The organism is Methylophilus sp., from assembly GCF_052437885.1.
In the GTDB taxonomy this organism is placed as follows: Bacteria; Pseudomonadota; Gammaproteobacteria; order Burkholderiales; family Methylophilaceae; genus Methylophilus.
On record NZ_JBQVPB010000003.1, the window covers coordinates 114,549 to 171,872 of the forward strand.

54 protein-coding genes (2 of these 54 running past the window's edge) are annotated in these 57,324 nt (G+C 53.7%); 34 read left to right on the forward strand and 20 right to left on the reverse strand.

Going from position 1 to position 57,324, the window contains the following annotated elements; all coding sequences use genetic code 11:
• The 3 genes in view from pdxA to ACT6RZ_RS03855 are tightly spaced (at most 22 nt apart) and all read right to left on the reverse strand, a layout consistent with a single transcriptional unit that may run on beyond the window.
• Window positions 1-6, reverse strand: the start of a protein-coding gene (pdxA, locus tag ACT6RZ_RS03845) for a 4-hydroxythreonine-4-phosphate dehydrogenase PdxA (RefSeq protein WP_444700872.1). The gene continues 990 nt to the left of window position 1, outside the view; only the first 6 of its 996 coding nucleotides appear in the window; it begins with the start codon at window positions 4-6; the stop codon falls past the left edge of the window.
• A 22-nt stretch (window positions 7-28) separates the two neighbouring features.
• On the reverse strand, window positions 29-1,348 hold the full coding sequence (locus ACT6RZ_RS03850) for a peptidylprolyl isomerase (RefSeq protein ID WP_444700873.1): 1,320 nt from the start codon (window positions 1,346-1,348) through the stop codon (window positions 29-31).
• On the reverse strand, window positions 1,345-3,726 hold the full coding sequence (locus ACT6RZ_RS03855) for an LPS-assembly protein LptD (protein WP_444700874.1): 2,382 nt from the start codon (window positions 3,724-3,726) through the stop codon (window positions 1,345-1,347). Before ACT6RZ_RS03855 ends, ACT6RZ_RS03850 begins: the two co-directional genes overlap by 4 nt.
• 202 nt (window positions 3,727-3,928) lie before the next feature.
• On the opposite strand from ACT6RZ_RS03855, the gene ACT6RZ_RS03860 reads away from it, so the two are divergent.
• Genes ACT6RZ_RS03860 through ACT6RZ_RS03870 form a run of 3 tightly spaced genes read left to right on the forward strand, consistent with a single transcriptional unit; the run spans window position 3,929 to window position 6,012 of the window.
• Window positions 3,929-4,900, forward strand: coding sequence for an aminoglycoside phosphotransferase family protein (locus ACT6RZ_RS03860; protein ID WP_444700875.1), 972 nt, complete (start codon window positions 3,929-3,931; stop codon window positions 4,898-4,900).
• 2 nt (window positions 4,901-4,902) lie between these two features.
• Window positions 4,903-5,574, forward strand: coding sequence for an N-acetylmuramate alpha-1-phosphate uridylyltransferase MurU (murU, locus tag ACT6RZ_RS03865; protein WP_444700876.1), 672 nt, complete (start codon window positions 4,903-4,905; stop codon window positions 5,572-5,574).
• Window positions 5,575-5,583: 9 nt separating this feature from the next.
• A complete protein-coding gene (locus ACT6RZ_RS03870) occupies window positions 5,584-6,012 on the forward strand; it encodes a phosphate-starvation-inducible protein PsiE (RefSeq protein ID WP_442585943.1) in 429 nt (142 codons plus the stop codon).
• 27 nt (window positions 6,013-6,039) lie between these two features.
• On the opposite strand, the gene ACT6RZ_RS03875 is transcribed toward ACT6RZ_RS03870, so the two are convergent.
• Window positions 6,040-7,071 (reverse strand): GGDEF domain-containing protein, encoded by a 1,032-nt coding sequence (locus ACT6RZ_RS03875; RefSeq protein ID WP_444700877.1) that lies wholly within the window; start codon window positions 7,069-7,071, stop codon window positions 6,040-6,042.
• A gap of 167 nt (window positions 7,072-7,238) precedes the next feature.
• On the opposite strand from ACT6RZ_RS03875, the gene ACT6RZ_RS03880 reads away from it, so the two are divergent.
• From ACT6RZ_RS03880 to ACT6RZ_RS03905, 6 genes are all read left to right on the forward strand, one after another.
• Entirely contained in the window at window positions 7,239-7,484 is a 246-nt protein-coding gene (locus ACT6RZ_RS03880) for a DUF3820 family protein (protein WP_444700878.1), read from the forward strand.
• Entirely contained in the window at window positions 7,477-8,247 is a 771-nt protein-coding gene (locus ACT6RZ_RS03885; RefSeq protein WP_444700879.1) for a DUF2927 domain-containing protein, read from the forward strand. The genes ACT6RZ_RS03880 and ACT6RZ_RS03885 overlap by 8 nt, the downstream gene beginning before the upstream one ends.
• A gap of 87 nt (window positions 8,248-8,334) precedes the next feature.
• The gene (locus tag ACT6RZ_RS03890; RefSeq protein ID WP_444700880.1) at window positions 8,335-9,642 is read left to right on the forward strand and encodes an aminopeptidase P N-terminal domain-containing protein; all 1,308 of its coding nucleotides are present in this window, start codon (window positions 8,335-8,337) and stop codon (window positions 9,640-9,642) included.
• Between the two features lie 22 nt (window positions 9,643-9,664).
• The gene (locus ACT6RZ_RS03895; RefSeq protein WP_444700881.1) at window positions 9,665-10,840 is read left to right on the forward strand and encodes an FAD-dependent monooxygenase; all 1,176 of its coding nucleotides are present in this window, start codon (window positions 9,665-9,667) and stop codon (window positions 10,838-10,840) included.
• Complete coding sequence (locus ACT6RZ_RS03900; RefSeq protein ID WP_444700882.1) at window positions 10,830-12,038, forward strand: FAD-dependent monooxygenase; 1,209 nt, start codon at window positions 10,830-10,832, stop codon at window positions 12,036-12,038. The genes ACT6RZ_RS03895 and ACT6RZ_RS03900 overlap by 11 nt, the downstream gene beginning before the upstream one ends.
• A gap of 33 nt (window positions 12,039-12,071) precedes the next feature.
• Window positions 12,072-12,821, forward strand: coding sequence for a DsbC family protein (locus tag ACT6RZ_RS03905; protein ID WP_444700883.1), 750 nt, complete (start codon window positions 12,072-12,074; stop codon window positions 12,819-12,821).
• Window positions 12,822-12,947: 126 nt separating this feature from the next.
• On the opposite strand, the gene ACT6RZ_RS03910 is transcribed toward ACT6RZ_RS03905, so the two are convergent.
• A complete protein-coding gene (locus tag ACT6RZ_RS03910) occupies window positions 12,948-14,168 on the reverse strand; it encodes a type II secretion system F family protein (RefSeq protein WP_444700884.1) in 1,221 nt (406 codons plus the stop codon).
• 35 nt (window positions 14,169-14,203) lie between these two features.
• Window positions 14,204-15,925: a type IV-A pilus assembly ATPase PilB gene (gene pilB / locus ACT6RZ_RS03915; protein ID WP_444700885.1), complete on the reverse strand. Its 1,722-nt coding sequence runs from the start codon at window positions 15,923-15,925 to the stop codon at window positions 14,204-14,206.
• Window positions 15,926-16,266: 341 nt separating this feature from the next.
• Here pilB and ACT6RZ_RS03920 point away from each other — a divergent pair, with 341 nt between their 5' ends.
• Entirely contained in the window at window positions 16,267-16,470 is a 204-nt protein-coding gene (locus tag ACT6RZ_RS03920; protein ID WP_015831543.1) for a cold-shock protein, read from the forward strand.
• A 96-nt stretch (window positions 16,471-16,566) separates the two neighbouring features.
• Here ACT6RZ_RS03920 and icd read toward each other — a convergent pair whose 3' ends face one another.
• Window positions 16,567-17,811 (reverse strand): NADP-dependent isocitrate dehydrogenase, encoded by a 1,245-nt coding sequence (icd, locus tag ACT6RZ_RS03925; RefSeq protein WP_444700886.1) that lies wholly within the window; start codon window positions 17,809-17,811, stop codon window positions 16,567-16,569.
• A gap of 10 nt (window positions 17,812-17,821) precedes the next feature.
• Between icd and ACT6RZ_RS03930 the strand changes: the two genes are divergently transcribed.
• Window positions 17,822-18,352: a pseudouridine synthase gene (locus tag ACT6RZ_RS03930; RefSeq protein ID WP_444700887.1), complete on the forward strand. Its 531-nt coding sequence runs from the start codon at window positions 17,822-17,824 to the stop codon at window positions 18,350-18,352.
• A gap of 45 nt (window positions 18,353-18,397) precedes the next feature.
• The gene (locus tag ACT6RZ_RS03935) at window positions 18,398-19,108 is read left to right on the forward strand and encodes a type 1 glutamine amidotransferase (RefSeq protein ID WP_444700888.1); all 711 of its coding nucleotides are present in this window, start codon (window positions 18,398-18,400) and stop codon (window positions 19,106-19,108) included.
• Here the strand turns inward: ACT6RZ_RS03935 and ACT6RZ_RS03940 are convergent, their stop codons facing one another.
• Window positions 19,109-20,029 carry a lysophospholipid acyltransferase family protein gene (locus tag ACT6RZ_RS03940; RefSeq protein ID WP_444700889.1) on the reverse strand — a complete coding sequence of 307 codons (921 nt, stop codon included), beginning with the start codon at window positions 20,027-20,029 and terminating at the stop codon, window positions 19,109-19,111.
• 184 nt (window positions 20,030-20,213) lie between these two features.
• On the opposite strand from ACT6RZ_RS03940, the gene ACT6RZ_RS03945 reads away from it, so the two are divergent.
• From ACT6RZ_RS03945 to ACT6RZ_RS03990, 10 genes are all read left to right on the forward strand, one after another.
• Entirely contained in the window at window positions 20,214-21,698 is a 1,485-nt protein-coding gene (locus ACT6RZ_RS03945; RefSeq protein ID WP_444700890.1) for a lipopolysaccharide kinase InaA family protein, read from the forward strand.
• Between the two features lie 19 nt (window positions 21,699-21,717).
• On the forward strand, window positions 21,718-23,451 hold the full coding sequence (locus ACT6RZ_RS03950) for a carbamoyltransferase family protein (protein ID WP_444700891.1): 1,734 nt from the start codon (window positions 21,718-21,720) through the stop codon (window positions 23,449-23,451).
• 220 nt (window positions 23,452-23,671) lie between these two features.
• Window positions 23,672-25,486: a phosphogluconate dehydratase gene (gene edd / locus ACT6RZ_RS03955; protein ID WP_444700892.1), complete on the forward strand. Its 1,815-nt coding sequence runs from the start codon at window positions 23,672-23,674 to the stop codon at window positions 25,484-25,486.
• Window positions 25,487-25,640: 154 nt separating this feature from the next.
• The gene (gene eda / locus ACT6RZ_RS03960; RefSeq protein ID WP_055829629.1) at window positions 25,641-26,270 is read left to right on the forward strand and encodes a bifunctional 4-hydroxy-2-oxoglutarate aldolase/2-dehydro-3-deoxy-phosphogluconate aldolase; all 630 of its coding nucleotides are present in this window, start codon (window positions 25,641-25,643) and stop codon (window positions 26,268-26,270) included.
• Between the two features lie 93 nt (window positions 26,271-26,363).
• Complete coding sequence (locus tag ACT6RZ_RS03965) at window positions 26,364-27,041, forward strand: HAD family hydrolase (protein WP_444700893.1); 678 nt, start codon at window positions 26,364-26,366, stop codon at window positions 27,039-27,041.
• Window positions 27,042-27,094: 53 nt separating this feature from the next.
• Window positions 27,095-27,913, forward strand: a complete 819-nt coding sequence (locus ACT6RZ_RS03970) for a glycosyltransferase family 2 protein (protein ID WP_444700894.1) — start codon at window positions 27,095-27,097, stop codon at window positions 27,911-27,913.
• 5 nt (window positions 27,914-27,918) lie between these two features.
• On the forward strand, window positions 27,919-28,995 hold the full coding sequence (locus tag ACT6RZ_RS03975) for a glycosyltransferase WbsX family protein (protein WP_444700895.1): 1,077 nt from the start codon (window positions 27,919-27,921) through the stop codon (window positions 28,993-28,995).
• A gap of 95 nt (window positions 28,996-29,090) precedes the next feature.
• Window positions 29,091-30,038: a hypothetical protein gene (locus tag ACT6RZ_RS03980; protein WP_444700896.1), complete on the forward strand. Its 948-nt coding sequence runs from the start codon at window positions 29,091-29,093 to the stop codon at window positions 30,036-30,038.
• A 4-nt stretch (window positions 30,039-30,042) separates the two neighbouring features.
• Window positions 30,043-30,639: a class I SAM-dependent methyltransferase gene (locus ACT6RZ_RS03985; protein WP_444700897.1), complete on the forward strand. Its 597-nt coding sequence runs from the start codon at window positions 30,043-30,045 to the stop codon at window positions 30,637-30,639.
• Window positions 30,632-32,158: a hypothetical protein gene (locus tag ACT6RZ_RS03990; RefSeq protein ID WP_444700898.1), complete on the forward strand. Its 1,527-nt coding sequence runs from the start codon at window positions 30,632-30,634 to the stop codon at window positions 32,156-32,158. The genes ACT6RZ_RS03985 and ACT6RZ_RS03990 overlap by 8 nt, the downstream gene beginning before the upstream one ends.
• A gap of 7 nt (window positions 32,159-32,165) precedes the next feature.
• On the opposite strand, the gene ACT6RZ_RS03995 is transcribed toward ACT6RZ_RS03990, so the two are convergent.
• From ACT6RZ_RS03995 to hrcA, 9 genes are all read right to left on the reverse strand, one after another.
• The gene (locus ACT6RZ_RS03995; RefSeq protein ID WP_444700899.1) at window positions 32,166-32,900 is read right to left on the reverse strand and encodes a toluene tolerance protein; all 735 of its coding nucleotides are present in this window, start codon (window positions 32,898-32,900) and stop codon (window positions 32,166-32,168) included.
• Window positions 32,897-33,922 (reverse strand): lipopolysaccharide heptosyltransferase II, encoded by a 1,026-nt coding sequence (gene waaF / locus ACT6RZ_RS04000; protein ID WP_444700900.1) that lies wholly within the window; start codon window positions 33,920-33,922, stop codon window positions 32,897-32,899. The genes ACT6RZ_RS03995 and waaF overlap by 4 nt, the downstream gene beginning before the upstream one ends.
• Window positions 33,919-35,391, reverse strand: coding sequence for a D-glycero-beta-D-manno-heptose-7-phosphate kinase (gene rfaE1, locus ACT6RZ_RS04005; RefSeq protein WP_444700901.1), 1,473 nt, complete (start codon window positions 35,389-35,391; stop codon window positions 33,919-33,921). Before rfaE1 ends, waaF begins: the two co-directional genes overlap by 4 nt.
• Window positions 35,391-35,951: a D-sedoheptulose 7-phosphate isomerase gene (locus tag ACT6RZ_RS04010; RefSeq protein ID WP_444700902.1), complete on the reverse strand. Its 561-nt coding sequence runs from the start codon at window positions 35,949-35,951 to the stop codon at window positions 35,391-35,393. The genes rfaE1 and ACT6RZ_RS04010 overlap by 1 nt, the downstream gene beginning before the upstream one ends.
• 82 nt (window positions 35,952-36,033) lie before the next feature.
• Complete coding sequence (gene rfaD / locus ACT6RZ_RS04015) at window positions 36,034-37,023, reverse strand: ADP-glyceromanno-heptose 6-epimerase (protein ID WP_444700903.1); 990 nt, start codon at window positions 37,021-37,023, stop codon at window positions 36,034-36,036.
• 129 nt (window positions 37,024-37,152) lie between these two features.
• Window positions 37,153-38,220 (reverse strand): ferrochelatase, encoded by a 1,068-nt coding sequence (hemH, locus tag ACT6RZ_RS04020; RefSeq protein WP_444700904.1) that lies wholly within the window; start codon window positions 38,218-38,220, stop codon window positions 37,153-37,155.
• Window positions 38,221-38,360: 140 nt separating this feature from the next.
• Entirely contained in the window at window positions 38,361-38,852 is a 492-nt protein-coding gene (locus ACT6RZ_RS04025) for an FxDxF family PEP-CTERM protein (RefSeq protein ID WP_444700905.1), read from the reverse strand.
• Window positions 38,853-39,034: 182 nt separating this feature from the next.
• Entirely contained in the window at window positions 39,035-39,250 is a 216-nt protein-coding gene (locus ACT6RZ_RS04030; protein WP_444700906.1) for a glycine zipper 2TM domain-containing protein, read from the reverse strand.
• 155 nt (window positions 39,251-39,405) lie between these two features.
• Window positions 39,406-40,422, reverse strand: a complete 1,017-nt coding sequence (gene hrcA / locus ACT6RZ_RS04035) for a heat-inducible transcriptional repressor HrcA (protein WP_444700907.1) — start codon at window positions 40,420-40,422, stop codon at window positions 39,406-39,408.
• Between the two features lie 102 nt (window positions 40,423-40,524).
• Here hrcA and ACT6RZ_RS04040 point away from each other — a divergent pair, with 102 nt between their 5' ends.
• From ACT6RZ_RS04040 to ACT6RZ_RS04050, 3 genes are read left to right on the forward strand one after another with little or no spacing between them, the layout of a single operon-like run.
• The gene (locus tag ACT6RZ_RS04040) at window positions 40,525-41,394 is read left to right on the forward strand and encodes an NAD(+) kinase (RefSeq protein WP_444700908.1); all 870 of its coding nucleotides are present in this window, start codon (window positions 40,525-40,527) and stop codon (window positions 41,392-41,394) included.
• A 21-nt stretch (window positions 41,395-41,415) separates the two neighbouring features.
• On the forward strand, window positions 41,416-43,074 hold the full coding sequence (gene recN / locus ACT6RZ_RS04045) for a DNA repair protein RecN (RefSeq protein WP_444700909.1): 1,659 nt from the start codon (window positions 41,416-41,418) through the stop codon (window positions 43,072-43,074).
• The gene (locus ACT6RZ_RS04050) at window positions 43,071-43,478 is read left to right on the forward strand and encodes a VOC family protein (protein WP_444700910.1); all 408 of its coding nucleotides are present in this window, start codon (window positions 43,071-43,073) and stop codon (window positions 43,476-43,478) included. The genes recN and ACT6RZ_RS04050 overlap by 4 nt, the downstream gene beginning before the upstream one ends.
• A 10-nt stretch (window positions 43,479-43,488) precedes the next feature.
• On the opposite strand, the gene ACT6RZ_RS04055 is transcribed toward ACT6RZ_RS04050, so the two are convergent.
• Window positions 43,489-44,010 carry a DNA-deoxyinosine glycosylase gene (locus tag ACT6RZ_RS04055; RefSeq protein ID WP_444700911.1) on the reverse strand — a complete coding sequence of 174 codons (522 nt, stop codon included), beginning with the start codon at window positions 44,008-44,010 and terminating at the stop codon, window positions 43,489-43,491.
• A gap of 84 nt (window positions 44,011-44,094) precedes the next feature.
• The gene (fur, locus tag ACT6RZ_RS04060) at window positions 44,095-44,514 is read right to left on the reverse strand and encodes a ferric iron uptake transcriptional regulator (protein ID WP_379054801.1); all 420 of its coding nucleotides are present in this window, start codon (window positions 44,512-44,514) and stop codon (window positions 44,095-44,097) included.
• Between the two features lie 171 nt (window positions 44,515-44,685).
• Between fur and ACT6RZ_RS04065 the strand changes: the two genes are divergently transcribed.
• The 6 genes from ACT6RZ_RS04065 (at window position 44,686) to ACT6RZ_RS04090 (ending at window position 53,634) form a co-directional block, all read left to right on the forward strand.
• On the forward strand, window positions 44,686-47,109 hold the full coding sequence (locus tag ACT6RZ_RS04065) for a L,D-transpeptidase Cds6 family protein (RefSeq protein ID WP_444700912.1): 2,424 nt from the start codon (window positions 44,686-44,688) through the stop codon (window positions 47,107-47,109).
• 38 nt (window positions 47,110-47,147) lie between these two features.
• Window positions 47,148-47,954, forward strand: a complete 807-nt coding sequence (dapB, locus tag ACT6RZ_RS04070) for a 4-hydroxy-tetrahydrodipicolinate reductase (RefSeq protein ID WP_444700913.1) — start codon at window positions 47,148-47,150, stop codon at window positions 47,952-47,954.
• 191 nt (window positions 47,955-48,145) lie between these two features.
• The gene (gene carA / locus ACT6RZ_RS04075) at window positions 48,146-49,285 is read left to right on the forward strand and encodes a glutamine-hydrolyzing carbamoyl-phosphate synthase small subunit (RefSeq protein ID WP_444700914.1); all 1,140 of its coding nucleotides are present in this window, start codon (window positions 48,146-48,148) and stop codon (window positions 49,283-49,285) included.
• Window positions 49,285-52,500, forward strand: a complete 3,216-nt coding sequence (gene carB / locus ACT6RZ_RS04080; RefSeq protein ID WP_444700915.1) for a carbamoyl-phosphate synthase large subunit — start codon at window positions 49,285-49,287, stop codon at window positions 52,498-52,500. The genes carA and carB overlap by 1 nt, the downstream gene beginning before the upstream one ends.
• Before the next feature lie 158 nt (window positions 52,501-52,658).
• Window positions 52,659-53,141, forward strand: a complete 483-nt coding sequence (greA, locus tag ACT6RZ_RS04085; RefSeq protein ID WP_379035664.1) for a transcription elongation factor GreA — start codon at window positions 52,659-52,661, stop codon at window positions 53,139-53,141.
• A 37-nt stretch (window positions 53,142-53,178) separates the two neighbouring features.
• Complete coding sequence (locus ACT6RZ_RS04090; protein ID WP_444700916.1) at window positions 53,179-53,634, forward strand: DUF4149 domain-containing protein; 456 nt, start codon at window positions 53,179-53,181, stop codon at window positions 53,632-53,634.
• A 51-nt stretch (window positions 53,635-53,685) separates the two neighbouring features.
• Here ACT6RZ_RS04090 and yhbY read toward each other — a convergent pair whose 3' ends face one another.
• Window positions 53,686-53,994 (reverse strand): ribosome assembly RNA-binding protein YhbY, encoded by a 309-nt coding sequence (gene yhbY, locus ACT6RZ_RS04095; RefSeq protein WP_444700917.1) that lies wholly within the window; start codon window positions 53,992-53,994, stop codon window positions 53,686-53,688.
• Window positions 53,995-54,048: 54 nt separating this feature from the next.
• Here yhbY and rlmE point away from each other — a divergent pair, with 54 nt between their 5' ends.
• The 3 genes from rlmE to folP all read left to right on the forward strand — a co-directional run.
• Entirely contained in the window at window positions 54,049-54,669 is a 621-nt protein-coding gene (gene rlmE / locus ACT6RZ_RS04100) for a 23S rRNA (uridine(2552)-2'-O)-methyltransferase RlmE (protein ID WP_444700918.1), read from the forward strand.
• A gap of 147 nt (window positions 54,670-54,816) precedes the next feature.
• Window positions 54,817-56,733 carry an ATP-dependent zinc metalloprotease FtsH gene (gene ftsH, locus ACT6RZ_RS04105; RefSeq protein ID WP_444700919.1) on the forward strand — a complete coding sequence of 639 codons (1,917 nt, stop codon included), beginning with the start codon at window positions 54,817-54,819 and terminating at the stop codon, window positions 56,731-56,733.
• A 70-nt stretch (window positions 56,734-56,803) separates the two neighbouring features.
• Window positions 56,804-57,324, forward strand: the 5' portion of a protein-coding gene (gene folP / locus ACT6RZ_RS04110; protein ID WP_444700920.1) for a dihydropteroate synthase. Its footprint extends 304 nt past the window's final position; only the first 521 of its 825 coding nucleotides appear in the window; it begins with the start codon at window positions 56,804-56,806; the stop codon falls past the right edge of the window.

Below are 57,324 nucleotides of genomic sequence, written 5' to 3' on the forward strand. Positions count from 1 at the left end.
GGTCATCCAGTGAGGCTAACGCTTGCCATTAAAACTTGTCTTCTAGCCGCAACTCGACAAACGCTTTGTCACGCAGCTCGTGTATCCAGTCGGTATAGGCTTCTTCTGCCTTGCGGGCGCGGATCTCCTGGCGTGCTTTCAGGCGTTTGGATTCTTTGGACATATCCTGTTTGCGGCGCTCTATGACCTGGATGATGTGCCAGCCAAACTGGCTGCGTACCGGCGCACTGACTTCGTTAGGGGCCAGTTCGGCCATGGCTTTTTCAAACACCGGCACCGTATCGCCAGGGTTGATCCAGCCCAGGTCGCCGCCACTGGAAGCACTGCCGTCGTCAGAATACTGGCGGGCCATGTCCTGGAAAGGGGTGCCGTGATCGATACGCTCTTTGATAGACTCGATTTTTTGCTGGGCTTCCTTGTCAGACAGCACCTCATTCGGTTTCAGCAGGATATGGCGCACGTGGGTCTGGTCTACGATCAAAGTGCTGGCGCCTGCGCGTCTTTCGTTCAGTTTGAAGATATGCACGCCGCTGCCACTGCGGATAGGGCGTGACACACCGCCCACATCCAGGGTCTTGATCAGGTCGACGAACTGGGCAGGCATCTGCTGGCCACTGCGCCAGCCGAGTTCGCCACCTTCCAGCGCATTCGGTGCGTCAGAAAAGTTAGCCGAGGCTTTCTCGAAACTCATGCCTTCAGACATGGCTTTGATCGCCTGCTCGGTACGCATTCTGGCTTTCTGGATATCTTCAGGCGAGCTGTCTTCCGGCAGGCGGATCAGGATCTGCGAGATATTGAATTCGTCCAGGTCGCCTTCTTTTTCCTGCGTGCTCAGGTAGTTATCGATTTCGGCTTCAGAAATATTGACCTTGTTATCTACATCACGCTCCCTTAAGCGGGTGAGTATGATGTCGTTGCGTATGTCTTCACGGAACTTGTAAAACTTGGTGCCGTCTTCTTCCAGCGCTTTTTTAAAGGCCGGCATGGTCAGCTTGTTCTGTTCGGCGATACGCTCTATGGTCTTATCCAGTTGCGGGTCGTCGACCTTGATGCCGGTTTGCGACGCCAGCTGTAATTGCAGGCTATCGACGATCAGGCGTTCCAGTATCTGTTTCTGCAGCACATCTTCCGGCGGTAGTTCTACGCCTTTTTTGGTCATTTGCGCTCTGACTGATTCCATACGGTCCAGCATCTCGCGTTCAGTGATCACGGACTGATCCACCACTGCGATGATCCTGTCCATCTTTTCGATAGAGGGTTTGTCTGCCGCACTGATGTTCGCTGATACGCCTAGCAAAAGCGCAGCGCCAACAACCGGGTGTAGGAATATGGATAAGTATTTCATCATTGGGTGTTCTGGTCTCTGTAAATTCCCGGGATATCATTGGTGCGCATATAAGTCGGGATATTGCGCTTGATAACGTTTAATGGGTTGGCGCCTATAGAGGTCAGCCCACCCAGTTCGAGTTGAAAAAACATGGCATAGTTCGCGTCGGCAGTCGCAGTCTGTACGCGCTGCATGACGGCTCTGCCTTGCCAGCATCCGGCATCATACTCCAGGCCCGCCAGCATTTGTACGGCATTGCCATCACGGATAGAGTAGTTCATGCGGCCCACACCGTACCATCTGTTACCCAGTGGCCATTGGCCGGCAGTATCGATCTGCTCCAGGGTATTGGCGGTGTAACGGTAGCCGAAACTGAATGATTTGCCAGGCTCGGGATTATAACGCAGCAAGTAGTTGTTACGTTCCATATTGCCGCGGTCGGGGTCATACTGCCAGTAGGTATCCAGGTTGAGCCGGCTGGAAAGGCGGGCCGTGAATGCCGCCAGGATATCAGACGACTTGCGCGTGCTGGGCGCGGTGGTCGGCATATACACTTCCAGGTCATCAAAATAGAAGCGCTGGCCCAGGGTGCCGCTGAGGCGTTCTATGCCGGTCTCACTGTCTATCAGGCGGCTGGTCACTGCCAGTGTGACCTGGTTGGCGTTATTGATCCTGTCGTCACCACTGAACTGGTTCTCGTAAAAGATAGAGTTCTGGTTCAGCGTGTTGAGCGAAGTATCAAAAATAGGGATCTTGGTCTGATCTCTATACGGGATATACACATAGTAGGCGCGTGGTTCCAGCGTGTGCGTGTAGTTGGTATCGAACAGGTTGGCCTGGCGGTCAAAATACATGCCCGAGTCCAGGCTGACGATAGGCAATGTCCGGTTCAGCTGGTTGTATTCTTCGGTGTAGCCCAGCGGCACATTGCCGGTCAGGCTGTATTGCGTGGTCTGCACGCCGACCTTGGGCGTGATGAAACCATACGAATTCTTCATCGGATAAGAGATCGATGGATATAAGCTGAAACGGCTGCCACTAGGCGCATTCACCATTTCTTTCATGGCGTCAAAATAAACGTATTGCGCCCCGGTATTGGTAGTGAAACCTTTCCAGTCGTTGGTATAGGTCGCGGTCAGTTGCGGCAGGCGCTGGTAGACGAACGAGAGGTTATCCAGGTTCTGATAGCGTTGTACGGTACCGTTAAAGGTCAGGTGTTCGTCCGCATAATTGACGAATGCAGTTTGCCCGAGGTTGACCCGCGACGTCACCTGTATCCTGGTCGCCATTTCAGAGAAGTATTTGTCATCCGAGACTTTTTCCAGGCTGTAGCCGCCAGACCAGCGGTCGCTGAACTGGTGGCGGTGCGCCAGCTTGGCATAAAAACGGTCCTGGCCGGTCATACTGTCGTTGTCCAGGTACTCGAAGTTATTCGAGCCCATGTAGTTCTCACCCAGGTAGCGGAACTCGCCCTGGAACTGTATGCCTCGTTTGCTCAGCACGCGCGTCGCCAGCGTGGCATCCTTGTCCGGGCTGATGTTGATGTAGTAGGGCGTCAGCAGCTCGAAACCACTGCGTGAAGTCGTCCCCCACAATGGCGCCAGCAAACCGGTTTTACGCTGGTTGTTATACGAGAAACTCATCCATGGCGTATACAGGATAGGCACACCCTTGAACTCGACGTAGGCATTGGTGGCTTCGCCGGTGCGGGTGTAATCATTTAATTCCAGGCTGCCGGTTTTGATATACCAGTCATCGACATCGGCAGCACACGAGGTGTAGCTGGCGCTTTTAAGGCGCTTGATATTCTGCCCTTCAAAAAACACCTGCTTGGCCGAGGCGCGGATGTTATCAAAAGAAGTCTTTTTTTCTTGGTTGCTGTATGAGGCGTTGTCATCAATGTAGCGTTTAGGGTCGCTGACCAGGATAGCCTGGTCGTCTAGCAAGGTATTGGTGTCATCATTGCTAGGCCTGGGCGGGGCGCTTTTAAACTCAATGGTCACATCACGCATCTCGCCGATATTCTCACTCAGGCGCATGCGCAGTACCGGGCCTTTGATGGTGGTGAGGCCGGCCGAGATCACCGCATTGCCTTCTACCTGCAATTCATCGTTCTGCATGTCATAACGGATCTCGTCGCCGGTGACCTGCTGGCCATCCTTGCGGATCACGGCATTGCCGGTGGCCCACATCTGCCTGTCCATGCGCAGTTTGAGGGTGTCGCCCTCGATCTCGACCGCACCTGGCAGGCTGGCATTCTCGGCGACCACTACAGCAGGCGTATTGCCATCATCAGCCCGCACGTGTGCGGACGCCATGGTGCCGGTCGCCACCAGCGCCAGAATCAGGCGTATGCCGCGCTCCCGTGAAATGGAGGAATGAACTTGCAAGTTAGTCAAAGAGTGATAGTTTCAGTAGGCTCCGCGGGTCGCAGAGTGGTTATATGCATGCAATTCGTGCCACCTGGCCGGATGCCCCATTCATTTGGGCTATATTATTCATTAAAACGCTTAAAAAGTCATTTTTCACATTAAAATGTGAGTCGCATTTTAACAGCAAGCGCGTGCACTTGAACCGCTTATTCATGATCCGGGAAAATTTGTGGATAGAACACAACAACTTGAACAATGGCTGGCACAGGTCCTAGACCAGCCTTATACGCTCACTACGGCTTCTGCCGACGCCAGTTTCAGGCGTTATTTCCGCGTGCATCTGCCGCAGCAGACCTTGATCGCCATGGACGCGCCACCACCGCAGGAAGACTGCCGGCCATTCGTCCAGGTGGCCGAACGCCTGCTGGCTGCCGGTTTGAATGTACCTGAAGTGATCGCCCAGGATCTAGAGCAAGGGTTTTTGTTACTGAGTGACCTGGGTAATGATACCTACCTGTCCAAGCTCACCGCGCAAAACGCCAAAGCCTTGTATGGCGATGCCTGCCAGGCGCTGATCAACATGCAACTGGCAACCGATAAAGATGCTTTACCGCCGTATGACGCTGCCTTGCTGATGCGCGAGTTACAGTTGTTCCCCGACTGGTATGTGACTAAACATCTGGGCAAGACATTGTCAGCAGAGCAGCAGGCGGTGCTGGACAAGACTTTCGCCCAGTTGGTAGACAACATCTTGCAGCAACCGCAGGTGACTGTGCACAGGGACTACCATTCGCGTAACCTGATGGTCACCGCAGAAAATAACCCTGGCGTGCTGGACTTTCAGGATGCGGTGATAGGCGCCATCACCTATGACCTGGCCTCGCTGTTTAAAGACGCTTATATCCGCTGGGATGAGGAAGATCTGATGGATTGGGTAGTGCGTTACTGGCAGGCGGCCAAAAAAGCCGGTTTGCCGGTGAATGAGGATTTTGGCGGCTTTTATAAAGATTTTGAATGGATGGGCGTACAGCGCCACATCAAGGTGCTGGGCATTTTTGCGCGCCTGTATCACCGCGACGGTAAAGACGGTTATCTCAAGGATATGCCGCTGGTCATGCAGTATCTGCAGGCCGCTTGCGAACGTTATGTAGAGTTGCGGCCTTTGCTCAGGCTGTTGCAGGCACTGGAAAAGGCTGATTGAGCATGCGGGCCATGATACTGGCGGCGGGGCGTGGCGAGCGCATGCGGCCGTTGACCGACCATACGCCCAAACCCTTGCTGCAAGTCGGCGGAAAACCGCTGATCGTGTGGCACATAGAGCGGCTGGCGCAGGCGGGTATAGCCGAGATAGTCATCAACCATGCCCATCTCGGCCAGCAGATAGAGCAGGCGCTGGGCGATGGCCGGCAATGGCAGGTCAATATTCGATACAGCCCGGAGCAGAGCGCACTGGAAACCGCCGGTGGCATCGCCCAGGCCTTGCCCTTGCTGGGCGAGCAGCCGTTTCTGGTGATCAATGGTGATGTGTTTACCGATATAGACTATGCCACCCTAGCTCTGCCTGCAGCCAAACTCGCCCATTTGGTGATGGTGGATAATCCGCCGCAGCACGCGCAGGGTGATTTTGCTTTAGAGTATGGGCTGGTCAAAGAGGCCAGTGACCATAGACTCACCTTCTCTGGAGTGGGGGTCTATCACCCGCAGTTATTCCAGGAAGTAGTGCGCGGCCAGCCGGCAAAGCTGGCGCCGCTGTTAAAAACCGCCATGCAGCAGGCCTTGGTCAGTGGACAGCACCATACCGGCATCTGGCATGATATCGGTACGCCAGAGCGTTTGCAGCAGATAGACGCATGGCTAAGTAAAACAAAAAATTAAGGGGGAAGCATGAGACCGCCATACGAGCATAAAACCGACAAGATCGCGCACCAGGCTTTGATGTGGATAGAGCGACTGGGGCTGGCGCTGGTGACTATCGCCACCTTCTTCTCGCTGGCACACGAGCTGGCACGCATGTGGAATGTAGGCATGGTAGGGCTGGGCGATCTGCTGCAGCTGTTCTTGTACCTGGAAGTCTTTTCCATGATCAATAGCTATTTCGGCACCGGGAAACTGCCCATGCGCTATCCTATCTATATCGCCATGGTCGCCTTGGCGCGCTATCTGTTGCTGGATATGAAAGAAATGACAGAGACGCATATGCTGGCAGTCTCGGCAGCGATCCTGATACTGGCGATTTCGGTGCTGGTGATGCGATTTGGGCATGCCCGGTATCCGTATGAGGATATTCCCGAGCAAAAACGTGATTTACTGTAAAGGCTGAGGCGGCCTGGCCGCCTGTGTTTAAGCTGCTGCCAGCTCTTCGGTGATCAGTGTGACCTGGTTACGTCCTTTGGCCTTGGAGGTATACAGGGCCTGATCGGCACGATTGAGGAAGCTTTCTGCGCTTTCCCCGGGCTGATACGCGGTCACTCCCAGCGAGATGGTGACATTTGAGATCAGTTTGCTGGTGACATTGTTTTTAATGCTGATATTCGCCACATGCTGGCGTATGCTCTCGGCCACTTCCCTGGCGGTTTCCAGCGGCGTATGTGGCAATAACAACACGAATTCTTCACCGCCATAGCGGGCGGCGGTATACAGCTCGCCGGAAACGGCTTTCATGATCCTGGCCACTGCCTGTATCACTTTATCGCCAAACAAATGGCCATAGGTATCGTTGACGCGTTTGAAAAAATCGATGTCGCCTATGATCAGGCAAGTGTCTTCAAGGCTGGATGCCGATGCCAGGCTCTGGTTCAGTGCATGATCGAAGCCTCTGCGGTTCATCAGGCCGGTCAGCCCGTCTGAAACGGCTTCCTGTTTGGCTTTGACGATCTCATTCTTTAAAGCGGCGATCTCTTGCAGGCTGCTGTGCAGCTGGTCCTGCAAGGTATGCATGGATTGCTGGATATTGGCGGTTTCGGATAACAGCTCGCCCATGTGGCGCGCCACTTCGCCATCCAGCTGCTGCAGTTCACCAGACCAGGCGTCCAGCGTCTTCCTGAATTGTGTAGTCTCATGGCCGGCTTTGACGGTAGAGGCATTGATATCCGACACCACATGGTTAAAGCGGTCTACGATATTCTGTGCGCTGTCAGCATCCAGGCTGGCGATATGCTTGTTGAATAACTGGGCGGTACTTTTTTCGTTAAGTTTTTTCTCTTTGTCTATCAGCGAGTTGACTTCGTCTATCAGGTGCGCGTGTTCACCAGACGAGTATTCGTACCAGACAGCGTAGCTGACCGGATGGAAGGCAGCATCCTGCATGGACATATGCTGGATGGCCTGTCGCAGAAATTCTGCACTTTTTTCTTTACTGATTTCGTATTGCATCGTGCCTCTTAAGCGATGTTAAAATTCAAAGCTGATTATTTTTTTAATGGCTATCTATTCACTAGATAATGGTATTAACGGATGGCAATGGCGATTTTTGAGAGTAGCGATCAATAAAAACTGTAAATTATTTTTATCAATAAGTGATTTTTGCCGAAAAGATGTCTATGAATAACAATGATCTGATGCAACTGGTCACCCTCAGAATGCCCTATGGCAAATACAAGGACAGACTGATCGCCGATCTGCCCGGCCACTACCTTAACTGGTTTGCGCGCGATGGCTTTCCCAAGGGCGAGCTGGGGCGCCTGCTGCAATTGATGCAGGAGATAGACCATAATGGCCTCAATGACCTGCTGCAGCCATTGCGCAGCCATGTTGCGCCCAGCCGGGGCGAGGCCAGGCATGATTAGGCGCTGGTTTGCAGCGTGCCTGCTGGCCGTCTCACCCTTGACCCATGCAGAAGAGCCCTGGCAATCGGTCGCCTATCTGCAGCAGGCCTTCAGCGAGATCGCCTTGCATAGCGAATATAGCCCGGGCGAGCAGCCGGTGCGCAAATGGCTGCAACCGATCAAAGTGTGGCTGGAACATCATACCGACCAGACCGAGCAGCACAGCCTGCTCACCAGATACCACTTTCAGCATTTGGCCAAGATCACTGGCCACCCCATCAGTTTTGCCAGCTCGCGGCAGGAAGCCAATTTTATCGTGGTGTTCTCACACCTGCAGTTGTGGCGCAATGATATCGCCCTGGTCAGCGGTGATCTATCCATCAAGCCGCCAAGTGATGCCGCCTGCATGTTCGGCATCCACCTGGATGATAAAAAGGCGATCAGAAAGGCCTGGGTGGTGATCCCGGTCGATTATGCACAGGAGCACCGGCAGTTGCTGTCCTGTATCGTCGAGGAGACTACGCAGGCGATGGGCTTGCCTAGCGATTCGGACAAGGTCTTCCCCTCAGTGTTCAACGACCACACGCCGGAGTCATTACTGACCGGCCTGGATGCCTTGTTGCTGAAAATGCTGTATCAGCCAGCGATCAAGCCTGGCATGCGCGGTGCGCAGGTCAAACCTGTCCTGGCCAATATCCTGCAGAAATGGCAGGCAGACGGCACCATAGACCAGGCTGAAAAAAATGTCAGGCAATCCGAGCTATATGAAATGATGGGGTTCTGAGGCCAGTCTGGCGTTGAACCATTCCAGCAAATGCGCACCAAATAAGCTAAAATGCCCAACCATCCAGGATCACCTTTGAGTTTTTCCATGCACGAATTTTCACAGCGCCGTCAACAACTGATGTCCCGCATGCAGGCCGGGATCGCAGTCATTCCCACTGCGCCAGAAGTGACGCGTAACCGTGACAGCCACTACCCTTATCGTTTTGACAGCTACTTTTATTACCTGAGCGGTTTTAAAGAGCCTGAGGCGGTGCTGGTGCTGCTGGCCGGGGCAGAAAACAAAAGCATTCTTTTTTGCCGTGACAAGGATATTGAACGCGAGATCTGGGATGGTTTTCGCCATGGTCCGCAAGCGGCCAAAGATGAATTCGGGTTTGATGAAGCCTACTCCATCAGCGAGCTGGATGAAGTCTTGCCCAAACTGATGGCCAACCAGCCGGCGCTGTTTTATAGCCTGGGCTCAGATGCCGGCTGGGATAGCAAAGTCGCTGGCTGGCTGAATACCGTACGCGCGCAAACACGCAGTGGCATACAGGCGCCAGCGGCAGTGGTTGATGTAAGGCTACATATAGACAGCCTGCGCCTGGTTAAATCGCCGTGGGAAGCCGACCTGATGCGTAGATCGGCGCAGATCGCCGCCGCCGCGCACAACCGCGCCATGCAGATATCCAGGCCAGGCAAGTGGGAATACCAGGTGGAAGCTGAATTCATGCATGGGTTTTATAGCCAGGGGGCACAGGCACCTGCGTATACCAGCATAGTCGCCGGTGGCGCCAATGCCTGCACCCTGCACTACAACGCCAATAATGCCGAACTGAAAGATGGCGACCTGCTGTTGATCGATGCCGGTTGTGAGCTGGATGGTTACGCCTCTGATATTACGCGTACCTTTCCGGTCAACGGCCGTTTTAGCGCACCTCAGAAAGATCTGTACCAGCTGGTGCTGGCTGCCCAGGCGGCTGCCATCGCCAGCGTCAGCCCGCAGCAGCACTGGAATGCACCACATGAAGCGGCCTTGGATGTGCTGGTGGATGGCTTTATCCATTACGGACTGTGCCAGGGCAGCCGTGACCAAGTGCTGGAAAACGGCAGCTATCGCCAGTTTTACATGCACAGGACCGGCCATTGGCTGGGCCTGGATGTGCATGACGCCGGTGAATACAAGACAGCGGCCGGCGACTGGGTCATGCTGCAAGCAGGTAATGTGCTGACCGTGGAGCCGGGTTGTTATGTGCGGCCGGCCGACAATGTGCCGGCGCATTTCTGGAATATCGGTATCCGCATAGAAGACGATGTGCTGGTTACTGAAACAGGAAATGAAGTGCTCACGGCGGCGGCGATCAAAACCGTGCCAGACATAGAAGTGCTGATGCGCGACAGAATATCAACATGATTTTTCAGAAAAGGTCACAGCTTTGAAGCAAAGCGTTGCGCACCCATTAGTGATAGGCGGCGGCCCGGTCGGGCTGGTGCTGGCGTTATCGCTGCAACAGTCCGGCGTGCCGGTGACTGTGCTGGAAGCGCAGCAGCCGGGGGCCATGTACGGCGATGGCCGCGCCCTGGCCTTGTCTTATGGCACGCGCCAGGTGCTTGAACAGTTAGGTGTGTGGGATAGGCTGGCAGCTGCTGTCACCGCCATAGCAGGCATACATGTCTCGCAGCAGAAAGGCCTGGGCCGTGCGTTGCTCAAGGCGAGTGAACACCAGCTGCCAGCGCTGGGCTATGTGGTGTCGTATGGTGCATTGATGCAGGCGCTGGATGCGCGCCTGGCTGAATCCGCTGCCGGTATCGAAGTGCGCTACCAGGTGCCGGTGCAGCACTTGCATGTCGATGGCGCTGCGGCAGAAGTGACTTTTCAGAGCGCGACCGCCGCTGAGCCTGAAGTGCTGGTGACACCGCTGGCCGTGGTCGCTGATGGCGGCCGCAGCCTGGAAGCCATTCCCGGTCTGATCCGCGACACCAAACATTACGGCCACGATGCGCTGGTGGGCCTGGTGCGAACCGAGCTGCCGCACCGCAATATCGCCTATGAGCGGTTCACGCCGTATGGCCCGATGGCGTTGTTGCCCAACGGCGAACAGTTTTCCCTGGTCTGGACCGGGGAGCAGGCTTATATAGACCAGATCAGCGCACTGGATGACGCGGCCTTTTTACAGGCACTGCACCAGGCGTTCGGAGATCGCGTAGGCAAATTCCTGCATATAGGTAAACGCGGCCGCTTCCCGCTCAAACTCAGTAAACTGGAACAGACCTTTGCTGCGCATTGTGTGGTGATAGGCAATGCCGCCCAGACTATGCACCCGGTCGCCGGGCAAGGCTTTAATGTGGGCATACGCGATGCCATGGCGCTGGCGAAAAATATCGCGGCCACTGCAGCGGACCAGTGGGGCGCAGCGCATCGGCTCAGCGAATATCAGCAGTCGCGCGCCCGCGATAGCGGACGCGGCTTGCTATTCACCGATTTCCTGGTCAATGTCTTTTCCAATGACCTGGTAGGCGTCGGGCTGTTGCGCGGGGCAGGCCTGGGTGCACTCAGCCTGCTGCCGTTCGCGCGTCGTTTCCTGGTCAACAAGATGAGTTATGGCAGCTAGCAAAACCGAGATCAGCACCGAAGTGGTGATCGTAGGCGCCGGTCTGGTAGGCCTGACGGCCGCGATCGCTTTGTCCAAACTTGGTAAGCAAGTGGTGCTGACAGATGCCGGCCCGCGTCCGCTACTGGCTGAGGGCTGGGTAGAGGACACCAGGCATTGGGATGCGCGTATCTATGCCTTGACCAATGAAACCGTGCACTGGCTGCAAGAGATAGGCGTGTGGCAACATGTGCCAGCCAGCCGTATCAATGCCATGAGCGCCATGCATCTGTGGTCACCCACCGCCATGCATGCCACACCCAGCCTGCAGCTGGATGCACAGGATGCGCATCTGGCACAAATGGGCTGCATCGTCGAGAGCCAGGCCCTTGTAGCTGCGTGCTGGCAAGTGCTGGCAGAGTCAGACCTGACCGTCATCACCGATGCCGCGGCACAGTCATTGCAACATGCAGGTCATATTGTGCAGTTAACATTGCCGCAGCATGTCATCACTGCACAATTGCTGCTGGGTGCCGACGGTGCCCGTTCATGGGTGCGTGCGCAAAGCGGTGTCAGGGTCAGCCGGGTAGACTTTGAACAGACCGCCCTGGTGACCAATTATCTGACCGAACAGGGGCACGGCAATATCGCCAGGCAATGGTTCGGCAGCCATGAGACACTGGCATTGCTACCCATGCCGCAACAGCAGGTGTCGCTGGTGTGGGCATTACCGCACGAGCAAGCCCAGGAGAAACAGAGCCTGTCGCCGGCAGCATTGGCCGCCGAGGTCGAGCAGCGCTGCGGCCATGTGCTGGGTAAGTTACAGCCTAACGGCCAGCTGTTGAGTTTTGCGCTGGCCCAGCAAACCGCTGATGACATGGCATTGCCTGCAGTACTGTTGTTAGGGGATGCCGCACACCAGGTGCACCCTATGGCGGGGCAGGGGGTCAATCTGGGTTTCCAGGATGTGCAGGCCTTATGCCTTGAATTAGCCAAACTGCCTGCCTTGCGCCCTATAGGCGATGCGCGCTTTCTGCGACACGTCATGCGTATGCGGCAAATGGATATCCTGAAGATGCATGCATTGACACGCGGCCTGGATAAACTGTTCGCGCGCGCGGAGCCGGTATGGACGCATGCGGCGATCCTGGGTTTACGCGGGCTGGAAAACAGTGCTATGCTAAAACGATTTTTAATTCGCACAGCCACCCAAGGGTGAGGGTGTTGTGCCCGCTTTGAGAAAGAGTGATCCATGAAAAAAAGTTTTTTGAGTTCTAGTCTGCGCCTGATCGCTTCGTCGGTATTGCCGGGTGTGTTGCTATTCAGCGCGCTGAGCAGTGTGGCTGATGAGGCTTCGGTTAAAAAAGCCCTTGAAGCGGCCTACCCCAAGATCAAGGTCGATAGCGTGACTAAAACCAGCTATGCCGGTCTGTATGAGATATTTATGGGCGGTCAGATCATATACACCGATGAGAAATTCAGTTTTCTGATCGCTGAAGGTCGTCTGGTAGACCCGAAAACCAAAAAAGACATCACTGGTGAACGTCTGGATGAACTGACCAAGATAGACTTCAACAGTCTGCCACTGGATCAGGCGATCAAAGTAGTCAAGGGCAACGGTGCGCGCAAACTGGTGGTGTTCTCAGACGTGGATTGCCCATTCTGCAAGCGCCTGGAGCAGAACGAGCTGACCAAGATCAACGATGTCACCATCTATACTTTCCTCTATCCTATCGAGCAGTTACATCCAGATGCAGCCAACAAATCGCGCAGTATCTGGTGTGCCAGCAACCGCGTCAAAGCCTGGCAGGAGTGGATATTCAACAACAAATTGCCTACCAGCACCGCTAAATGCGAAGTGCCGCTGGAAAAAGTGGGTGAGCTGGCGCACAAGATAGGCGTGAACAGCACCCCGACCATGTTCTTTGAAAACGGCAAGCGCATGTTGGGCGCACAGCCTGCAGACGAGATAGAGAAATCCCTGCAGACTGCCAAGAAATAGTTTTTTTATCTCAAGCGAGTATATGCAAAAGGCCGGATCTCCGGCCTTTTGTTTGAGTAACATCCCCTGATGTAAAAGTGGCAAGGCAAGCCGTCTGTGCCTGCCTTTGCCCTGGCGGCATAAGCGCTAGGTGCCGCTGACCACCTTGCCCATTTTGAAGATAGGCATATACATGGCCACTACCAGGCCGCCGATCAGCACCCCCAGTACCACCATGATCACCGGCTCCATCAGGCTGGAGATCGCGGCGACCGCATCGTCCACTTCGGCTTCATAAAAGTCGGCCACTTTGGTCAGCATGGCATCCAGCGAGCCGGATTCCTCACCGATGGCGGTCATCTGGATCACCATATTGGGGAATACATTGGCATTCTGCATGGAAACCGTGAGGCTGGTACCAGTGCTGACTTCACTCTGTATGCGTTTGGTGGCGTCATAGTAGACCCTGTTGCCGGAGGCGCCCGCCACCGAGTCCAGGGCTTCTACCAGCGGTACGCCGGCCGCAAACATGGTCGATAGTGTGCGGGCGAACCGCGCAATGGTGGCTTTGCGTATCAGTTCGCCAAAGATGGGTAAACGCAGCATCAGGCGGTCCATGGTGGCTTGCAGCTTTTCAGAGCGCTTCCAGGTGTAGAGGAAGAACCAGATGCCAAAGCCCAGCGTGCCGAAGATCGCCCACCAGAAGCGTACAAAAAAGTCGGAAATATTGATCACGATCACGGTAGGCGCGGGCAGGTCGGCACCAAAGCTGCCGAACAGGTCTTTAAACGCAGGTACCACAAAGATCATGATCACGGCGGTGATGATAAAGGCCACCACGATGATAGAGATAGGGTATACCAGGGCTGATTTGATCTTGCTTTTGATGGCCTGGATCTTTTCTTTATAAGTGGCCAGCCTGTCCAGCAAGGCATCCAGGATACCGGCCTGTTCACCGGCCGCGACCAGGTTGCAAAACAGGTTGTCAAAATACAGGGGATATTTGCGGAAGCCTGCACTCAGGCTGCTACCTGTCTCTACATCGGCCTTGATATCGGCCAGCAGTTTGGCGACTGCCGGGTTGTGATGGCCTTTGCCGACAATATCAAACGACTGCAATAACGGCACGCCGGCTTTCATCATGGTCGCCAGCTGGCGCGTGAATAAAGTAATGTCCTTGTCAGTGACCTTGCCTTTGATACGCAAGGAACTCTGTTTTTTGACCTTGTTGACCGTGATGCCCTGGCGACGCAGGGTGGCATTGACCACGGCTTCGCCATTGGCACGCATCTCGCCCTTGACCAGTTTGCCTTTACGGTCTTTACCTTCCCATAGGAAGACGGATTGTTTGATATTTCCAGTTGCCATAATGTTTTCTTAGTGATGATCCATCAAATTGTGCATTATTCGTTGGTGACAGCTTCAACTTCCTCTATGGAAGTCAGGCCCTGCTTCACTTTGAGCAGGCCTGATTCCCGCAAGTCTTTGACGCCTTCACGTTTGGCCTGTTCGGCAATATCCATGGCATTGCCGCTGGCCATGATGATACGCGCCATTTCTTCACTGACCGGCATCACCTGGTAAATACCCACGCGGCCTTTGTAGCCATTATTACAATGCTCGCAGCCGCCTGCTTTGGCATCATACAGCTGCCAGCTGCCATCGAGGTCGGCCTCTTTAAAACCTACGCTCAGCAATGCTTCTTTGGGGACATTTAACGGTACCTTGCAATGCTTGCATAAACGCCTGGCCAGGCGTTGTGCTGTAATTAACGTCACCGCCGAAGCAATATTGAAGGGGGCGACCCCCATATTCACCAGCCGCGACAAGGTAGTGGGTGCGTCATTGGTGTGCAATGTAGATAACACCATGTGCCCGGTCGATGCCGCCTTGATCGCCATATCCGCCGTCTCCAGGTCACGGATCTCACCGATCATGATGATGTCCGGGTCCTGGCGCAAAAAGGATTTGAGCGCTGCGGCAAAGGTCAGGCCCTGCTTGTCGTTGACGTTGACCTGGTTGATCCCGGCCAGCGGGATCTCTGCGGGGTCTTCCGCAGTAGAGATATTCACGCCGGGGTCGTTGAGCAGGTTCAAACAGGTGTACAGCGAAACAGTTTTGCCGGAACCGGTAGGCCCGGTCACCAGTACCAGGCCATAAGGGCGCTGAACGGCCTTGAGCAAGGCTTCTTTCTGCTCAGGCTCATAGCCCAGGGCTTCAATGCCCAGGGTCGCGCTGGTCGGGTCCAGGATACGCATCACTATCTTTTCACCATAGATCAGTGGCAAGGTGCTGACGCGGAAGTCTATAGAGCGGGTCTTGGACAGCAGCAACTTCATGCGGCCATCTTGCGGGATGCGTTTTTCCGAGATATCCAGATTGGAGATCACCTTGATACGCGAGGCCAGTTTGTCTTTGATCGCCAGTGGCGGTTGCGCCATGTCCCTGAGCACGCCGTCTATGCGGAAGCGTATGCGGTAATATTTTTCATAAGGCTCGAAGTGCAGATCCGAGGCGCCCATATTAATGGCATCCATCAGTATTTTTTGCAGGAATTTAACCACAGGTGCGTCATCCACCTCCTGCATGACTTCGGCTTCCTGCTCCTGGCTGGCTTCTTCCAGCCCCAGATCAAAGTCATCACTGCCGGCATTCAATGACGCCATGCTGGTGTCTTTGGATTCGACTATCCTGTCTATCCATCTGCCCAGCTTGTCGTCTTCTACCACCAGTGGCGATAACGTAGCCCCCATCTGGAACTGTATGGTATCCAGCGCCTGCAGATTGGTCGGGTCCGAGATCGCGATATAGGCGACATTGCTTTTCTGTTGCAGCAACAACACACGTTGTGACTGCATCAGTTTGATATCTATGGTTTTATCGGGTAACGAGTCCTGGTCCAGGGCATCCAGATCAAAGAACGGGAAACCAAAGGCATCAGAAGCCGCCTGCGCAACATGCCGGGACGAGATTTTTTTCTGCGCCAGGATAGCCGCAACAAAACTGATCTTTTGCGTCAGTGCTTTTTGCTGCAGCTCGCCAGCCTCATCTTCGCTGATCAGTGCAGACTGCACCAATGTACGCGCCATGCCGCCAAGTTTTTGTGTACTGCCAAGCGTTGCCATAGGGTGGTATCTGAGCTCGAGTTAATCTGGTTAATGTGTTGATACAACAATACTTTTCCCCAAGTATACGGGCTAAGGCCGCTAGTCAAATCAGAGAAAAGACGTACTCTCGTGCAGCATTTATACAAATTTTAATCGGATTTACGTCAATTCGCGAAAAGATGAAAAATTACTCTTGACATTTAAATAATGCTGAATGTATAAAGCCCTTAAGGCGTTTGCGTTCAGGTTTTTTGTAGCCGTCTTTAAGTAAAGCAAAGCTTGTTTATTGCGACTTAAGTACTTGAGACAAACTTTTGGGGCGCCTCCCTTTAAATAAGTAAAAAAAGTAAGGAAGTAAAATGGCAACAGGTACCGTGAAGTGGTTCAACGATTCTAAGGGTTTCGGATTCATTACGCCTGATGATGGCGGCGACGATTTGTTTGCGCACTTTTCCGCGATCGTTGAGTCTGGCTACAAAAGCTTAAAAGAAGGTCAGCGCGTCAGCTTTGATTTGACGGAAGGCCCAAAAGGCAAGCAAGCAAGCAATATCCAAAAAGCATAATGATAGTTTAGGGGCACCAAATGTAAACGGCTCACGCATTGGTGAGCCGTTTTTTGTTATGCCGCTTGTTGATGGCAATGCTTTAGAGCATGACGCTTATGCCGCCTGCATGTTCTTGATGATCTCATCGCCAAACTCGGCAGAGCCGACTTGAGTCGCGCCTTCCATCTGGCTGGAGAAATCTCCGGTCACACGCTTGCTGGCGATCGCCTTGCTCACGCCGCTGATGACCAGATCAGCTGCTTCTACCCAACCCATATGGCGTAGCATCATTTCGGCTGACAAGATCAATGAGCTGGGGTTGGCCAGGTTTTTACCGGCGATCTTTGGCGCCGTGCCGTGTGTGGCTTCAAACATGGCGATGGTGTCGCTCAGGTTGGCGCCTGGCGCAATGCCTATGCCGCCTACCTGTGCTGCCAGTGCATCACTGATATAGTCACCGTTGAGGTTCAGGGCTGCGACCACATCGTGGTCTTCCGGGTGCAACAGGATCTCCTGCAGGAAAGCGTCGGCAATACAATCCTTGATCACAATGCCGTTTGGCAGTTTGCACCATGGGCCACCATCGATCAGTTCTGCACCGAATTCTTCTTTAGCCAGCTGGTAGCCCCAGTCACGGAAGCCACCTTCGGTGAACTTCATGATGTTGCCTTTGTGCGTGATGGTCACTGAAGAACGGTTGTTATCGATCGCGTACTGGATCGCTTTGCGGATCAGGCGTTTGCTGCCATCGACAGACACCGGTTTGATACCTATGGAAGAAGCTTCCGGGAAGCGTATCTTCTTGCGCACACCCATGTCACTCAGAAAATTGATCACTTTCTTGACTTCTTCGGAGCCGGCAGCCCATTCGATACCGGCATAAATATCCTCGGTATTTTCGCGGAAGATCACCATATCGGTTTTTTCCGGATGTTTGACCGGGCTAGGCACGCCGGTGAAGTACTGGATAGGGCGCAGGCAGACGTATAAGTCCAGTTCCTGGCGCAGAGTCACGTTTAATGAACGGATGCCGCCACCGACCGGCGTGGTCAATGGTCCTTTGATGGAGATCACATACTCTTTCAGCACAGACATGGTTTCATCTGATAACCAGGTGTCCTTGCCATAAACATTGGTTGACTTCTCACCGGCATAGACTTCCATCCATGAAATCTTGCGCTTGCCGCCGTAGGCTTTTTCCACGGCGGTATCGACTACTTTAATCATCGCTGGCGTGATGTCCAGACCGATACCGTCACCTTCGATAAAAGGGATAATAGGCTGGTCGGGAACATTTAGGGTATTATCGGCATTCACGACGATTTTGCTGCCAGTCGCTGGCACCTTGATTTTTGACATAGCGCTTTCCATGTTGTTACTGTTTAACAAACCTTTTAACGTCGTCTGCCAGTTCACTCCTCACGAGAAACATGCGACGCTCAAAGACTATATTCCGATTCCCAACGTATATGCGGCCGGGCGGCTGGATACCGATTCTGAAGGATTGCTCATTTTAACCGATGACGGTGCTTTGCAACATCGTTTAAGCCATCCCAGACACAAAGAAATCAAAACCTACTGGGTTCAGGTCGAAGGTGCTCCTACACAAGCAGATTTGATGCCATTGCAACAGGGTGTTGATTTAGGTGATTTTGTGACGCAGCCGGCGCAGGTCAGGATCATGGCTGAACCTGCCCATTTGTGGCAGCGTGATCCGCCTATCCGTGAACGCAAAACTATCCCCACCACCTGGCTGGAGCTTAAAATAAGCGAAGGCAAGAACCGCCAGGTGCGCAGAATGACGGCGCATATAGGCTTTCCGACCTTGCGGCTGGTACGTTATGCCATAGGGCCATACAATCTGGACGGAATCTTGCTTGGTGAATATAAAGTAGTTTAATTTTAGCCGATATAGTCACAAGTAAAGGAAGCGAAAAGGGTCAGTATGAAACCGGTGGTTGTTTTCAGGCACGCCTGCTGCGAAGGTGCAGGTTATTTAGGCACTTTTTTAGCGCAACATGCTATTCCGTGGTGCGAAGTACGCATCGATAAGGGCGAAGCTGTGCCTGCCTCAGTCGAGGCCTATAGCGGCATTGTGCTTATGGGCGGGCCTATGAGTGTCAATGATGATCTGCCGTGGATACCGCCGCTGCTGAGTCTGATCCGCCAGTCTGTCGCCAAGGATGTGCCTTTGTTAGGCCATTGCCTGGGTGGCCAGCTGATCAGCAAGGCGCTGGGCGGCACCATCACCAAGAACCCGGTCAAGGAGATCGGCTGGGGTGAGGTGTCGGTACTCAATAGCCAGCTGGCGAAAGAATGGTTTGGCGAGCTGTCAGGCTTTAACAGTTTTCACTGGCATGGCGAGACGTTTACCGTGCCAGAAGGCGCGACCCGTGTGCTGGCTAGCCCGTATTGCGAGAATCAGGCTTATGCCTTTGGCAAGCATATAGGCTTTCAATGCCATATAGAAATGATGCCGGAAATGGTCAGGATGTGGACGGATAAATGGCAGGCGGATATCACAGAATCATCGTCCAGCCCGGCCGTGCAGTCTGCTGAAGCTATGCTGGCAGAAGTCGAAGCCGGGTGCGATCGCCTGCATAGCGTGGCCGACAAGGTTTATAGCCGCTGGATACAGGGCCTGGTACACAGCTAGTCAGCCTTGCTGGTCTGGCGTATCGCCCGGTCTGCTAGATGATGGCGCGGCAGAAGAGGGCGTGGCCGCGGACTGCTGTTCAAGTTTGTGCATGGCATAGCGGCGCTGTTTGAATCTGTTGTACTGCCACAAATATTGCGCCGGGCATTGCGCGATCTGCCGCTCTATCGCCTGGTTGAGCAGGGCAGGGGTGTGAATATCGGCGACCCGGGTCAGGTGGATATTAAAGCCTTTGCCCTCTGCCAGACGTTCACCGAATGCCATCACCACTACCGCATCAGACTTGCTGGCCAGCTTGCTGGCCAAACCCATGGTATACGCCGGTTTGGCAAAGAAATCCGCCCAAACGCCTTCACCGCTGCGCGGGATCTGGTCGGGCAATATGCCTACCGCCTGCCCGCTTTTGAGTGCCTGCAACAACTTCCTCACCCCGCTTGCATTGGCTGGCGCCATGGTTACTTGGCCTTTTTGCCGTCCACTCACCACCAGATTGCTCAGTGCTTGCAGTTTGGGCGGGCGGTAGAGCACGGTGATAGGGTGGTGGGCACCATAATAAACCGAGGTGATCTCAAAACAGCCCATATGGGGTGTGAGAAAGATCAGGCCTTTGCCCTCGCGCTGTGCCTGGGTGACTGCCTCCCAGCCATGTACTTCATGAATCAGCGGCAGCAGCTTGTCCCCGGTTTGTCCCCAGATAAAAAAAGTTTCCAGCAAGGCTTTACCGGCTTCGATACGGCTGCGCTTCATTAACTGTCTGGCCTGGTCGCGATTTTCCGTCAGGCGGCTTTGCTCAATGTTGCCGAGTGCGATGCGGTTACTTTTGCCATCCAGCCAGTATGACAGGGTGCCTAAACCGGCACCTAGTCTGTGCACCCAGCGCAGTGGCAGGCAGGCGATACATTTGCAAAAGTAAAACAGCATGAGTGATGGCTCACAGGCAAAATTCAAGGTGGTGACTATGTTAACAAACTCTGGCGCGCAAGCCGCAACTGGCGGCCAAGTTTTTATGAGTTGCGTGATGTCATGTGTTATGACTTGGGGCTGTTTTACTGCATAGCGCGTGCTTTGCAGTAAAATAGCCCATTATTCTGAAACCACACTGTGCATGCACCCTCTGCAAACCACCAGCCATCCCAATAGCCCCCATGTTGATAAACAGGCTTCAGCCTGCCCGGTGGTCACTAATGATGCAGTGTTGCTGTCTGATGGCGCGGCATTGACGCAATTACAGGTACATCGAATGTTGCCTGGCCGCCGCTGGGTGTTCAGTGCGCAATGGCAGGGCCAGGCCGTGTTCGCCAAGGTGTTTATTGGTGCACAGGCCGAAAGATATGCACAGCGCGATGCGCAGGGCGCATTGTGGCTGGCGGGAGCCAGGCTGGCCACACCGGCCTTGTTATGGCAGGGGCAGTCGCAAAGCGGGCAAGCACATGTATTGGTTTATGCAGCTATCTCCCAGGCCGAAAATGTGCAGCAGGTTTATGCACAAAGCGATGCCGGGCAAAGAGCACAGTTGATAGAAAGCGTGGTGCGGGTGCTGGCGCAACAACATGCGGTCGGCCTGGTGCAGACTGACCTGCACCTGAAAAACTTTATGCTGGCGCAAGGGCAGATATGGTCTATCGATGGCGATGGCATACGCAAAAAAACCTTATCCAGGCGTGCTGCCTACCAGCAGCTGTCTGCTCTGATAGGCAAACTGGCGGTGCTTGAGCAGCAGGCATGGGTGGCGTCATTGCTGGGCGCTTACCAGCAGGTGCGGCTATGGCCTGCTGAAATCGATGCCAGGCAGATATTGGCCTGGGCCGCACGCGATAAAGCCAACGCAGTACGCGAGTATGTAGAGCGCAAGATCTTTCGCAACTGCACTGATGTCGTGTGGCAGCAAACACCTGACTTTGTATTGGCGCGTAACGCACATGTGGCTTTGCCCGATTTAAACCCTGATTCACTGGAAACGGCCATGCAGGCGGGCAAACTGCTCAAGGATGGCAATACCAGCACTGTGGTGCAGAGCCGGCTAATGCAGCTGGAGGTGGTGATCAAGCGCTACAATATCAAGCACCTGCTGCATGCCCTGGGCCGCAGCTGGCGGCCAAGCCGGGCGGCAGATTCATGGTCTAACTCGCACAGATTGCAGTATTATGGTTTTTTAACGCCGCAACCGCTGGCGATGCTGGAAAAGCGCTTTTTCGGTTTGCGTGGCGAGGCCTATTTTGTGTCTGCCAACAGCACATGGCCTGATGCACTGACGTTTTTCGATACTGTGAAAGAGCATGCTTTGCGCGCAGAGGCGCTCAGGCAACTGGCGCTGACCTGTTACCAGTTCTACCTGTTGCAGATCTCGCACGGTGATCTGAAAGCCAGTAACCTGCAGCTGGATGCGCAAGGCCAGGTCATAGTGATGGACCTGGACAGCATGCAGCAGCACCGCTGTGCCAGACGTGCCTTGCGTGCGCATGTGAAGGATATCCGCCGGTTGCTGCAAAATTGGAAAGACGATACTTCCCTGTATAATGCGCTGTTGCAGAGTTTTCAGGCGGTGTATGTGGATCGCACACCGCTGACACTGGCAGGCATTTCTATTTAATCTACTGAAGAGTCACTGAATGATTGTATTAGGGTTATCCGGCGCATTGGGGCACGATGCTTCTGCGGCTATTCTGGTCGATGGCAAAATCATTGCCGCGGCTGAAGAAGAGCGTTTTATACGCGACAAGCACGCCAAAAATCACTGGCCGTACGAGGCCGCCAGGTTCTGCCTGCAGCAGGCGGGCGTGACGCCGGAACAAGTGGATATCGTCGCCTTCCCATATGGCGAGATCTCGCTGGCCTCGCCTGCACGCTGGCATTACGCCAAACGTTACTGGTATGCACCAGACCGTGCGCTGGATGCGATCTTTAACGGTAACCGCCGTTTCAGGCGCAACCGTGACAAATCGCTGAAGCTGATGCAGGACCTGGGCTTGAGCAAGGCGAAATTCGTGCCGGTAGAGCACCATCTGGCACATGCTTCCAGCGCTTATCACCTGAGTGGTTTTAAAGAAAAGACCGCCATCGTCGGCATTGATGGCAAAGGCGAATACGCCACCACTTTCTTCGGCTATGGCGAGAACGGCAAGATCCACAAGATCAAGGAATTCTATGACCCGGATTCGCTGGGCGGCCTGTATGGCGCGATCACCGAGTACCTGGGCTTTGAGATGCTGGATGGCGAATTCAAGGTCATGGGCATGGCGCCTTATGGCGACGCCAAGAAATATGATTTAAGCCGCTTGGCCAAGTTTGAGAATGGCGAGCTGGTCATCAATACTGAGTATGTCAATGTGGTTGGCTTGCGCCGCTATAAAGAAGGCGGCAAAGGCTTTTATTTCACGCCCAAGCTGATCGAATGGTTAGGCCCCAAGCGCTCTGGTGACGAGATCGATGACCCGTATATCCATTATGCTGCCAGCGTACAGCAACTGCTGGAAGACCTGGCGCTGCAAATGATAGAGTATTACCTGGGCGATATCATACGCGAGACCGGCAAGATCGTGATGGCCGGCGGCGTGGCGCTGAATGTGAAACTCAACCAGCGCATCATCTCCCTGCCGCATGTGCAAGAACTGTTCGTGCAACCGGCAGCTGGTGATAACGGCACCAGTCTGGGCGCGGCAACCTACGCTGCCCACCAGGCCGGTGAAACCATCCATAAAATGGAGCACGCTTATCTGGGGCCTGCATTCACGAATGAAGAATGCATAGCCGCTTGTGAAGCACACCCGGAAAAACCCGTATTCACGCGCGTGGAAAATGGTCCACAAAAAGCTGCCGAGTTATTGGCAGCGGGCAATCCGCTGGCCTGGTTCCAGGGCCGTATGGAGTTCGGCCCGCGTTCATTAGGCTGTCGCAGTATCCTGGGCGACCCCAGCTTTCCTGGCGTGGCTGACCGTATCAACGCGCAAATCAAATACCGTGAGCGCTGGCGGCCATTTTGCCCCAGCATGCTGGACCGCGTGGCAAAAGATATTCTGCAAACGGATCATCCGGCGCCTTATATGACCTTTACCTTTGACGTCAACCCGGCCTGGAAATCACGCATCCCGGAAGTGGTGCATGAAGATGGCACCGCACGCGCACAAGTGGTCACCAGGGAAACCAATCCGCGCTACTATGCGCTGATAGAACATCTGGAAACACTGCGTGGCAACGGCGTGGTACTGAACACCTCGCTCAATCGCCGTGGCGAGCCTATGATATGCAGCCCGACTGACGCATTGAATATGTTTTATGGCTGTGACCTGGAGTACCTGATGCTGGAAGATGTGCTGGTGACGAAAAGTCTGGTGAGCAAAAGTTAAGTCCTGATATGGCCTGATTACGATTTAAGTGTTTGGAATCATTCAAAAAAATAGAGTTAGCCCCTCTTTTGCGTTTGACTGATTCCAGTAGTTTAGCGATAATCGGGAATAGAGTTCAGTTTGGACTCAAATACAATAAGTCCCTAAACTGTGATTGAAGCAAGTCATAGCAGTTCATCAGGATAGTTCAGGTAGTTAAAACACAGTTGAGCGATAGTCAATGAAACAATCTCACATTGAAGTAACAGAACGCATCATCGAGCGCAGTCGACCGACCCGCAAGGCTTATTTGCAGCGTATCGATGATTATCTCAACCGTGAAAAAGGTCCGGATAGGCTGGGCTGTGCCAACGTGGCGCACGCATTCGCGGCCATGCCACAAAACGATAAATTCAAGATCTACGCTGAAAAACCGCCCCATATCGGCATAGTCACGGCCTACAACGAAATGTTGTCTGCGCACCAGCCTTATGTGAATTATCCGGACATCATCCGTGATGAAGCGCGTAAACACGGTGCGACCGTGCAAGTCGCTGGCGGCGTGCCGGCCATGTGTGATGGCATCACCCAGGGTGAACCTGGCATGGAGCTGAGTCTGTTCAGCCGCGATACCATCGCCATGAGCACCGCCGTGGCTTTGTCGCACGATGTATTCGATGCTTCACTGTTACTGGGCGTGTGTGACAAGATCGTGCCGGGCTTGCTGATAGGCGCCTTGCATTTCGGCCATCTGCCGTGCGTATTCGTGCCGGCCGGCCCTATGAGCACAGGCATAGATAACACTTCCAAATCAAAAGTGCGCGAGCAATACGCCCAAGGCCTGGTTGGCCGTGAAGAGTTGCTGGCCAGTGAGTCTGCCGCTTACCATGGCGCGGGTACCTGTACGTTTTACGGTACCGCCAACAGTAACCAGATGTTGCTGGAAGCCATGGGCCTGCATGTGCCTGGCGCTGCCTTTATTCATCCGCATGACGGCATGCGTGAAGACCTGACCCGCGAAGCGGTGCGCATGGTGTTGCAGAATACCCAGAAAAACAGATTCGTACCTATCGGCAGGCTGGTAGATGAACACGTGATCGTCAACGCCATGGTGGCTTTACTGGCCACCGGCGGTTCGACTAACCATTTGATACACTGGGTAGCGGTTGCACGTGCTGCCGGTATCGTGATCGACTGGACCGATTTCCACTACCTGGCCAGGTCAACACCATTGCTGGCCAGCGTTTACCCTAACGGTAAAGCCGACGTCAACGAATTCCAGGAAGCCGGTGGCCCTGGTTTTGTGATCCGCGAGCTGATCGAAGGCGGCTATATGTACCCGGATGTTTACACCGTCAGTGGCGGTGGCATGCGTGATTACGGTAAAAAGCCGGAAAAACAGGCTGACAAGCTGGTGTGGAAAGACTACCCGGCTGAAAGTGGCGATGAGACCATAGTGCGTACCGCAGCGCACCCGTTCAACGAGTCTGGTGGTCTGCGTCTGCTGAAAGGCAACCTGGGCCGCAGTGTGATCAAGATCTCCGCAGTGCCTGAAGACCGCCACATCATAGAAGCGCCAGCGATCGTGTTTGATGCACAGGAAGAACTGCTGGCCGCGTTTGACCGTGGTGAGCTGGAAAAAGATTTTATCGCCGTGGTGCGTTTCCAGGGCCCTAAAGCCAATGGTATGCCAGAGTTGCATAAACTGACGCCACCGCTGGCGGTGCTGCAGAACAAGGGTTTCCGCGTGGCTATCGTCACTGATGGCCGTATGAGTGGCGCTTCCGGCAAGATCCCGGCCGCGATCCATTTAAGCCCTGAAGCCAGTGCCGGCGGCCCTATCGCCAAGATCCGCAGCGGTGACATCATTCGTCTGAATGGCACGGTAGGCCAGTTGAATGTGCTGGTCGATGAAGATACCTGGGCTGAACGCGAGACTGAAGAGTTGAGCGATGCCAAGCGCCACCACAATGCCCACGGCCTGGGTAGGGAGTTGTTTGGCGGTATGCGCAGGAATGTACTATCGGCCGAAGAAGGCGCGATCACCTGGTTGTAATTAAAACTTCGTCGCAATACTTCGCTGCAGTCGCTTGCCGTACTTATGGTACTGTCTTCGCTCCAGCGCCTAGTCTTGCTTAGCCATTTGAATTTACAAGGCATATAAAATTTTATTTTTAGAATCCGATTGTTAATTAGGTAAATATTTAAACATGAGCACATTAGATTTAGCGAACCATGGCCCGGTCATTCCGGTGATTGTCATCAACAAGGTAGAAGACGCTGTGCCTATGGCAGAAGCGTTGCTGGCAGGTGGTGTGAAGGTACTGGAAGTGACTCTGCGCTCGCCAGTCGCCCTGCAAGCCATGGAGCAGATCGCCAAGCATGTGCCTGATGCTATCCTGGGTTCAGGCACTGTGCGCAACCTGAAAGATGCACAAGCTTCTAAAGATGTAGGTTGCCAGTTCGCTGTCAGCCCTGGTTACACCAGTGAGCTGGGTCAGTTTGCACGCAAGATCGGCCTGCCATTGTTGCCAGGTGTGTCTACCGGTTCCGAGATCATGATGGCGAATGCCGATGATTACTATTTCTTGAAGCTGTTCCCGGCGGTGGCTGTGGGTGGTATCAATCTGCTGAAAGGCTTTGCCGGCCCGTTTGCCGATGTGAAATTCTGCCCTACTGGTGGCGTGAGTGTCGAAAGTGCGCCACAGTTCCTGGCGTTGCCTAACGTAGTGGTGTGTGGCGGTACCTGGTTAACACCTAACGACGCAGTTGAGCGTAAAGACTGGGCACATATCACCAAGCTGGCAAAAGAAGCTTCAGCGATCGTGGCTGCCAAATAATTCAGACTGAGCAAGTCGTCACAATTAAGGTAAATCAAATCCGCTATAATCAAGGCTTGTAGTCATACAGGCCTTTTTTATTGCTCTCCGCTTATGTCCCAGTCCCTGAATCTTGAAAAATACAAAACCATAGTGCTCGATTGCGATGGGGTCGTGCTCAACAGCAACCAAACCAAAGTGGATGCTTATTACAATACCGCCAAACGCACGGGAGGCACTGATGCGCAGGCACAGGCTTTTGTCGATTACCACATCAAGCTGGGCAGCATCCCGCGCAACGACAAGATACGCTACTACATCAGCGACATCCTCAAGCAGCCATACAGTGACGAACTGTTTCAGACCCTGATGGATACCTTCACCGAGATCCTGGATGAGACGCTGATGCAATGTGAGGTAGCCCCCGAGCTACTGTCACTGAAGCAAAGGACTGCGCACGCCAAATGGATGATGATGTCCGGCGGCGACCAGCAGGAGCTGCGCAAGATCATTCCACGGCGCGGCCTGGGCCATCTGTTTGAGCTGGGTATCTATGGCGGGCCGACCAAAAAGAACGAGCATCTGGCCAAAATGATAGCCGACGGCAGCATAGAGTTTCCGGCATTGTTCATAGGCGATAGCCGTTTTGATCACCAGGCCTCTACCGGCGCCGGGCTGGACTTTGTGTTTGTCTCGGACTGGACCGATATGCCGGACTGGCAAAGCTATTGCAGGCAACATCAGGTGACCGTGAGTCACCATCTTGAACTGCAGCCATATAGCGACTTTTAAGCCACTGCCTGCACCTTTGAGTGAACCATGACATTTACCCTATAATGCCGGCCATGACGACAGACCACAAACAAGTCACCATACTGGTGCCCAATTACAAAACGCCGGAAATCACCAAGATATGCATGCGCCTGTTGCGTCAATACACTGATTTCAGCCAGGTGGAAGTCATTGCTATTGATAACAACTCGCAGGATGCATCGCTGGACTATCTGCGTTCTTTACCCTGGCTGACCCTGATAGAGCGCCAGCCTGCCGCTGATGATACGGTGCCGCTTTCGCACTCGCGAGCGCTGGATATGGCCCTGGCAACCGTCACGACACCGTTTGTGCTTTCTATACACACCGATACCTTTGTCAAGCGTGCCGACTGGTTGCAGCTGCTATTGCAGTCGTTTCAGGACAATCCCAAACTGGCTGGTGTAGGCTCCTGGAAACTGGAGTCCAAGACCACTTTGCAGCGCTGGGGCATACGCTTCGAGCAGTCGTGGAAAAAAGCCTTGCACCAGTGGTTCGGCTACCGCGGATACAACCCCAATCGCCTGGATGAAAGTAAATATTACTTACGCAGCCACTGTGCCATGTACCGTACAGATGTCATCCGTGCACTGAATACCTGTTTTTCGGACCAGAACCAGACCGCAGGCATGGCCATGCATCAGAAAATGGTCGCCGCCGGCTATGAGATGCGCTTTCTTGACTCGGTGCAATTAGGCCAGTATGTAGATCATCTCAACCACGCCACGCTGATCTTCAACCCGCAACTGGGCACCAGCGAAAAGAACATGCGCGAGGGTGCCAAGCGCATCAATGCCAAATTGCGTGGCATAGATGGCGAAGCCATACTTGCAGACAGCCGCCTGGATAATTAACCGTCATGCCTAACCGTCTGCTAAGTCTGGCTTATTACCTGCCACAATTCCACGAGATCGAAGAAAACAATCGCTGGTGGGGTGCCGGATTCACCGAGTGGCAACAGCTGAACTCGGCAAAAACCTACTTTGACTGGCAACAGATACAGAAACCTGACACGCCATTCGGTGATTACAGCCTGCTAGATCCCGCCGTATTCGAATGGCAGCAAACGGTAGCGCAAGCGCATGGCATAGATGGTTTTCTGGTGTTTGATTACTGGTTTGGTCAGGGCAAGAAATTACTGGAAAAGCCCATGCAAATGGTGCTCGAGCAACAGCTGGATTTCAAATATGCCTTTTGCTGGGCCAATCACACCTGGTTTAACAAACGCGAAAATATCACCCTGCAATTGCAGCAATACCTGGGTGCTGAAGATTACCGCGCTTATTTTCAGCAATTATTGCCGCATTTTCAGTCTGCCAATTACATCAAGGTAGACGCCAAGCCGGTATTCTCGATTTTCAGCCCCAGAGATATCCCTGATCTGGAAGTATTCATACAGACTTTTGAACAATGCGCAGTGCAACATGGTTTCCCTGGCATTTACTGGCTGGCCGATAACACCGAGCCGCATCAGCCGTGGAAAAAACATTTCGACGGCTACAATAAATCCGGCAGTATCTTCAAATGGCGCAAGCGCGATAACTGGTGGTCTTATATCCGTGAAAAGCTGGCCCGCACTTTCCATTGCCGGCAGCTGGGGCCGTTCGTCTATAGTTACCAGGGGCTGGTGATAGATAACGACCCGTTAACGCAAGACCCGCATCAGATCCCCATCGTATTTACCGGCTGGGATACCACACCGCGTCATTTGCGCAGAGGCACTATTCTAAAAGGCTTTGATCCGCAGTCTTTTGCCGAGCATCTGGATAATATCTATCTGCAATTAAGTCAGCGCCGTCAGCTTTTGCAAACTCAGGTGGTTATCATCAAGTCTTGGAACGAGTGGGCAGAAGGCAATGTGATAGAGCCTGATAGCTTGTGGGGCAGTGAATTATTGAATCAGTTTTTAAACTTTAGCAAAAAATTTGAAAAATGATGCATCTTCTAAGATCCAGGATCATTAGCAATCTTCTCTTCAAGTTCAGGAGATTCAGGTATCAGGCCAGGGATGAACGGTCTGAACATGCTTTGATGCTGACTTATCTATGCCCCAACGCCAAAAAAGCCTCGGGTGGCGTCAAGGTGATCTACCGGCATGTTTCGCTGATCAACGATATGCAGATCGCGCAAGTGAAAGCGCAGGTATTCCACCCCAAAGATGTGAGTTTCAGATGCGATGCGTCATTTGCCAATCTGGGTTTCAAGAAGGACTTCATCTTTAATAAAAAGCATGAGGTGTTCGTGATCCATGAGATGTGGGCCGCGCGCGAAGCCAGGATAGCCCGTGATAAAGGCATACGCTACATCATACAGGTACAGGGCGGCTATGATATCTTTCGCAAGGCGGATATCGCTTCGGTTTACACAGCCTATCAGCATGCGGAACTGATCACCTGTGTCTCGGATGATATCTATGCCTGCCTGCTGTTTCTTTTTCCCGAGTTCGAGCAGAAGATTTACCGGCTGCATCTGTCCGTAGAAGATGATGTGTTCAAGCCGGCCATGCACAAAGAGAATATCATCACTTACATGCCACGCAAGCTGGAAAAGCATTCCACGCTGGTGATGAATTTTATTGCCAGAAAACTGCCTGCCTCATGGAAGATTTTCCCGATACAGAATATGAACCAGCAGGCTGTGGCTGAAACCCTGGGCAGATCCAAGATATTCCTATCTTTCAGCGAGCTTGAAGGCCTGGGCCTGCCACCGATAGAGGCGGCGCTGGCAGGCAACCTGGTGATAGGCTATACCGGCGAAGCAGGTAAAGAGTATTGGCTGGAAGGGCAGTTTCATGAGGTAAAATGCGGTGATATCCGCAGCTTCTCAGAAATGGTGTTGAGCAAGATCAAAGAGATGGATAGCGGGCATTTTGATTTTAATAAAATAAAACACAATATCACCACGCTACAGGACAAATACTCCCCGGTCAGGGAGCTGGCCGGTTTGCGCGGATTGGTCGATCAACTCATCAAGGGGTAGGCAAGTGCAAACAGCTAGACATCACCTCGACTTAGGCTGCGGCGCCAGGCCGAGGAACCCTTATTCATATGAAGTGGTGTGTGGCATAGACCTGGTGGCGCATCCCATAGTCGCGCCAGGCGTAGAGATCAAAACGGCGAACCTGTCTATAGACACCATCCCTTATCCTGATAACAGCTTTGATGCCGTTTCGGCATTCGACTTTATCGAACATATCCCACGCATACTCAATGGTGGTGAGTACGGCACCCGTTTTCCTTTTATCGAGTTGATGAACGAGATCTGGCGGGTATTAAAAGCCGATGGTGTGTTTTATGCCCTGACACCGGCGTACCCCAGCAAGGAAGCTTTTCTAGACCCCACGCATGTGAATTTCATTACCGACGCGACGCATAGCTATTTTTGTGAAGGCCGCCTGTATGGTAAAAACTATGGCTTTATCGGCCTGTTTAAAGCCAGGCGCGTGGCCTGGGTTTATCCAAGATTGCATTACCACGCCAATGATGATTTCTCTACCAGGCTCAAAACCGCTTTCCGAAAACTAAAACTAAAACCGCAGACCCATATCCTGTGGGAGCTGCAAGCGATCAAACATGATTAACCACCGTAAACATCTACCCTTATACCTGGCCCTGGCCCTCGCATTTATCACCTGTTGTCGCATCATTGTGATCCAGCATGGCTGGATCACCAATGACTCCATACTCTACTTTGAGATGGCGCGTCACTTTGCACTCGGTGATCCGCATCCGTTTGAAGGCTATAGCTGGGGCTTTTACCCTGCGCTGATCGCAGGCATACACACCGTCACTGGCCTGGGATTGCAGGCGACTGCCAACCTGCTGATCGTGATCTTTTTTATGCTGCTGGTATGGGGGCTGATGCGCATGGTCAGCATCGCCGGCGGTAATGACTGGACACAGTTTTACGCCGTGGTGCTGTTGCTGGGCTCAGGCTATATCGTCGGTAATATCCTGCCTATGGCCAGCCGCGACCTCGGTTATTGGGCCATGATGGTACACGCGGTCAACCAGCTGATCCTGTTCTATCAGCAAGGGCGCTGGAAGCAGGCCATTTACTGGCAGATCTTCGCACTGCTGGCGACATTGTTCCGCATAGAGGGCGCGGTACAGTGGCTGGTGCTGCCTATTGCCGGATTGCTTATTTCGCAAGCTGTGCCAGGCAGGTTGAAGCGGCTGGTCGCCCCTTACTCGCTGTTGATGCTAGGCGGCTTGCTCGCGCCTTTTGTACTGGTGGCCATGCACATGAGCTTGGATGACCTGGGCCGCGTCAAAGAGCTTTTTACCGGTTTAAAAGATATCGAGATGAATGTCAGCCAGGATCTCGCCCATCGCGTCGCTGTCATGCGTGATGCGGTGATAGGTGAGCCATTCCAGGAATTCGCCTGGTTCACCTTCCTGCTGGCCTATTTCTCCATTGCGACGCTAAAGTGCCTGAGCGTGGCTGGCTGGGCGCCGCCCTTGCTGGTGCTGGCTGAAAAACATAGCATCAGGAAAAGCATGCACAGCGTGGCCTACCAGGTCTTGCTGTTCTGGCTGCTGGTGTCGTGGGTGATAGGCTGTCTGATCACTTTCAAGGTCAATCTGCTGTCGGCGCGCTATGTGGCTTTGTTCGGCTTTGTGCTGGTTATTTTTGCAAGTTTTGCCGTACACAAGCTATTGCATCAGGCAAGAACCAATCTGAAGCCGGCAAAAAAGCTATTGCTGCTTGTGGTCGCCCTGATAGTGATCGCCGGTTTTATCAGCAACATCAAAGCCAAAGGGGCTGACTTCTACTATGAGATCGATGCCGTCGCCTATGTGAAATCCAGGTTGCCGGCTGGCCAGCAGGCGCTGTACAGCTCTGCCAAGCAGCGATTCTATGCCGGAGTGCCTTATGACGGCCGTAGCGATTATGAGTGGGATATGCTGGCACAGCGTATCGCTGACGGGCGCATACGGCAATACCGCTATCTGGTGATCAAGTTTGAAGACACACCAGAAGAGCATGCCAAATTAAGCGCCCTGCAGCCGCAACTGGTAGGATTTGAACTAGAAAAGACGTTTTACGGCCACAAGCGCAAGAAACAATTACTGGTTTTCAAACGCCTGGGTGAATGAGGCTAGCCTAATGTGGCGGGTGCAGCAGATAATGCTGCATTTTCTTTTTCAGGCGGCTGGCTTTGCATGCGCTCAGCGCTGCCTGTTCAATATAGCTATCGACTAATATCTCCCAGTTAGACTCGCCAAACGGTGCATTCATCCTGGCATAGCGCGTCAAATGCCTGAAACTGCGCAAGCGCGTGCCGAACCAGAGCGGCCAGGGGTAGATCTTCATGTCGGCAATATCTATCAGCCCGAGCTCGCCAGCCGGAGTCAGCACGATATTGCCTAAATGCAGGGAGCGGAAGTGCACGCCTTTTGCATGCAGCTCGGCGATAAAGGCGCCCAGTTGCCTGACTAGCTGAGGTGGCAATTGTTGTTGGTCCAGCAGCTGTTTAAGCGTCTGGCCCGGCAAAGGCGCGTAATGTACGGCATAAGTATGGCTTAAAGTTGCAGATGCTAGTGCCGGTAACATAGGCTCAGCGCGGCTCGCCAGTGGATAGGCTAGCAGGCGCGCATCCTGCACTGCATAGCAAGCGCGTATACGTATGCTAGGGATACCCAATGCCGCCAGTTTGCCGGCGTGGCTGCAGAAGCGTTGTGCATAGCCATAAAGCCGCGCCAGGCTGTAGCGATGACGCAAGCGGAACACTTTCAGGTAATCGCCATCCGGCAGCTGCAATACCTTGATGCCACGCGGGTCACGTTCTATCACGCGCGCATGCTTGAGGTGCCCGGCTGTCAGCAGCGGATAAGTCATGCCAGCGGTGCTTGCGCACTCAAGGCAAGATGCTGTATCACCCGCGCCGGCGGGATGTGTTTCAAACAGTTGAGATGGCCTAGCGGGCACACCCGCTCGAAACAGGGGCTGCAGGATAAGCCCAGATATTCAACCACCGCCTGTGGATGCATAGGCGGCGTGTGGCTGGGGTCAGACGAACCATAGATCGCGACTAGCTGCTTGTCTAGCGCTGCGGCCACGTGCATAAGGCCAGAATCGTTGCTGATCATGGTGTGGCAGGCAGACATCAAGTCTATCGCCTCGCCCAGTTTGGTCTTGCCTGCCAGATCCACGCAGCGATCCTGCGTATGTTGCTGTATCTGTGCCGTCACTGGCCGGTCTTTATCAGAACCGAACAACCAAACCTGCCAGCCCTTGCTTAAGGCGGCATTCGCCACCTCGGCATAATATTCAACCGGCCAGCGCTTGGCTTCGCCATACTCCGCCCCCGGGCACAGCCCCAGCACCCGGCCGCTGCCTGGTGCAATGCCATGCTGTTGCATCAAAGATTGTATTTTTGTGCGGTCCGCGGCCAATACCGGCAGTGGCAGCGAGAGCGGCAGCGCCGCATTCTTTGCGCGGCCCAGCGCAACAAAACGCTCTACGGTTTTTTTGAGTATGGATTTATCCAGCGGCCGCATGTCGTTGATCAGGCCGTAACGCATTTCGCCTTTAAAGCCGGTGCGCACCGGGATGTTGGCGGCCCAGGGCAGGATGGCGGATTTCAGGCTGTTAGTCAGCAAGATCGCCTGTGTGTAGCCGTGGCTAGACAGCTGTTTGCCAAAGCGGTAGCGCTCGCCTATGGCCAGGTCACCATGTCTGAAGGGCAGGGCAATCGCCTGCGTCACTTCCGGCATTCTTTCCAGCAACGGCAAGGTCCAGGCCGGGGCAGCGACATCGATCTGGCAGTCCGGCTGGTCCAGCTTCAGCTGTTTGAACAGGCTTTGCGCCAGCACCATGTCACCCACCCATGATGGGCCCATCACCAGTATCTTGTTCATGCGTGCATTTTTTTGATCAGGTTGCTGGTGCTGCGGCCTTCGACCAGGTCTATCAGGGCGATCTCACCGCCCCAGGCCAGCACTTCCTGGCCACCGACCACCTGGTCAGCCGTGTAATCACTGCCTTTGGCGATCACATGCGGGCGTATGGCATTGATCAGGTCCAGCGGCGTATCTTCATCAAACAGGATCACGGCATCGACGGATTCCAGCGCAGCCAGTACCCTGGCCCTGTCATTTTCATTGACCACCGGGCGGCTGGGGCCTTTAAGGGCGGAGACCGAACGGTCGGTATTCAGGCCCAGTACTAATTTGTCGCCGCGTTTTTTGGCACCTTCAAGATAGGTGACATGGCCGGCATGCAGCAGATCAAAGCAGCCGTTGGTAAACACGATTCTTTGCCCTTGCTGTTTCCAGGCAGATACTTTTTGCAGCAGGTCTGGCAGTTCGCTGACTTTATGCGCCTGCATGCTGCCTTGCGCGCTGGCAAGCGCATAGACCAGATCGGCTTTGGTGATAGGCACGGTACCGACTTTGCCGACCACCACGCCAGCGGCGATATTGGCCAGCGACAAGCTTTCCAGAGGCGTCAGGCCATGGATCAGGCCCGCAGCCAGGGTGGCGATCACGGTATCTCCGGCGCCAGAGACATCAAATACCTGTTTGGCGGTCGCGCCCAGATGTTCAGTGCGTTCGGTGATCAGGCTGATGCCTTCTTCACCACGGGTGACTGCCAGGAAATCCAGCGCCAGGCTGGTTTTCAATGCGCTGGCTTTTTCAATCAGCGCCGGGTCATTGACCTGGCTGTCGCAGGCTTCAGCGGTTTCTTTTTTATTCGGGGTCAGCGCTGTCGCGCCACGATATTTATGGTAATTGCGCCCTTTAGGGTCTACCAGCACCGGGATCTGTCTGGCACGGCAATAGTGGATCACATGCTGGCAGATAGACTCTGTCAGCAAGCCTTTGGCATAGTCTGACAGGATCACCAGCGCCGGTTGCTGCTCCAGCGCCGCCTGGATAGACGCGGTCACATGGCTGGCTTCGCTGGCAGAAAGATCACTGGTGATCTCCTGATCCAGCCTCATCATCTGTTGATGCCCGCCCAGAATGCGGGTTTTGGCGATGGTAGGCCGTGTGGCGGTGTTGATCATGGCTTGCGTATCAATACCATGGCTGTGCATGGCGTTTAATAATAATGACGCCTCATTATCTTCGCCTATCAGGCCTATCATGCGGGTGTGTATGCCAAGTAAAGCCAGGTTGGCAGCCACATTGGCGGCACCGCCTGCGCAATGCTGTTCGGATTTGATCAGTAACACCGGCACTGGCGCTTCTGGCGAGATACGGTTCACTTCGCCTATCAGATAGCGATCCAGCATCACATCGCCTATGACCAGCACATGCTGCCGGGTGTCACCGAAGTGCTGCACTAAGGCGGCAAGGCTGGTATTGGTTTGCGTGGCAGTCATCAGGATTCCAGGATCTCGCACAGGCTGTGGCCTATGAATATATGGGCTTCCTGGATACGCGCAGTCACATTCGAGGGCACGACGATATTGTATCTGCACAGGTCATTCAGCTTGCCACCACTGCCGCCGGTCAGGCCTACGGTGGTCGCGCCTATCTCGTTGGCTGCCTCTATCGCCCTGACTACATTGGCACTGTTGCCGCTGGTGGTGAGGCCGATCAGGATATCTTCCGCGCGGCACAAGGCTTCTACTTGGCGTGCAAAAATATAATCATAGCCGTAATCATTGCCGACCGACGTCAGGATGGAAGTGTCGGTCGTGAGTGCGATCGATGGCAGGCCTTTGCGCTCTTTCTTGAAACGGCCGACGATCTCGGCCGCAATGTGCTGGCTATCAGCCGCGCTACCGCCATTACCGCATAGCAGGATCTTGCCGCCGCGCTGGATACAGTCACGCATGGCGATACCGACTTCACTGATCAGCGGGAATGTGGTTTTCAATGCCTGGAACATGGCCATATGCGCTGCATGCTCGCCTTCGAGATATTCAACATAGCTCATGATATCGCCCTTAAATCAGTGGTTGTGTATGCATCAAATGCGGGCACTCGAATAAAATTGCAAGTAGAGAAAACGCGCATGGTCAGCAATAAGCGTCTTCTTGCATTAAATAATTTTGCACATAATCTTTCACGCCTTCTTCCAGGCTGGTAAAAGGTTTTTTATAACCGGCATGGCGCAGCTTCTGCATCTCGGCCTGGGTGAAATACTGGTATTTGCCTTGCAAGTCCTGCGGCATGTCTATGTAGGTGATATCTGGTTCGCGCGCCATGCTGGTCATCACGTTGGTCGCCAGGTCTTTAAAGCTGCGTGCCTGGCCGGTGCCTATATTGTAAATGGCACTGGCTGCCGGTTTCTGCTTGAGGGCCGCTTCGAGGAAAAAGCCCATCACATCGGCCACATCTTTCACATAGACGAAATCGCGTAACTGCATGCCATCGGCTATGCCTGGTTTAGTCCCTTTGAACAGGCGCATGGTGCCGGTCTCGCTGAACTGGTTAAAGGTGTGCAAAGCGACACTGGCCATGCGCTCTTTGTGGTATTCGTTAGGGCCGTACACATTGAAGAATTTGAAACCGGCCCAGGCGGGTGGCGCTGGCTGTTTCTGTTTTACTTGCTCCAGCACCCACTGGTCAAAGAAATGCTTGGAGTAGCCGTAGCCGTTGAGCGGGCGCAAGCCTTCAATGCCGGCATCATCATAGCCATGCTCACCGGCACCGTAAGTGGCGGCTGAACTGGCGTAAAAGAAGGGGACTTCATACTCGGCACACCAGGACCATAAGTCCTGCGAATAGTGCATATTGTCGGCGACCAGTTTGTTAAAATCGCGTTCGGTGGTGGCGCTGATCGCACCCATATGGATCACCGCAGTCACATCGTCGTTGTCTTCAAGAAAATCGAACAACTGGTCTTTATCCAGATACTCGGCATAATGCCTGTGCACCAAGTTCTGCCACTGGTTCTCATGGGTGATACGGTCAACAATGATCAGGTCTTGCCTGCCGAGCTTGGTATTCAAGTGCCAGGCCATGATAGAACCTATCATGCCTGCGCCGCCGGTAATCACTATCATAAATGCTTGTCAGACGTTGTACTTTGCATCAGGGTCTTGAGCCAGTACACGCGTTCGCCTTGTTGAGGTTGTGGTTGAGATAGCCGGCATTATAAACCCTTATTGCCGGGCTCCCAATGCCTGCACTCGCTAGAGTTGCGGGCTGGCTGGTTTAGCCTGGTCAGCATCCGCCGCTATCCACCCTTGCAGATGTTGCAGCGCGATCACGCGCATGGCGTCTATCCAGGCCGGGTCGTCATTGAGTGCCGGGATATAGTGGTAATCACCGCCACCAGCAGACTGGAACAGATGTTTGCCTTCCATGGCGATCTCTTCCAGCGTTTCCAGACAGTCGCTGCTAAAGCCGGGGCAGACCACGTCTATGCGCTTCAGTTTTTGTTTGCCCAGTGTCTCCAGCGTGGTTGCCAGATAAGGTTGCAACCATTCCTGGCGACCAAATCGCGACTGGAATGCGATCTCGTAGCGGTCTGCAGAAAGCTTCAGCGACGCCGCCAGCAAACGTCCGGTTTCCAGGCATTGGTAATAGTAGGGGTCACCTTTTTGCAGGTGAAACTTGGGCACGCCGTGAAAACTCATCACCAGTTTCTCGGGTTGTCCGTGCTGCTGCCAGTAGGCGTTGATGCTGCTGGTCAATGCCTGGATATATTGAGGATGATCATGGTAATCCCTGATGGTGCGTATGGCCGGTACATTGCGGGTTTTCAGCAGTACACGCCAGACTGCATCCAGCGCGGCAGCAGTGCTGCTGGCCGCATATTGCGGATACAGCGGAAACACCAGGATACGGTCACATTGCTGTGCTTTCAGTGACGCAAGCGCATGTTTGATGGCGGGTTCGCCATAGGTCATGCCTGATTCCACCACACAGCGTTCTGGCAGTGCATCAGCCAGTTGCGCCTCGAATAGTGTTTTCTGCCGCTGCGCGTACACCATCAGCGGTGAACCTTCGCGGGTCCAGATGCTGGCGTATTTTTCTGCAGACTTTCTCGGGCGTATGACCAGGATAATAAAGTGCAGTATCCAGCACCAGATAAAGCGCGGGATCTCCACCACGCGCCTGTCCATCAGGAACTGTTGCAGGTAGGGGCGTAAGGCGCTCGCTGTGGGCGCCTCCGGCGTGCCAAGATTGGCCAGTAGGATACCCACTTTAGCTGGGCGGTCAGGTGTTTGCTGGGGTTCGGGGTTGTAGTAAGCCATACAGTTATTTTAAGCGATTCGGGCCCGCTTAGCTAAGGAGACTTGCATTGCGCGACACGATCGCACACTGGCATCTCCCTAAAGGCCAAAAAAATCCCCGCCTGAGCGGGGATTCATGGTCAACTTTTACAACAAACTGCTTAAACCGTTTCGCGCACTTTTTTACGTGCGATCACGCCTATCAAACCCAACCCTGCCAGCATCAAAGCGTAACTGCCAGGTTCAGGTACCAGTGTGGTGGTGATAGTGCCGTTGTAACCGGCTGTGGCACCTACACTGCTACCGACTACGTGCAGATAAAAATTACCATATTGTGCACTCTCGAGAAAGCCGAAAGATATTTTCGGGCTGCCATTCAGCACAGACCCGGTAGCGACCAGATTTTTGTCCAGGTCGAGCAGATTGAAGGTTGTGAATGTGAACGTAGTGCCACTTGAGCCGGAAACACTGGCGATGATACTTTGCGGGCCTTCAGTGCTGAATCTAATATAGTCATTAAAGCTGGTATCGCCAGAAAATGAACTGCTGAACTGGTAACCATCTCCTGAAGGGGTGGCGTCATAGGTGGCAGCATAAGCACTATTCAAGATGGTACTCAGGCCGAGGGCAAGCATTAACAAAGGTTTTTTCATAATAAACTCCTAAAGATACAGTTAAAAAATCGACTTAATACTGACATTCTCAGGAGCATGCAGGCACGCATCTGCCTGGCTGGCACAGCATTGATTGCTGGCACTGGCGCTAGAAAATGAAAGTTAAATTGTTGGGCGGTAGCCTGACCACCTGGTCGAGCTACGCATGAGATGCATCAGGCTTATTTCTTGTTGATCTGATTACCGACCACACCACCGACGGCTGCGCCGCCTACAGTGCCCAGTGCACTACCGCCAGTAAGTACTGCGCCACCCACTGCGCCTATACCGGCACCCAGGGCGGTGCTTTTGCCGCGTGAACTCATGGAACCACAGCCGGAAGTGCTGAGTAACGTCACCAATAAAATGGACCATATCAATGGTTTATGATTTTTCATTTGACCACCTCATTCCTGTGTGAATTGAATATAGGTGGATTATGAGAACTCGACTGGCTGCGGCGTAGAGGGCTGAAGCTGATTGTCCTGTCGGACGAATCAGACATTCAGGAAAGAAATGTAAAGATAAAGAAAGTATTGATTAGAAAGAATAATTATTGATTGGAAAGCGCGTTTGACAGCAGTTTTGCCGTGATATCGACGATAGGAATGATACGTTCGTAAGCCATGCGGGTGGGGCCTATCACGCCTAAAGTGCCCACTACCTGACCATCCGCTTCGTAGGGGGCGGTGATCAGGCTGCATTCATCTAGCGGCAGATAACCGCTTTCGCCGCCTATGAAGATCTGAATGCCATCGGCGCGCTGGCTGTGGTCCAGCAATTGCATGAGCGCCGTGCGGCGCTCAAAGATCTCGAACAGTTTGCGCAGGCTGGTGACATTGGTAGACAGCTCATCGACTTGCAACAGGTTGCGTTCGCCGGAAATGACCACTGTTTCCTTGGCGGATTGTTCGGGCTGGCCGGCGGCATCCAGCGCGGCTGACATAAGCCGGTTGATATCTGCCTGCACCTGCTGTAACTCCTGCTTTAACTTGTGCTGCAGTTCATCCAGGGTCAATCCCTGGCAATGGCTGTTGACATAGTTGCTGGCGGCGATCAGTTCACTGCTGCTAAAGGCTTTTTCCGCCATCAGGATGCGGTTTTGTACCTGTCCGTCTTCGGTCACCAGAATGACCAGGATCTTCTTTTCACTCAAATGCAGGAATTCCATATGCTTGAGCACATTGCGCGTGCGCTTGGGTGTCATCACCAGCCCGGCAAACTGTGTCAGCTGCGACAGCATATCTGCAGCGCTGCTGATCAGCTCCTGCTGGTTGGGCGAGGACAAGCCGGTTTTGAGTTGCGCGACGGCACGGTTATCCAGAGGTTGTACCGTCATCAGTGAATCGACGAACAGGCGGTAGCCTTTTTTGGTGGGGATACGGCCAGAGGAGGTATGCGGGCTGGCAATAAACCCCAATTGTTCCAGGTCGCTCATGACATTGCGTATGGTGGCCGGGCTCACATCCAGGCCGGAATGTTGCAGCAGGGTGCGTGAGCCTATCGGTTGACCACCACTGATGTAATGCTCGACCAGGGTTTTAAGTAAAATTTGCGCGCGTTTATCCACTTTTTACAGCCTTGTTAACGTTAGGGGATTTTGCCCGATTTATGCTCAGGATAACAGCCCCCTGTGCTTTTCAGTTCAGGGCTTCTGTGCTTTAATGCGCGCATGCTTCCTTACTTTCGCTCGGTTGCCATTGTCGGCAAATACATGGATGACTCGGCTCTGCAAAACATGCGTGATGACCTGACGCATCTGGTGCAGTATCTGCAGTCACAGGAGTTGCATGTATGCGTAGAAGAGCAGACCGCACGCTTTATCAAACATGAAGGCTTTGAGTTGGCCAGCCTGGAAAATATCGGCCATAAAGCGGATCTGGTCGTGGTCATGGGGGGCGATGGTACCATGCTTAGCGTGGCCAGGGCCCTGCGGGACAGCAATGTCTGCCTGATAGGCATCAACCGTGGTCGCCTGGGTTTTCTGACCGACCTGCAAACCGACAATATGCTGGGCGAGATCGAAAAGATCCTGCAGGGCGAATACCAGCTTGAATCGCGCATGTTGCTGCAATCGGCAGTCTCGCGTGCGCAGACGCAGCTGTGGCAGTCGGTCGCGATGAACGATGTGGTAATCAAAAGTGCGTTTCGCCTGATAGAGCTGGAAGTGCATGTAGATGGTAAATTCGTTTCGCGCCAGCGTGCCGATGGCCTGATCCTGGCTACGCCAACCGGCACCACCGCGTATGGCCTTTCGGCTGGCGGGCCTATCATGCACCCTGACCTGCACGCGATCTCTATCGTGCCTATCAGCCCGCACACCTTGAGCTATCGGCCTATCACCGTGCCGGCAGACAGTGTGATAGAGGTGATCATTGTCAACGCCGCCGATGCACAGATCAGTTTTGACGGCCAGGGTCAGCATGCGCTGATAGAGGGCGATCATATCCGCATCGCGCGTGGCGAGCAGGAGATCCAGTTGCTGCACCCTAAAACTTACTGTTATTTCGATATGTTACGTAACAAACTAAACTGGGGCTAAAGCCAGTCTTTAAACAACATTATGTTACAAGCCCTTTCTATTCGTGATTTTGTCATTGTCGAGTCGCTGGAACTGGAGTTCTCGGCCGGCTATACCGCATTAACCGGCGAAACCGGTGCCGGTAAATCCATTCTGATCGATGCACTGTCGCTCAGCCTGGGCGCGCGCAACGAAGGTGACGTCACCCGCAAAGGCCATGAAAAAGCCGAGATCTCTACTACTTTTGCGATCGCGCACAACCAGGCCGCGCGCGACTGGCTGCAGGCGCAGGAGATGGATGTCGATGACACCCTGGTATTACGCAGGGTCATCTATGCCGATGGCCGCAGCCGCGCGTTTATCAACGGCGCTTCGGCTACTGTGGGCCAGTTACGTGAGATAGGCGAGACCCTGATCGATATTTACAGCCAGAACGCACATCACTCTTTGCTGAAGATCGCCACCCAGCGTGAGATCCTCGACGCCTATGCGCAGGCCAGCCCGCTGGCAAGGCAGGTCAGTCAACTGTATAAAGACTGGTCGCAACTGCAGCAGCAGCAAACGGCCTATGAGAAAAATGCCAGCCAGTTCGCTGATGAACTGGCAGAACTGCGCGACAGCAGCCGCGAGCTGAAACAATTGGCGTTTTCTGAGCAGGAGTGGCAAACGCTGCAACAGGAGCATGTGCGCCTGAGTAACGGCGCCAGCTTGCTCAGCGGTATGGAAACCTGTTTGCAACTGATGAGCGAAAACAGCGAAGTCAATGCGCTGGAGATGTTATCGCAGGTGCAGGGCAAGCTGGCAGAGCTGCAGTCTATGGATGCCGGTTTGCAAGCCATTGCCGAAACACTGGATTCTGCGGTGATACAGCTGGAAGAATCCAGCCGTGAACTCAACCGCTATCTGCAGAAAAGTGAACTGGACCCGGAACGACTGGCAGAAGTCGATGCCCGCATACAGGCCATTCATGGCGCGGCGCGCAAGTACCGAGCCAAGCCGGAAGAGTTGCCTGCGCTGTTGGCACAACAATCTGCACGTATGCAGGAGCTGGAAGCATACGCAGATGACGGCGCATTGGCCAAGAAGGTGAGTGCGGCTTGGCTAGCCTATCAGCAGGCAGCGACCCAGCTTTCCAGCCTGCGCCAGCAGGCCGCCAGTCAGCTGGCGCGTACCATCACTGAAGAAATGCAGACGCTGTCACTCAAAGGTGGACAGTTTGCGATCTCGCTGACGCCGGGAGAAGCTGCGGCCTATGGCCTGGAGCAGGTGGAGTTTCTGGTGGCCGGGCATGCAGGCGTAGAACCTCGGCCATTGAATAAAGTCGCTTCTGGCGGTGAGTTATCACGCATCAGCCTGGCCCTGCAAGTCACCACTGCTGCCCTGGGTAGTGTGCCGTGCATGATCTTTGACGAGGTCGATGTCGGTATCGGCGGCGCTGTGGCTGAAGTGGTAGGCCGTTTGCTGAATCAGTTGGGCCAGCAACGCCAGGTGCTGGTGATCACCCACCTGGCCCAGGTCGCGGCACAGGCCCAGCAACATTTGCAGGTGAGCAAGTCTGAAGCTAACGGTGCCACACTGAGCCGTATCCGTGGCCTGAGTGTGGATGAGCGTATCGAAGAGATCTCGCGCATGATAGGTGGTTTGCAGATCACCGAAGCCACCCGCAATCACGCACGCGAGATGCTCAAGCTGGCCTCATGACCAGCAGCACAGATGCATTAGCTCCAGCAGATGCAGCCGCGCTGGCTACGATTATTATCTACGCGCGGGATATCCCTAAAACGGTGGCTTTTTACCGCGACTATTTCGGCTTTGAGACCACAGGCGAGATTGTAGACGGCCTGGTCGAGTTGAATGCCAGGCAGGGTGGTGCGAGTATCCTGGTGCATCAGGCCGCCAAGTCAGTCAAATTGGGGCAGGTGGGCGTCAAACTTTGTTTTGCTGTGCAGGATGTCGCACAGTTTGTGCAGGCGGCGCAGGCGCAAGGCCTGGCATTTGGCGCTATCCATCAGGCAGCTGGTTATCAGTTCGCCAATGCCAAAGATCCTGACAATAATTCGATCAGCATCTCAAGCCGCACTTTCAGGACCACGACTGCGGTTTAATCGCGCAACCTTAATCCCGCAACTTTAGTAACGCTGACCATTTTTCCAGTTTCTTCGCATACGGAATGCCGGCATTGGCCGGGCTGGTAGAAGGCAGAATAACGGTGGTGAGCGGGTGCTGCAGCTGGATATGTCTGTTGAACAGGCTGGCGGCGGCATTACCGTTGAAAGCGATCAGCCTGATGGAAGGGTGTAGTGCCAGCAAGCCGTTGATATCATTGGCGATCACGCTGTCGCGGGTGATGGCACTGTCCAGACTGCCGGGCCGGTAAGCCGAGTGGCAGACATCCCAGATCGCCAGCCTGGCGGCTTTCACCTGCTGGCAGCGCACGGTATATTCGGCATCGGCCTGGATTTGAAACAACGCTTCCAGCATGCGCCAGAAGGCATTCTGCCTGTGTGCATAATATTGTTGCTGGCTCAGGGAGGCGATGCCGGGTAATGAACCCAGGATCAGGATGTCAGGCGCTACACCTATGATGGGCGGGAAACCGACTGATTGCAGCGCGGCAGTGCTAGTGAGGTCTGCCAAGTCTGTGCCCAAGTTTGTACGTAGTTCAGCGGAAGAGGAGACTATGTCAGCACCTGGTGCGGTGCTGACCGGATATTGCAACGATTATTCGTTACAGGGCTGGTCTTTGCAGACACCATAAATGGTCAGAGAATGATCCTGCATGGTAAAACCATATTTCTCAGCCGCATTCTTCTGGCGTTTTTCGATCTCATCGTCGTAAAACTCTTCTACGCGGCCGCATTTGATACAGACGATATGGTCATGGTGGCTGCCTTCATTCAACTCAAATACAGCCTTGCCACTTTCAAAGTGGTGGCGCACCAGCAAGCCGGCTTGTTCAAATTGTGTCAGCACGCGATAGACGGTCGCCAGACCTACATCTTCACCATTGCCTATCATGACCTTATAAATATCTTCAGCTGACAAATGACGCTGCTCACTGCGCTCGAATAATTCGAGGATTTTCAAGCGTGGCAGTGTGGCTTTCAGACCGGCATTTTTGAGATCTTTTGAGTCATGCATAGTGTTTTGTCCATTGTTATGTAGTCCAGCATATTTGATTGCGAAACTACGTGGTATATTAATGATTGTTTTCAATATACCGATTATAAAGTGAATCCAATGCGTAATTCTATTTTTTTTGTGTTGGTTGTTGCGTCGCTGGGGAGCGGGTGTGGCGCAAAGCTTCCATCCATGAAGCCTTTCAAAATGGAAGTGCAACAGGGCAATGTGGTGACTTCCAAAATGTTACTGCAACTGCGTCCTGGCATGACACGCACCCAGGTGCGCTACATCATGGGGACACCGCTGATCGTAGATAGTTTCCGCGATAACCGCTGGGATTATTTCTACGAACTGCGTAAACAGGGCTCAGTGGTCGAAAAGCGCAGGGTCATACTCGATTTTGATAAAGACAGTCTGGTGGCGGTACGTGGTGACGTGATCCCATCCGCAGATAATCCTGATATCAAGACCATTGTTGAAACACCCAAGCAAAAAGTCGAAGAAGCCAAAGATCAAAGCTGGTCGGATAAGCTGAAATTCTGGAAAAGCGATGAAGCCGCCGATACCGGCGCTGCAGCAGCCACAGGCGCAGGCGTGACTGCCCTCGCCGCCGAGCAGAAAAATGCAGAGGAAGCTGCGGCAACTCCCGCTGCAGCTGCACCAGCAACAGAAACGCAACCGGCCAGTGCCGAAGCTGAAAAACCACAAGTCACAGCCCCGGCTGCAGAGCCAGCGCCCGCAGCAGTCGCAGCTGCCCCGCAAGCTGCCCCCGCCGCACCCGCTGATAACGAAGTCGTGCCTTATATCCCTGAAGGTGAATACAGTGGCGCACCCAGCCCGCAGGAAATGGCCAAAGCTAACCTGGATGCCAGCGCTAACCAGGTGACAGAAGCCAACACCCAGGCGGTGAATGAAAAAACCCTGGCGGCCAGCACCGCTGAAAGCGTGGAACCGCCGCCGGTTTTCCAGGCCGAAGCCGTGGCAGCGCCTGCGCCAGTGGCTGAACCTGAGCCGGTGTTGCCGCCAGCAGTAAGCACACCGGCCCCTGCGCCTGCCGCACCGGCCGCAAAAACTGCGGCACCAGCAGCAAAAAGTGTATTAGCCCCTATCAAGCCTGCAGCCGCACCCACGCTGGTGGCCGCAACTGCCACGGCTGCTGCAGCTAAACCAGCTTCTTCCAAACTGGCACCATCCAAGCCGGCAGCGGCTAACAAGCCACTAGAAGCCAAACCTGTCGCCGCAAAACCTGCCACTACGCCAGCCGCCGCGTCCAAAGCAACAGGCATTACCATCATAAAAACCAAAGACCCGGCCCTGCTGGACGATGATGAGGTGATCCCATTTATTGCTGAGGGTGAATATGCTGAGCCTGTGATCCCTACAGAAGGCGAAATGATCAAAGGCAATATGGCTGAAGCAAATGCGCCTGCCATCGATGCCGAAGCGCGTCAGGTGACCGAAAAAGGCGTTGCACCCAAAGAGGCTGAAGCAGCTGAGCCAACCCCTACTTTTATTGCCGAACAATTACCTGAGCCGGAGCCCGAGCCGGAGCTGCCACCACCGCCGGTGAAACCTGTGGCTAAAGCCAGCACACCAGCTACAGATGCAGGCGCACTCGCCGCGGCAGAAAACAAGCCAGCTGCGATTTTAAAACCTGCCGCGCCTCAAGCCGATACATCGGCAGCAACTGCTGAAACAGCCCCGCAAGCATCAGCGACCAGTGATGCAGGTGTCAACCAGTCTGTCGCTGCCTGGGCGCAAGCCTGGCGTAGCAAAGACGTGAATGCCTATTTTGCTGCCTATGCGCCTGAGTTTGTGCCAGAAGGTGTGTCCAGCAGAAAAACCTGGGAAGCGCAGCGCAAGCAACGCCTGTCATCCAAGCAAGGCGAGATCACACTGGTGCTGAATAATCTGCAGGTGCAGCGTGATGGCGGTGAGGCAGTGGTGCAGTTTGAACAGAAATATGCTGCCAAAGCCTATAAGGATGAACTGTTGAAAACCCTGGAACTGCGTTACGAGCCGGCACAAAAACGCTGGTTGATCACGCATGAGCGCACTGCACCTTTAGGCTCTGCTGCGCTGCCGGCAGTGGTGGCTTTGCCTAACAAGGCGGTAGTGGCCGCACCTGCTGCTTCAGAAGCCAAGGTGCAGATCCCGGTTGAAGCTGACCCTAGCGTGGAATCTGCGATCGAAGGCTGGGCACAAGCTTGGCGCAGCAAGAATATCAACGCATATCTGGCAGCCTATTCGCCTGAATTCGTCCCTGAAGACCTGCCGAACAAGCGAGCCTGGGAAGCGCAGCGTAAAAAACGCCTGTCACCCGGTCAGGGCAATATCAGCCTGGAGATAGATGCGGTGAATGTCACGCGTGATGGCGATACTGCGGTTGCGACCTTTACCCAGAAATACGCGGCGAAAGCTTACCGCGATGTCATGGTCAAGAAGTTGCAGCTGAAACTGGACCCGGCCAGTCACAACTGGCTGATCGTGCGTGAAACTGCCACCACGGCCACAGACCTGCCGCCAGCCAAACAGCAGCTGACTACGCCCCCGGCGGCAGATGAGGCTAGCTCTGAGTCATCAGAGGCAGCGCCGGAACAAATCGGGTTTTAAATTAACCTGGCCACAAGAATTAGAGTATTGAGCGATTTATGTTAAAAGTAGTGATTGCAGGGGTTTCCGGCCGTATGGGGCATGCCCTGCTGGATGGTGTATTTTCAGATAGCGGTCTGCAGTTGCATGCGGCCCTGGACAGGGCTGGCAGTGCCATGCTGGGCCGGGATGCCGGTGAGCAGTTCGGTAAAGTGACTGGCGTCAAGATCACTTCAGATGTGGCATTGGCGCTGCAAGGTGCCGATGTGCTGGTCGATTTCACCCGCCCGGAAGCCAGCATGCAGTATCTGCAGGCTTGTCAGCAAGCAAAAGTCAAATTGGTCATAGGCACCACTGGTTTTAATGACAGCGAAAAAACGGCCATTGAAGATGCTGCCAGACAAACCGGCATCGTTTTCGCACCGAATATGAGTGTGGGTGTGACCTTGCTGATCAACCTGGTAGAGCAGGCAGCGCGCGTACTCAATGAAGGCTACGATATCGAAGTCGTAGAAATGCATCACCGCCATAAAGTAGATGCGCCTTCTGGCACTGCCTTGCGCCTGGGTGAAGCTGCGGCCAAAGGCATTGATAAGGCGCTCAAGGATTGCGCCGTGTATGCGCGTGAAGGGGTGACCGGCGAGCGTGAAACCGGCGCCATAGGCTTTGCGACCTTGCGCGGTGGTGATGTGGTGGGAGACCATACGGTGGTACTGGCAGGCGTGGGTGAGCGGGTAGAGCTGACGCATAAAGCCTCCAGCCGGGCGACCTTTGCCCAGGGCGCGTTGCGTGCGGCCAAGTTTCTGGCGGATAAACCAGACGGCTTGTTTGATATGCGCGATGTGCTGGGTTTTGACAAAACATAGCTGATCTTTGCCCTCCGCTGGCTCTTGAGTGACTAGCGGTAATAGGCTATAATGCTGCAATTCTGAAACGGGAAGAGTCCAAAAAGCTTTTCCCGTTTTGCACATCTATTCACCGGCGGTTGAAGTCAGCTTCCAGCGTTTGCGTGAACCCTCTAAAGGATGTGTTTCGTATCAAACTTAAGGAGCTAAAGGTGTCAAAAACAATTCCAGCGATTTTAGTCTTAGCAGATGGAACTGTTTTTAAGGGCATTAGCATTGGCGCTTCGGGTCATACGGTTGGTGAGGTCGTGTTCAACACTTCCATGACCGGCTATCAGGAAATCCTTACTGATCCTTCTTATGCCTCACAGATCGTGACGCTGACTTATCCGCACATCGGTAACTACGGTACCAACAGTGAAGATGTGGAGTCAGGCAAGGTCTATGCTGCAGGTCTGATTATTCGTGACTTGCCCTTATTGGAAAGCAATTTCCGCAGTGAACAAAATCTTTCCGATTATCTAAACACTAATCATGTAGTGGCGATCGCCGATATCGATACGCGTAAACTCACGCGTATCCTGCGCGAAAAAGGCGCACAGGCTGGCTGTATCATGGCCGGTGAAACGGTAGATGAAGCGCAGGCTCTGGCCTATGCCCAGGGGTTCCCTGGCCTGGCCGGTATGGACCTGGCCAAAGTGGTGAGCTGTACCGAGCCGTATGAGTTCACCCAGCAGGAGTGGCAGCTGGGCAAAGGCTTCAACAAGCCTGCAGCACCGCAGTTTCATGTGGTCGCATTCGATTATGGTGTCAAACTGAATATCCTGCGCATGCTGGTCTCGCGTGGCTGTAAGGTCACAGTGTTGCCGGCGCAGGCCACGGCTGAGCAGGCATTGTCTTATCAGCCGGATGGCATATTCCTGTCCAACGGTCCTGGCGACCCGGAACCCTGTGATTACGCGATCAAGGCCATTAAGACATTGGTAGACACCGGGATACCGACCTTCGGTATCTGTTTGGGTCACCAGTTGCTGGCGCTGGCCAGCGGTGCCAAAACATTGAAAATGAAGTTCGGCCACCATGGTGCCAACCACCCGGTACAAGACGTGGACAGCAAGCGCGTGTATATCACCAGCCAGAACCACGGCTTTGCTGCTGATCCAACCACTTTGCCCGCCAATATTAAAATCACGCACGTCTCATTGTTTGATGGCAGCCTGCAAGGCATTGCGCGTACCGATCAGCCAGCCTTCAGCTTCCAGGGTCACCCGGAAGCCAGCCCCGGCCCGCAAGAAATGAGCGTGTTGTTTGATCGCTTTATCCAGTTAATGCAAGATAGAAAGTCCAGCTAATGGCAAAAAGAACTGACATTAAAAGTATCCTGATCATCGGTGCCGGTCCGATCGTCATCGGCCAGGCCTGTGAGTTTGACTACTCTGGCGCACAAGCATGCAAGGCCTTGCGCGAAGAAGGTTATCGCGTGATCCTGGTGAACTCTAATCCTGCCACCATCATGACCGACCCGGAAATGGCAGATGCGACTTATATCGAGCCTATCACCTGGCAGATCGTAGAAAAGATCATTGAAAAAGAACGCCCTGATGTGCTGCTGCCTACCATGGGTGGCCAGACCGCATTGAACTGTGCGCTGGACCTGGACAAGCATGGCGTATTGCAAAAATATAATGTAGAACTGATCGGTGCTTCCAAAGAAGCCATCGATAAAGCCGAAGACCGCCAGAAGTTCAAAGAGGCCATGACCAAGATCGGCCTGGGTTCTGCACGTTCAGCGATCGCGCACAGCCTGGAAGAAGCGCTACAGGTACAAGCCACTATCGGCTATCCGGCCATCATCCGCCCTTCATTCACCATGGGCGGCAGCGGCGGCGGTATCGCCTATAACCGTGAAGAATTCATTGCCATTTGCGAGCGCGGCCTGGATGCTTCACCTACCAATGAATTGCTGATCGAAGAATCGCTGCTGGGCTGGAAAGAATACGAGATGGAAGTGGTGCGCGACAAGGCGGACAACTGCATCATTATCTGTTCTATCGAGAACCTGGACCCTATGGGCGTGCATACTGGTGACAGTATCACAGTGGCACCTGCGCAAACACTGAGCGACAAAGAATACCAGATCATGCGTAACGCCTCTCTGGCCGTGCTGCGTGAGATAGGCGTTGATACTGGTGGTTCTAACGTACAGTTTGCCATCAACCCGGCAGATGGCCGCATGATAGTGATCGAGATGAACCCGCGCGTGTCGCGCTCATCAGCCCTGGCTTCCAAAGCCACCGGTTTCCCTATCGCCAAGGTGGCTGCCAAACTGGCGGTGGGTTTCACTCTGGATGAATTGCGCAATGACATCACCGGTGGCCAGACCCCGGCTTCATTCGAGCCTTCCATCGATTACGTAGTCACCAAAGTGCCACGTTTTGCGTTTGAAAAATTCCCGCAGGCTGATAGCCGCCTGACCACACAGATGAAATCTGTGGGCGAGGTGATGGCGATAGGCCGTAACTTCCAGGAGTCTTTCCAGAAAGCCCTGCGTGGCCTGGAAGTCGGTGTTGACGGACTGGATAGCGTGACCGATGACAAAGACCGCATCGTCAAGGAAATGGGCGAGCCTGGTCCCGAGCGTATCTGGTATGTTGCCGATGCGTTCCGTCTGGGCATGAGCATAGATGAGATCTTTGATATCACCAAGATAGACCGCTGGTTCCTGGTGCAGATAGAAGAACTGATCAAGCTGGAGCAATCCCTGATAGGCAAACACATTGCCGATTTAAGCAAAGAGACCGTGTTCAGACTCAAGCGCAAAGGCTTCTCTGACCGCCGTCTGGCCAGGTTGCTGGATACTGACCAGCACGCCGTGCGTGCTTTCCGCCAGGCTTTGGGTGTGCGCCCGGTTTACAAGCGTGTGGATACCTGCGCGGCTGAATTCGCCACCAATACCGCATATATGTACTCGACTTATGAAGAAGAGTGCGAATCACAACCGACCGCCAACAAAAAGATCATGGTGCTGGGCGGTGGGCCTAACCGTATCGGCCAGGGCATAGAGTTTGATTATTGCTGCGTGCATGCTGCTTTTGCCATGCGCGAAGATGGTTACGAAACCATCATGGTCAACTGCAACCCCGAAACCGTGTCTACCGATTATGACACTTCCGACCGCCTGTACTTTGAGCCGGTGACCCTGGAAGATGTGCTGGAGATCGTCAATATCGAGAAGCCGGTCGGTGTGATTGTGCAATATGGCGGTCAAACGCCATTGAAACTGGCGCGTGACCTGGAAAAAGCCGGTGTGCCTATCATTGGTACCACACCAGATGCGATAGACCGCGCTGAAGACCGCGAACGCTTCCAGCAGATGTTGCACCAGCTGAACCTGAAACAGCCACCTAACCGTACTGCGCGTGCGCCTGAAGAAGCGATACGCCTGGCGATGGAGATCGGTTATCCGCTGGTGGTGCGTCCTTCCTACGTGCTGGGCGGCCGTGCCATGGAGATCGTGCACGAGCAGAGCCAGCTTGAGCGTTATATGCGCGAAGCGGTGAAAGTGTCTAACGAATCGCCGGTGTTGCTGGATAGATTCCTGAATGACGCGATCGAGGTGGATGTAGATGCACTCAGCGATGGCGAAGATGTATTGATAGGCGGCATCATGCAGCACGTTGAGCAGGCTGGTGTGCACTCAGGCGATTCGGCCTGTTCACTGCCACCTTACAGCCTGAGCGACGCCTTGCAGGATGAGTTGCGCAGCCAGACCGTGCAAATGGCTAAAGCGCTGGGCGTGAAAGGCCTGATGAACGTGCAGTTCGCCGTGCAGAATACCGAGCAGGGTGAAGTGGTGTATGTGCTGGAAGTCAACCCGCGTGCTTCACGTACCGTGCCGTTCGTTTCCAAAGCCTGTGGTCTGCAACTGGCTAAGATCGCCGCACGTTGTATGGCAGGCCAGTCACTGAAATCGCAAGGGGTGACTAAAGAAGTCATTCCTCCTTACTATTCGGTGAAAGAAGCAGTGTTCCCGTTCATCAAGTTCCCGGGTGTGGATACCATACTGGGCCCTGAGATGAAATCCACAGGTGAAGTGATGGGGGTAGGCAACACGTTTGCCGAAGCGTTCGTCAAATCGCAATTAGGTGCCTCGGTTAAAATGCCGACCGGCGGCCGTGCCTTTATCAGTGTACGCAACGAAGACCACCGCAAAGTGATCGATATCGCCAAAGACCTGGTCAGCCTGGGCTTTACCATAGTCGCGACCAAAGGCACTGCGCGTGCCTTGTCTGAGCAGGGTCTGGACGTGACGCCGGTGAACAAGGTGGCTGAAGGGCGTCCGCATATTGTGGATATGATCAAGAACAATGAGATCAGCCTGATCGTCAATGTGACAGAAGACAAGAAAGCGATCACTGATTCATACGAGATCCGCCGTAGCGCCTTGCAAAACAAGGTGACTTATTACACGACACTGGCCGGTGCGCGTGCTGCCTGTATCGGCATGGCACAAAGCAAGGATATGGATGTGTATTCGGTGCAAGACTTGCACAAACGTCTGGCATAACTTACACTTAGGTCATTAAGTTTGGGTCATCTAACAGTAGGTGATGAGCCTGAGTAGTTTGCATTAAGAAATATAGTAGTTAGCTGTTATTGAAATAAGCCACGCTCGACCGGGTGTGGTTTATTTTTTTTATACTTCATTTTTTCAAGGTTTTCGTTATGGCAGTAAATCAATTTCCTGTGACCGTGCTCGGTGCAGAATTACTCAAAGAAGAATTACAGCGTCTGCGCGCGGTTGACAGGCCTAACATCATTCAGGCGATTGCAGAAGCACGTGCGCAGGGTGATTTGTCAGAAAATGCCGAATATGAAGCGGCCAAAGAGCGTCAGAGCTTTATTGAAGGCCGTATCTCAGAGCTGGAAGCCAAGCTTTCCAACCTGCAGATCATAGATCCAACCACCTTGAATGCAGAAGGTCGCGTGGTATTTGGTGCCACCGTGCGTTTTGAAGACCTGGATTCCGGCGATAGCAAGATCTACCAGATCGTTGGTGAAGACGAAGCGGATATCAAGAACGGCAAGATCTCGGTCAGCTCACCGATTGCGCGTGGCCTGATCGGTAAATCCGAAGGCGAAGTAGCAGAGGTGCAATCTCCGGGTGGCATCAAAGAGTACGAAATCATAGAAGTGCTGTATAAATAACGTCTGATCGCAAGCGCCCTCTATTCAAGGAAAGCACATGGCACGCAAAGCTGGATTGATCGCATGGATAAGCCCGGTGTTGCTCACTCTGTGGGTGGGTGCATTGTGGATGACTGGCATCACCGCCAGCGTGCTGTTCCAGAACATCGTTGACCGGCAACTGGCCGGTCTGGTAGCGGGCAAGTTGTTCACCATCGTCAGCTATATAGGCATAGGCAGCGGCCTGTGGCTATTGATACAGCGTTTGGCCGCAGATGGTTTTTCAGCCTTCAGGCAAAGCCTGTTCTGGATAGTGCTGGTGATGTGGATATTGGTGCTGGTCGGCGAATTCGGTATCCAGCCGCTGCTGGCGCAACTCAAGGCCAGTGCCTTGCCGAATGATGTGATGCAAAGTGTGTTTGCCAGCCGTTTCAGGACCTGGCATGGCATAGCCAGTGTCGCCTACCTGGTGGAATGTGTGCTCGGCTTGTGGCTGGTGATCAAATCCAGTTAACCAATGAAAAAACGCGCAGATAATGCGCGTTTTTTTATCAGACCAAACGTTTTAAATTTTTGGGATGACGATTTTTGCCGAGGCTTTCACCGTGTCACTGGCGCGGTAAAACACCAGTTGTTTGCCAATATGGTGAACCGCAAGTGCATTCACCTTGCTAGCGATTTCATCCAGTATACTTTTACGTAATGCGCGGTCATCACCTGACACCTGCACCTTGATGAGTTCATGGGCATTCAGGTTGAGATCGATTTCTTTTAATACCGCTTCTGTGAGGCCATTATTGCCAATCATGACTACTGGATTCAGTGTGTGGGCAAGGCCACGTAAATGCGCGATTTGTTTACTATTTAGTTGCATAAAAGCATTCCTTCAAGACAGCCTCTATTTTAGCACGAAGCGAATAATCACTCTATGAAACCTACCAGAACCAGCAAAGCCTGGATGCAAGAGCATCTAAACGACGAATTCGTCAAACGCGCACAAAAAGATGGCTATCGCGCCCGTGCGGCGTATAAGTTGCTGGAAATCGACGACAAAGACAAACTAATCAAACCCGGTATGACGGTGGTAGATCTGGGATCTACCCCGGGCAGCTGGTCGCAGGTGGCCGTGCAACGCCTGAAAGGGCAGGGGCGCATCATTGCGCTCGATCTGCTGGAGATGCACCCCATCCCAGGCGTAGAGTTTATTTGTGGCGACTTCCGTGAAGAAGTAGTGTTGAGGCAGCTTGAAGCCAGCCTGAAAGGTAAATTGGTGGATTTAGTGATTGCCGATATGGCCCCCAATATGAGCGGCCTGAAAGATGTAGACCAGGCGGGTGCGACGCATTTGACCGAACTGGCACTGGAATTTTGTCAGGACTGGTTGAAACCGGGTGGCCATTTCCTGGTCAAAGTGTTTATAGGCAGCGGCTTTGACGAGATCGTCAAACAAATGCGTAGCCAGTTTGAAAAAGTCGTCACGCGCAAACCGAAAGCCTCGCGTGACCGTAGCAGTGAAGTCTACTTGCTGGGATTACATCGAAAACCCTGAAATGCAACGGTTTTTGCCTTCTAGTTTCATCGCGCAAGCATAAATATATGTATACAATACAATGTAGGGCTTGAAAATGTTGGTATCGCCTCCATTGTCACCAGTAGGGGTATTCCCCGCCTTTCGTTTTTTAGTTAAGGAACCATCTTGAACAATCTACTGAAGAATATCGCGATTTGGGTAGCTATCGCCTTGTTGTTGATGACAGTATTTAATCAATTCAACGGCACCAGCAAAAATAGCGGTCAGGTGGTTTACTCACAATTCATGCAAGAGGTCAGGGATGGCCGCGTGGCAAAAGTCCAGATCGATGGGCGCAATCTGCACGTGACTACTAACGAAGGCAAGAACTACGATACCTTCACCCCTTCAGACCCATGGCTGGTCTCAGATCTGTTAAAAAACAACGTCATTGTGGATGCCAAGCCTGAAGAGCGCGAATCCATGCTGATGAGTATTTTCGTGTCCTGGTTCCCTATGATCTTACTGATAGGTGTCTGGATCTTCTTTATGCGCCAGATGCAGGGTGGCGGCAAGGGCGGTGGCCCATTCTCTTTTGGCAAGAGCAAAGCACGTCAACTGGACGAATCCAATAACAGCACTACATTTGCCGATGTGGCCGGTTGCGACGAAGCCAAAGAAGAAGTCGCCGAGCTGGTTGAATTCCTCAAAGACCCGAGCAAGTTTCAGAAACTGGGTGGTCGTATCCCGCGTGGCGTATTGATGGTCGGCCCTCCGGGGACTGGTAAGACCTTGCTGGCACGGGCGATCGCCGGTGAAGCGAAAGTACCGTTCTTCAGCATTTCCGGTTCTGACTTTGTAGAAATGTTTGTCGGTGTCGGTGCTGCACGTGTACGCGACATGTTTGAGAACGCCAAGAAAAACGCGCCTTGTATCGTGTTTATTGACGAGATCGACGCGGTCGGTCGTCACCGTGGTGCCGGTACTGGCGGCGGTAATGATGAGCGCGAACAGACATTGAACCAGATGCTGGTCGAGATGGATGGTTTTGAAGCGAATTCCGGCGTGATCGTGATCGCTGCGACCAACCGTGCCGATGTGCTGGATAAAGCCCTGTTACGTCCTGGCCGTTTTGACCGCCAGGTGATGGTAGGCTTGCCGGATATCAAAGGCCGCGAGCAGATCCTGAATGTGCATATGCGCAAAGTGCCTATCGACCCGGATGTGAAAGCAGATATCCTGGCTCGTGGTACCCCAGGCTTTAGCGGTGCCGACCTGGCCAACCTGGTTAACGAAGCCGCCTTGTTTGCAGCGCGCCGCAACAAGCGCACGGTGGATATGCAGGACTTTGAAGATGCCAAGGACAAGATCTTCATGGGTCCGGAGCGTAAATCCATGGTCATGCGTGAAGAAGAGCGCCTGAACACGGCTTACCATGAGTCCGGCCATGCAGTGGTTGCCAAGTTATTGCCTACTGCTGACCCGGTGCACAAAGTCACCATCATGCCGCGTGGCTGGGCCCTGGGCCTGACCTGGCAGTTGCCTGAGCATGACCGCATCAGCAACTACAAAGACAAGATGTTGCACGATATCTCTATCCTGTTCGGTGGCCGTATCGCCGAAGAGATCTTCATGCACCAGATGTCTACCGGTGCTTCCAACGACTTTGAGCGTGCGACCAAACTGGCGCGTGATATGGTCACCAAATATGGTATGTCTGATAGTCTGGGCACCATGGTATATGCAGGTAGCGAGCAGGATTCGTGGATGGGCAGCATGTCTTCACGTACTGTGTCCGAAGCGACCCAGCAGAAAGTCGATGCTGAGATCCGCCGTATTCTTGATGAGCAATATGCACTTGCGCGTAAACTGCTGGAAGAGAACCGCGATAAAGTCGAAGCCATGACCAAGGCCTTGATGGAAATGGAAACCATAGATGCTGACCAGATCAACGACATCATGGCTGGCTTGCCGGTACGTCCGGCCAAGCCGAAAAATGGGCCTGCAGTCAGCAGTGGTGGCAGCGGTAGCGGCGGCACAGTGGTGAATACATCGCCGCAACCTACAGCTAAAACTGATGAAACCGATTTTAATAATCAATAGACTCAGGGCTTTAAGTTAGAATATGAAGGCTGGCTTTTGCCAGCCTTTATTTTTTTACAGAATTGTTTTTATGCACTTACGCTGCGGCGCATTTACATTAGATCTAAGCACCCCCCAGGTGATGGGGATACTCAATGTGACCCCGGATTCGTTTTCGGATGGCGGTCAATATACGCACACCGGATCCGCGGTGGCGCATGCACTGCAATTGATAGAAGACGGCGCGGCCGTGCTCGATATCGGTGGCGAATCCACCCGGCCAAATGCCACGCCTGTGCCGCTGGAGCAAGAGTTGCAACGCGTCATCCCGGTGATAGAAGCACTGGTGGCGCGCAATATCCCTGTGCCGATTTCCATAGATACCTATAAACCTGCCGTCATGCGGGCGGCCATAGACGCAGGCGCCAGTATCGTGAATGATGTACGCGCCCTGCAGGAAGACGGCGCGTTGGAAGTGGTGGCAGCAAGCCAGGCTGGTGTGTGTCTGATGCATATGCAGGGCACGCCACAGACCATGCAGGATGATCCGCAGTATGAGAATGTGCTGCTTGAAGTCAAAGATTTCCTGCGCGCACGCCGTGATACCTGCCT

Excerpts from the sequence above, each read along its gene's own strand:
- ACT6RZ_RS03995 (WP_444700899.1), bottom strand. The coding sequence starts at position 32,900 with ATGACTTATCCGCTGCTGACAGCCGGGCACCTCAAGCATGCGCGCGTG.
- yhbY (WP_444700917.1), bottom strand. The coding sequence starts at position 53,994 with ATGCAACTAAATAGTAAACAAATCGCGCATTTACGTGGCCTTGCCCAC.
- ACT6RZ_RS04040 (WP_444700908.1), top strand. The coding sequence starts at position 40,525 with ATGCTTCCTTACTTTCGCTCGGTTGCCATTGTCGGCAAATACATGGAT.
- ACT6RZ_RS03905 (WP_444700883.1), top strand. The coding sequence starts at position 12,072 with ATGAAAAAAAGTTTTTTGAGTTCTAGTCTGCGCCTGATCGCTTCGTCG.
- ACT6RZ_RS03885 (WP_444700879.1), top strand. The coding sequence starts at position 7,477 with ATGATTAGGCGCTGGTTTGCAGCGTGCCTGCTGGCCGTCTCACCCTTG.
- ACT6RZ_RS03870 (WP_442585943.1), top strand. The coding sequence starts at position 5,584 with ATGAGACCGCCATACGAGCATAAAACCGACAAGATCGCGCACCAGGCT.
- ACT6RZ_RS03880 (WP_444700878.1), top strand. The coding sequence starts at position 7,239 with ATGAATAACAATGATCTGATGCAACTGGTCACCCTCAGAATGCCCTAT.
- rfaE1 (WP_444700901.1), bottom strand. The coding sequence starts at position 35,391 with ATGACTGCCACGCAAACCAATACCAGCCTTGCCGCCTTAGTGCAGCAC.
- ACT6RZ_RS04050 (WP_444700910.1), top strand. The coding sequence starts at position 43,071 with ATGACCAGCAGCACAGATGCATTAGCTCCAGCAGATGCAGCCGCGCTG.
- greA (WP_379035664.1), top strand. The coding sequence starts at position 52,659 with ATGGCAGTAAATCAATTTCCTGTGACCGTGCTCGGTGCAGAATTACTC.
- ACT6RZ_RS04025 (WP_444700905.1), bottom strand. The coding sequence starts at position 38,852 with ATGAAAAAACCTTTGTTAATGCTTGCCCTCGGCCTGAGTACCATCTTG.
- murU (WP_444700876.1), top strand. The coding sequence starts at position 4,903 with ATGCGGGCCATGATACTGGCGGCGGGGCGTGGCGAGCGCATGCGGCCG.
- ACT6RZ_RS03935 (WP_444700888.1), top strand. The coding sequence starts at position 18,398 with ATGAAACCGGTGGTTGTTTTCAGGCACGCCTGCTGCGAAGGTGCAGGT.
- ACT6RZ_RS03940 (WP_444700889.1), bottom strand. The coding sequence starts at position 20,029 with ATGCTGTTTTACTTTTGCAAATGTATCGCCTGCCTGCCACTGCGCTGG.
- waaF (WP_444700900.1), bottom strand. The coding sequence starts at position 33,922 with ATGAACAAGATACTGGTGATGGGCCCATCATGGGTGGGTGACATGGTG.
- ACT6RZ_RS03850 (WP_444700873.1), bottom strand. The coding sequence starts at position 1,348 with ATGATGAAATACTTATCCATATTCCTACACCCGGTTGTTGGCGCTGCG.
- pilB (WP_444700885.1), bottom strand. The coding sequence starts at position 15,925 with ATGGCAACGCTTGGCAGTACACAAAAACTTGGCGGCATGGCGCGTACA.
- dapB (WP_444700913.1), top strand. The coding sequence starts at position 47,148 with ATGTTAAAAGTAGTGATTGCAGGGGTTTCCGGCCGTATGGGGCATGCC.
- ACT6RZ_RS03930 (WP_444700887.1), top strand. The coding sequence starts at position 17,822 with ATGTTGTTACTGTTTAACAAACCTTTTAACGTCGTCTGCCAGTTCACT.
- hemH (WP_444700904.1), bottom strand. The coding sequence starts at position 38,220 with ATGGCTTACTACAACCCCGAACCCCAGCAAACACCTGACCGCCCAGCT.
- eda (WP_055829629.1), top strand. The coding sequence starts at position 25,641 with ATGAGCACATTAGATTTAGCGAACCATGGCCCGGTCATTCCGGTGATT.
- ACT6RZ_RS03950 (WP_444700891.1), top strand. The coding sequence starts at position 21,718 with ATGATTGTATTAGGGTTATCCGGCGCATTGGGGCACGATGCTTCTGCG.
- ACT6RZ_RS03920 (WP_015831543.1), top strand. The coding sequence starts at position 16,267 with ATGGCAACAGGTACCGTGAAGTGGTTCAACGATTCTAAGGGTTTCGGA.
- ACT6RZ_RS03990 (WP_444700898.1), top strand. The coding sequence starts at position 30,632 with ATGATTAACCACCGTAAACATCTACCCTTATACCTGGCCCTGGCCCTC.
- rfaD (WP_444700903.1), bottom strand. The coding sequence starts at position 37,023 with ATGATAGTGATTACCGGCGGCGCAGGCATGATAGGTTCTATCATGGCC.
- ACT6RZ_RS04030 (WP_444700906.1), bottom strand. The coding sequence starts at position 39,250 with ATGAAAAATCATAAACCATTGATATGGTCCATTTTATTGGTGACGTTA.
- ACT6RZ_RS03975 (WP_444700895.1), top strand. The coding sequence starts at position 27,919 with ATGCCTAACCGTCTGCTAAGTCTGGCTTATTACCTGCCACAATTCCAC.
- ACT6RZ_RS03980 (WP_444700896.1), top strand. The coding sequence starts at position 29,091 with ATGCTGACTTATCTATGCCCCAACGCCAAAAAAGCCTCGGGTGGCGTC.
- ACT6RZ_RS03910 (WP_444700884.1), bottom strand. The coding sequence starts at position 14,168 with ATGGCAACTGGAAATATCAAACAATCCGTCTTCCTATGGGAAGGTAAA.
- carB (WP_444700915.1), top strand. The coding sequence starts at position 49,285 with ATGGCAAAAAGAACTGACATTAAAAGTATCCTGATCATCGGTGCCGGT.
- ACT6RZ_RS03875 (WP_444700877.1), bottom strand. The coding sequence starts at position 7,071 with ATGCAATACGAAATCAGTAAAGAAAAAAGTGCAGAATTTCTGCGACAG.
- ACT6RZ_RS03970 (WP_444700894.1), top strand. The coding sequence starts at position 27,095 with ATGACGACAGACCACAAACAAGTCACCATACTGGTGCCCAATTACAAA.
- icd (WP_444700886.1), bottom strand. The coding sequence starts at position 17,811 with ATGTCAAAAATCAAGGTGCCAGCGACTGGCAGCAAAATCGTCGTGAAT.
- recN (WP_444700909.1), top strand. The coding sequence starts at position 41,416 with ATGTTACAAGCCCTTTCTATTCGTGATTTTGTCATTGTCGAGTCGCTG.
- ACT6RZ_RS03890 (WP_444700880.1), top strand. The coding sequence starts at position 8,335 with ATGCACGAATTTTCACAGCGCCGTCAACAACTGATGTCCCGCATGCAG.
- edd (WP_444700892.1), top strand. The coding sequence starts at position 23,672 with ATGAAACAATCTCACATTGAAGTAACAGAACGCATCATCGAGCGCAGT.
- ACT6RZ_RS04090 (WP_444700916.1), top strand. The coding sequence starts at position 53,179 with ATGGCACGCAAAGCTGGATTGATCGCATGGATAAGCCCGGTGTTGCTC.
- rlmE (WP_444700918.1), top strand. The coding sequence starts at position 54,049 with ATGAAACCTACCAGAACCAGCAAAGCCTGGATGCAAGAGCATCTAAAC.
- ACT6RZ_RS03900 (WP_444700882.1), top strand. The coding sequence starts at position 10,830 with ATGGCAGCTAGCAAAACCGAGATCAGCACCGAAGTGGTGATCGTAGGC.
- ACT6RZ_RS04010 (WP_444700902.1), bottom strand. The coding sequence starts at position 35,951 with ATGAGCTATGTTGAATATCTCGAAGGCGAGCATGCAGCGCATATGGCC.
- ACT6RZ_RS03945 (WP_444700890.1), top strand. The coding sequence starts at position 20,214 with ATGCACCCTCTGCAAACCACCAGCCATCCCAATAGCCCCCATGTTGAT.
- ACT6RZ_RS04065 (WP_444700912.1), top strand. The coding sequence starts at position 44,686 with ATGAAGCCTTTCAAAATGGAAGTGCAACAGGGCAATGTGGTGACTTCC.
- ACT6RZ_RS03965 (WP_444700893.1), top strand. The coding sequence starts at position 26,364 with ATGTCCCAGTCCCTGAATCTTGAAAAATACAAAACCATAGTGCTCGAT.
- fur (WP_379054801.1), bottom strand. The coding sequence starts at position 44,514 with ATGCATGACTCAAAAGATCTCAAAAATGCCGGTCTGAAAGCCACACTG.